A 55067-nucleotide genomic window follows, 5' to 3' on the forward strand; every position below is an offset into this window, starting at 1 on the left:
GGTGAAGGTCTCGATGGACGGTCGCGGACGCTGGATGGACAACGTCATGATCGAGCGGCTATGGCGATCCCTGAAGTATGAGTGCGTCTATCTGCACGCCTTTGAGACCGGGTCAGCGGCCCGGGCTGGCATCGGCAAGTGGATCGACTTCTACAACAACGAGCGCCCGCACTCCGCGCTCGGCGGACGAACACCGGTCGAGGCCCATCAGGGCCCCGGCCTGAAAGCGGCGGCATGATCAACAGGCAAGCTTAGCGGCGCCGCAACACTGTCCGGAAAACGGGGGCCACCTCAGTCTTCCATTGCGTCTTCATGGCCCGTACCTCGCTTGATCGGTGGGTTGCGCCCGGAACCCGTTGCCTGCCGCCTTGTTCCGTGACATGACCGCGCATCCCGCGTGAACGTGCGGCTTGAACGGACGTACCCAGATGGCTATTTTTGCCGTCGACCCAAGCATGAAAGGATCACACCCATCGCTCGCAGACCTCACAACGCCCCGCCGGTGCGTGATACAGGCCCCCGCGTCAACGACCGCATCCGGGCCCCCGAAATCCGGCTGATCGGCCCCGAGGGCGAAAACATCGGCGTCGTGACGCCTCAGCGCGGCCGCGACCTGGCCGAGCAGGCCGGGCTGGACCTGGTCGAGATCTCGCCCAACGCCACGCCTCCTGTCTGCAAGATCATGGACTTCGGCAAGTTCAAGTACGAGCAGCAGAAGCGTGAGAGCGAGGCCAAGAAGAAGCAGAAGACCATCGAGGTCAAAGAGGTCAAGTTCCGGCCGAACACCGACTCGCACGATTACGACGTGAAGATGCGCAACGTCGTGAAATTCCTCGAGAAGGGCGACAAGGTGAAGGTGACCCTGCGGTTCCGCGGGCGCGAGATGGCGCACCAGAACCTGGGGCGGGACCTGCTTCAGCGGGTGGCGGAAGACGTCAAGGAGCTCGGCAAGGTCGAGAACATGCCGAAGATGGAAGGCCGCCAGATGGTGATGATGATCGGGCCGGCAAAGTAACGCCGGCCGGCCATCCCGAGGACGACGCGCCCCCGCAGGTCAGACCGGCGGGGGCTTTTCTTTGTGCTGAGCTTGTCGTCCTCGGCTAGCCGTCGTTCACGTGGCCGCTGAGACGGCACGCTTCGTCAGGACCCCGATCAGGTGAGCGCGGTATTCCGGCGAGCCGTGCAAATCTCCGATCATGCCATCCGCCGGCACGGTCAGGCCCGACAGCGCATCCGGCGTGAAGTTCCGGCTCAGCGCCGCCTCGGCCTTGGACCAGCGGAACACGCCGCTTTCCGAGGCCCCCGTCACGGCGACGCGCACGCCATCCGCGAACTTCGCCACGAAGACGCCCACCAGTGCGAAGCGCGAGGCCGGCTGGATGAACTTCTGGTAGTTCGATGCCTCCGGCACCGGAAAGCGAACCTCGGCGATGATCTCGCCATCGTCCAGCGCCGTGGTGAACATGCCCTGGAAATAGTCGTCGGCCACGATCGTCCGACGGTCGGTCACGACCGTCGCGTTCGCCGCCAGTGCGGCGGCCGGATAGCAGGCGGAGGGGTCGTTGTTGGCGAGGCTCCCGCCGATCGTGCCACGGTTGCGCACTGCCGGGTCGCCGATGCGCGCGGCCAGGCTGGCAAGGCCGGGAAAGCGGTCGGCGGCCTCACGGGCCACCACCGCGTGGGTGGTGCCGCCGCCGATGCAAAGATGGCCCTCGTCGTCTTCGCACACACCTCGGATCTCGCGGATCGCGGTCAGTGAGACCAGCTTCCCGGGCATCGCCAGGCGCTGCTTCAGCGTCGGAATCAGCGTCTGTCCTCCGCCAAGCGCCTGTGCGTCCTCGTCACCCAGAGCGGCGACGGCGTCAGCGATGGTGGCGGGTCGTTCGAATTCGAAATCGTACATTGCGCTCCCTCACTCGGCCGCGACGGCCGGCATCTCCTGCCCGCTCGCCGCCAGAACCGCCTTGACGATGTTGTGGTAACCGGTGCAGCGGCAGATATTTCCCTCGAGGTATTCACGCACCTCGGTGACGGTTGGCTTCGGATTCTCCTTCAGCAGCGCCGTCGCGGTCATCACCATGCCGGGCGTGCAGAACCCGCATTGCAGGCCGTGATGATCGCGGAAACCCTGCTGAACCGGCGACAATGTTCCGTCCGGGGCGGCCATGCCCTCGATCGTGGTGACCTCGGCCCCGTCTGCCTCGGCCGCGAAGATCGAGCACGCCTTCACCGGCGCGCCGTCGATGTGGACCACGCAGGCGCCGCATTGGCTGGTGTCGCAACCGACATGGGTGCCTGTCAGGCCCAGACCTTCGCGCAGGAACTCGACGAGCAGCGTGCGGCCCTCGATTTCGCCCGACACAGACTGTCCGTTTACGGTCATCGAGACCTGGGTCATGCGCTCGCCTCCCTTGACGCTCTTCCTACTCGGCGGGAGTTAAGCACGCGTTGACGGGATTGAGAACACCCGATCTGCCGGCACGGCTTTCGGGTTTCGGCGCACGTAAAACGCTGTCGCTGATATGTCCGGCAATCGGCCGCAGCCTTTTCCCGGCACCGTCTATTCCCGCGGGTGCGGGCGGCCCGGACTCTCCTTCAGCAGCCCGCCCACGCCCATCGCCGCGATGTCCTCGTCGCTCACCTCCAGCCCGCAGGCCACGCGCTCCAAGACCCAGTCCGCGCCGTTCAGCGCGGGCGAGCGGGCGCACCCCGGCAGTCCGATCACCGGCCGCTCTCCCACCTCCCCCAGGAACAACAGGTTGCCCGGATCGACGGGCATGCCGAACCGCTTGACCCGCCCGCCGGCCTGCCGGACCGCCGCCGGCGCCAAGTCGGACGCGTCGGACGTGGCGGAGGCGGTGAGGATCAGCGCCAAATCTCCCTCCAGTGCCGCGAGCGCGTGCGCAATGGCATCCTGCCGGTGCCGCACGCGCGAAACGTCCGACAATTCCATTCCCAGCGCGTCGAGGCGCGTCGCGATCGCCGTCTCGCCCTTGGCGGGTGCCGGCGCCTCGTCCATCTCGGTCAGGATAAGTCCGGCAGATTTCATGACGACGGGACGGACCCGGAGCGCCCCGAGTGCGGCGGCACAGGCACGGTCAGCGGCCTCGGCGCTCACCCCGTACGAGATCACCTTCACGGTCGCCACCATTCGCCGGGGCCATGCACGGGCGAAGGCAGGGAGCGTGGCGAGTGTGAGCATGGGATCGATGCGGTTAAGCGCGTGAATCGCTGCAACGTCGATCTCGAGTATACCCGGCCCCGTGGCATAGAAGTTCACACGACCGGTCGTCGCTTCGGTCACCCGCAGGTGTGCCGCGTCCGGGTCCGGAACAAGCGCAGCCGCCAAGCGCGTGGCCGCTTCGTCTTCGTGCAGGTCGTCCGGCCCGAGCCGCGCGACGACAACCTCGGAAAGCCCGGCCGCCGCGAGCGCACCGAGGTCGTCGTCCGTCAATATCCGACCTTTCCGGATGCGCCCGCCCAGCACCTTGTGCGAATGCGCCAGGATCGCGCCGCGCGCGCATGTCAGCGGCACCGGCCCGAATTCCATCAGCCGCGCCTCAACCGTTGCGTGACCTCGGCCATGATGGCGACGGCAATTTCGGCGGGGGAACGTGCGCCAATGTCGAGGCCTACCGGCGCATGGATCCGATTGATGTCGTCGGCACCGAAGCCCGCCTCCTCCAGCCGCGCCACGCGCTTTGCATGGGTCCGGGTGGAGCCGAGACAGCCGAGGTAGAAAATGTCTGACCGAAGCGCCGTCTCGATCGCGGGATCGTCGAGCTTCGGGTCATGCGTCAGAGTGACAACCGCAGTTCGCTGATCCAATCCGAACTCCGCAAGCGCCTCGTCTGGCCAGTCATGCACGATACGCTCACCTGGGAACCGCGCCGCCGCGCCAAAGGCTTCGCGAGGATCGATCAACACGGCATCGTAGCCTATAAGCCGCGCCATCTGCATCAGCGGCTGCGCGATGTGCACCGCGCCCACCACCGCCATCCGCAGCGGCGGATTGTGGATTGCAACAAATGTCTGGCCATTAGCTTCGAAGCCCGAGCGGTCCATCCGGAACCGGTCCGGGTAATTCTCCGCCCCAGCCAGACATCGCTCTCCCGTCTCGACATCGACGACATATGCGACGGGCCGCCGCGCCGCCCGGGCAGCCGATAAGTCCGACAAAAGCGCCTCGGGCAGCGCCTGGCCCACCGGTTCAAGGAAAACGCGGATCCGACCTCCGCAAGCGAGACCGACGGCGAAGGCCTCGTCGTCGCTCACGCCGAACTCCAGCATTCGCGCTCGACCGTCCTCAAGCGCTTCCAGCGCCTCGACCACCACTGCGCCTTCGACGCAGCCGCCAGACACCGAGCCCGCGATTTCGCCTTCGCCAGATACGGCGAGTTGGCTGCCAACCGGCCGCGGCGCCGATCCCCAAGTCTCGACCACGGTCGCGAGGGCCGCGCGCCGCCCCTCGCGGTGCCAGCCCAGCGCGGTTTCCGGAATGGCATCGAACTCAGCCGTCATGGCGCTCTCCTCTCACGACGATCGAGATTGCGCCACCCATCCGACTGTGTCCAGACACAGGCAAGCGCCCCGTGGACCGCACGGACCCCGGGGCGCAAATGACGTCACTCGTCCTACTGCGCAGCGGCGGTCCGCAGCAGCGGCGTGATCCGGCGTACGGTAGCACGGCGATTGGCGCGCTCGGCCTCCTGGGTTTCGACCTTCAGGAAGCGCTCGCCGTAGCCCTGCACGACCAGGTTCTCGGGCGGCACGTCGTAATACTCCGTCAGCGCCAACGCCACGGACTCGGCTCGCCGATCAGACAGGGCAAGGTTGTAGCTCGCACTGCCGACCGCGTCGGTGTGCCCCTCGATCAGGAAGATCTCGCGCGGGTTGTCTTCAATGGTCTGAGAGATGTAGCGCCCAAGTTCGGACAGTTCCTCGGCCTCCCCCGGCTGGATTGCGGCCGAACCGGTCGGAAAAGTGATGTTCTCGAGATCGATGGCCGGAGCAAGCTGGCGCACCTCGGCAATATTGCGCACCTGTTGGAGAGAGAAGTCTCGCGTGTAGGTCCGCTCGGCCCTGAGCGCCTCGCGCAGCGCCGCCTCGTCAGACGGATCGACGGTGGCGGCCGCCTGCTCGGGCGCGGGCAGGCCGGCCACGTCCACCGGTTCGGTCTGCTGCGTCTCGTCGATCAGGACGATCCGCTCGCCGTCCGGCGTGATGCGCACACGGCGGATCACCTCGAGCTCCGGATTGCGGATCGTAACGATGCGGCTGCCGTCCGGACGCGTTATCGTGGTGCGGCTCGAGCCGTCGGCGAAGGTCTCCGTCTCGACCTCGCTGCCGGGGCGGCGCAGGAGCGCGTTGTCGTCCTTGAGCACCTCGTATGTGCCGTCGGGCTGCTGCACCACGACCCGATCCTCCGAACGACTGACAATTTCGCGGTTGCCGCTGAGCAGCGTTCCGACCGCGATGGCGCCCGCTCCGGCCAGCAGCGCTTTCTCAAGCGTGCTCAGTCCGTCGTCATCGTCCTCTTCGACGGCCGCGCCCGCCTCGGCACCGGTCTCCGCGGTGGCCTCGGCGTCCGCGTCCTCTTCCGTGACGAAGCCGCTTTCGAAGTCCTCGTCGCTCGACCGCGCCGTCTCTTCCGTCACGGTCTCGCTCTCGACACCCGTGACCTCGGCGTCTTCCGACAGCGCGGCGAGCGGGGCGGGCTCTTCTTCTGCGACCGGAGCGTCGTCCGTGGGCGCAGCCTGATCGACCGCATCGGGCGCTTCAGCCGGCGCGGGCTCATCGGCCATGGCCGGTTCTTCGGAAGGGTCAGCTCCATCCGTGGCCAGATCATCGGCCTGCTCCGCCGGGGCCGTTTCTTCGGCAGTCGCCTCCAGCGCCTCGCGCAAGGTCTCGGCGTCGGTGGCCCTATCGGAAGCGGTATCTTGTTGAGGCGGCAGCTCCGTCTCAGCGGCAGCTTCGGCCTCCGGTGCGGCCTCAGCCTCTGCCCCGTCACCGCCCGTTGCGTCCGCCTGCGCTTCGGCTTCAAGCGCCTCCCTCAGGACTTGTGCGTCATCGGTCGAGACGGGTTCCTGCGAAGTGTCTGACGTTTCCGCGCCGGCGGCTTCGTCGATTGTCGGAGCATCTTCCTCCGCCTCCATCTCGGCTTCGGGCGCAGCCTCGACGTCCACGTCCTCCGCCGGTGGTTCGACAGCCTCCACCACCTCCTCGGTCGGTTCGGCGGAGACAGAGTCATCCGTGGCCTGATCAGGCACAGGTGCCGCAGGCGTGGCGGCTTCGTCGTCGGAAACGTCCGTCGCTTCCTCCACCTGTTGCTCGGCCTCGTCCTCGCCCCCGGTCTGTGCGGGCGCGGCGTCGGGCGCGGCGGGCTCAGCCGCCGCCTCGGCTTCGGGCTGTTCTTCGGCAGCCTCCGCTGCCGGCTGCTCGTCCGTCTCTCCCATCTCGGCGCGAAGCTGCTCGAGCTGCGCCGTATCGATGCACTCCGCCAGGTCCAGCGCGGCCAGTCCGCTTCCGGAGGAAAGTTGGCGCAACTGGCCGGGAGGAACGCCCAGCGTCTCGGCCAACCGGTTGATCAGTCGGGGCGATGCCGCGGCTACGGCGTCGGCGAGCGGCACGGCGTCGTCCGGACACGGCGGCGCGGTCTCCTGCGCCGCGATACCGTGGGGCAGCGCGAGGGACAGGCTCGCAAGAAGGGCGGTGGTCGTTCTGAGAGTGGTGCGCATATGTGCGATCCGTCTTACATTCGTTCATCTGACGAACAGAATGGACGGCACGGAGGTTCCCGCGGCGCCTGTCGCTCAGCGGCGGCTCGCCTTGTGGGCGGTCTGGAACAGGCTGACCAGTTCACGCGCCAGCGCTTCGTCAGGCGCGGTGCTGCCCTGAGATATCAGGAGGCGGCCGTAGAACTCGACCAGCGCCGGGTCCTGCAGCATGCGCTGGAAAGCGGCCCGCTGCCATGCGCGGCAGTCCGCCTCGGCCTCAGCAACACCCGGAAGCGTGCGCAGGCGGCGCGCCTCCGCTTCTGTCGCGGGCGCCATGTGGCGGATGCTCGTGTCCTCGACCGTGTTGAAGTTCCGCTCGACCCAATACGTCAGACCGATCCGTTTCTGCGTCCGGTTGGGCAGCCCTCGCGCCGCTTTCAGCAGGAAATCTTCCGCCGAGCGGACCGAGTAGTGGTTGAGTTGCACGAGGTTCGTCGCTGCCGGTTCTCCCCAGTGCAGGATGCGCCGGTCGTCGATCGCCATCGCCTGCGACACGCGGCGGCCGGAGCCGTCGCGGAGATCCGGTTGCGCCTCCGCTTCCAGCCGGGGACGGTGAACGCCGGGTTTTGCAAAGGGTCCCTCGCGGCGGTAGAGCGTCTTGAAGAAGCGGCAGAGCGGCGGATATAGCGCATCGGCCGCGATCGCGCGCGTGTAGGCGCGAATAGTGGGGGCCTCGGGCCGTGTGGCGTGCCCCGAATGGCCGAACAGGCGCCAGGGCAACATGACGGCGTCGGCGCCCGGAACGGAAGTGACGAAATCCTGGAACGTCGCGAGCGGCGGGCGCAGGTTCACGAACTCGTCGGCGTCGAGGACCGCGATCCAGTCGGCCTCCTGTACCGACGAATGGTGCCGTGCAAGCTTCAGCGCCGACCATTGCGGCGTCTTGCCCTCGGGCACCTCGTTGCGCAGGTGGGCAATGGCACCGCTTTCGGCGAGGCGGTCTAGCAGCTTATCGGACCCGTCGGTGCAATTGTTCGACAATACGAGGATCTCGGCGCCGGCGGCGCGGTGATGGGCGATCCACTCCACGAGGTGGGGACCCTCGTCGCGCATGGTCGAAACGATGACGACCCGCGGGCTCATGCCGGCTGCCTCGCCATCCAGAACTGGGCAAATTCCATGTACAACCGCCGCGCGAGATCGTTCCCGAGAGTGTGGGCGAGACCCTCCATCTCGCGCCGGGCCTGAGGCCAGGCGTGTGTGTAGCGAAAGGAGTGGTAGTGAATCAGCGTCGGAGTCGCGTCGGGCTCGAAGGCCCGGTCGGATATGGAGAAGTTCCAAGTGTCCGGCAGAACGCGGTACGGGACGTCGAAGCGGGCGAAGGTGATGGGCAGGGCAATCTGGTCAAGCCACGGGCGCTTCTTGGCGACGCGGCAGTGCCAGTCGATGTCTCGGGCCGTGACCAGCCATAACTCCGGAAACGTCGGACGACCAGTGTCAGACCCGAAGGCGATCATCCCGGCATTGAAATATGGGTAAAACTCGATCCGGCGGCGGCGCGTCAGGCGGACCCGTTCTTGCGGCAGCGGCAGGTCGAAATGGGCGTAGGCGCGCTCCCACCGATCGTTGCCCTTGCCCCAACTCGGCACGCCCTCGGGAACGACCGAGACGGTGCCGGGGGCCAGAACGTCCGCGAAGTCGAGCGGGCGGGCACAGATCATGTCGGTGTCGAGGAAGACATGCCCGTCCTCCTCCCGTGGTTGAATACTTGCCAGGAGCTTGTTGCCGTGAGGGAACGGCTTCTTCCACATATTGTCCGGCACATCGAAGGAGCGCGTGTCGACGTCGAGTGCATCAAGCGCCGCACGTGTGACAGGTAGAAGTTCCGGCGCGCCCGCGGGACGGTATGCGATCAGCCGGTCCCGCGCCCCGTTGTGCCGGCGCAGCGAGGCCGCGAGCACAACGGCCTGCGCTTCGAGATGGCGCCCCTCGACGACGAAGTAGACGGCGACGCGGCTCATGCCGCGGCCCGGTGCCGGCGAAAAGCGGCAATGACGGCAGGGTCCAGGGGCAGCCGCTCATGGTAACCGAGCGCGCGCAGGACGCGCTTCCACTCGGACCAGTCCTCCTGCCGGTCCGCCCAGAGCCGGCCGAGAAGATAGAGCTGCGGCGGAGCGGCGCGGTCCGAGGCGGCAACGGCATCCGCCAGCGCACTCGGCCTGAGCCTCGGATCACCCAGTGCGAGCGCGGCCGGCTTCAGCTCTGCCAGCCGCGCGCCGAGGGCCTGTGGCTCCGTGGCCAGCGAAACGTCGGACATATCCAGCCGATCGCACTCCGCCACTGCGTTCCGCGTCCACAGGCGCCGGATGAAGGTCCGGTGCGCCGGGTTGTCTTCGTGCACGGCCGCACGCAGGCCCGACACGCTGCGGACGAGGTGCGCGGCGAGGAAACCGGTCGTGCCGCCGAGTTCGAGCCACAGCCCGTTTTCGGGCACGATCCCCGGCAGCTTGCGGGCCGGATTGCGCAGGAACTTGCCCTGCCGGACGAGCTCGAGCGCCAGAGGCGTGAAAAGGCGCGGGTCGGCGGGCAGCTCGATCGAGTGGTTCGCGATCCATTCCATCGGCGGCTCCGCCGACAGGTCCACCTCTCCCTCAACGTAGAGTGGAGGCGGTCGAAACACGCGCCGCCCCGGCTCTGTCTTGCCCGGTCCCGCTGCTGCCCGTTTCTGAACGTTGGACATTTTCGCGGCAATCTTTACCGGGTCGCGTGGCTTCGGCGGCTTCGCCGAGACCTGCGTGATGGGCACGGCACTCGCGGCCCGCAGGTCGTCGACGAAGCGGGCGTATCCCGGTGTCGCCTTGAAGGCGGCCAGCCGCGCCTCGGCCCGCTCGACGGCGGCGTGGTGAAGGCGATTGAGCTCGGGGTCGGCCAAAAGCCCGTCGAAGATCGCGCGCCGCCGCGCCGCGTAGCGCAACATCGTGTCATCGCGCACCTCGTTGCGGTCCTGCAGCGCCCAGTAGGACGGATCGTACTTGTTCGCCTTGTTGTTGACGTTGCCGCGCAGGCGACGGATGGCGTAATCGTCCACCGCCTTCACAGCGTAGTGGTTCATTTGCGCCCAGCCATACCCCACCGTGCGCACGATCGAGCGCCAGCCGCGGAACTTGAAGTAGTCCTCCATTCCCTGCCCCGACCCGTTAAGCCAGCGAACTGTCTGGGGAAACTCGGTGTCCAGCACCTTGTTCTTCATTGTCGGACGATGGATGCCGAGCTTCCACCGTTCGGGGTCGAAGCGGAACAGCGTCTTGACGCCCCACCCCTTGTTCCACATTGGCGGCGCGGCCTGCAGGTAGCGTTCGGTGACGAGGTCGCGCGACCAGTCGCGCAGACCGCCCGAGCCGAAGATGCGCCAGGTGATCACGATGCCGTTCGCGCCCTCGGCGACCACCGCGTCGAGCAGGCCGTCGAGCGTGCCGTCGCCGTGGCGGATGCACAGGAACTCGTCGGCGTCGAAGACCATGACCCAGTCGCTTTGTCCGACAATTGGCTCGGCCTGCGCGTGCTTGATGGCCGAGGGCTGGGGCTTCACGCCTTTCGGGATCACGTTATGGCGGTGATGGGCGAGTCCGAGGCATTCGAGGCGCTGTAGCATCTCGACCGTGCCGTCGGTGCAGTCGTTGGTGTAGACGACGATGTCGGTGAAACCGACCGCCAGGTGATGCGCCACCCATTCCAGCAGGTAAGGTCCCTCGTCCTTCATCATCGAGACGGCGGTGACGCGGCCGTGACGGCTGACTGGCCTGGTGGGAAGCGCCGGTGAAACCTGCTCTGCCGATGCGTCCACGTGACCTGCCCCGTTCCCGCGCCTGCCGGAGAAACTCCTGCTCGGCGCCGCCTTTTCGTCCTTTTCCAGCACGATAAGCGCAACGCGGGAGGACGTACAACCGCCCGCGCCCGGCTGGACAACGCGCCGGGCCTGCGACAGCATCGGGGCGACAACGACAGTCCGACCGCGACCGGACGGAAAAGAGGCAGGCGATGACGGAATCGACGCGCAGACCGGTGGCGTCGCTGTGGATCGGCGAGCGGCTACAGTATCTCAACCAGCTGTGCCTTCTCAGCCACGTGCAGCAAGGCCACCCGACGACGCTTTACTGCACCGAGACGGTCGAAAACGTGCCCGAGGGGGTGACGGTGCGCCCCGCCTCCGAGATCATGGACATCCCCATGAACATCGTCGAGGAAACCTCGGCCTCGTTTCTGTCGAACGTTTTCCGCTATCACATGATCCGTCGGACAGATGCGGTCTGGATCGATTGCGACGCCTTCTGCCATCGCCCCTTCCCGGACGAGGGCGACCACATCTATGCCGGTCACGGTTTCCGCGGCGCGCTGAACTGCGGCGTCGTCAAGATCCCGCGCGAGGGCGAGCTGATCGCGCGGCTGCTGGACTATTACGAGAACCTGCCGGACTACCCGGCGTGGTGGAACAAGAACCAGCGCAAGAAGCTTGACCGGCTGGACAAGAAGCAGCCGGAGTTGCCTCACGCGGTCAAGATCTACAAGGCCGAGCGGACCTCGTTCGGGCCGCAGGCGTTCACGTACTTCGCGCAGCAGACGGGCGACTACGACCGCGCGATGACGCCGGACACGCTGTATCCCGTACCCTTCCAGCTGAACGACACCTTCTACGACCCGCACGGACGCGTGGAAGGCTGGTTTACCGAGCAGACCCTGTCGGTGCACCTCTACACCAATGGCACCCGGCCCTGGTGGCGCAAGCACGTCCCGCTTGAGAATTCATATGCCTGGCGTATGGCCCGGCAGGTGGGAGTCGATCCGGCGAAGGCGCTCGAATGACCATGCCCCGGCCGCGCCTGACCTTCTTCTACATCGTCGAGCCGCCGGACTATCAGATCCTGGCCTGCACGCTTCTGGCCTCGATCCGCACGCAATTCGGGCCGGAGGTCAAGGCCGTCGGCTACTGCCCCGCGCACCGGATGGAGGAGCTTCACCCCGCCGTGATCCGCGCCCACGAGATCATGGGGGCAGAGCTGCGCGCCATGCGGACCGAGGGGATGTGGGACACGCCCTACCCGCACGGCAACAAGATCGTGGCGGCACTGCAGTCGCGCGACAGCGAGGTCTCGGCCTTCGTTGACAGCGACGTGCTGTTCCTGCGGGCCAACGAGGCGGACAACCTGGTGAAGCCCGGCCACGTGTCATGCTCTGCCGCCGCGTCGATGACGTGGGCGGGACAGGAGATCTGGGACACGATCTATGGCGCGTTCGGGATGAAGGTCCCCGCCGAGCGGATGCACCTGATGCGCCGCTCCCCCGAGCCGGTGGTGCCCTACTTCAGCTCGGGACTGGTCGTTTTTCCCGAGGACGGCGCGACGCGGTTTCCGGATGTCTGGTACGACACGGCCCGGACGGTGGACCGCATCGACAGCCTGGACATGCGCCGCCCTTACCTCGACCAGATGTCGCTGCCGGTGTCCATCCTGCGCGCCGGGCTTGGCTGGAACGTGCTTCCGGAAGAGCAACACTTCATCCTGGGCGGCAAGCTGCGGGGCGCTCCGCTGCCGGAGGACCGCGAAATCTTCACCGTGCATTACCGCAGGCAGAAGATCCTGAAGGAGGTCGGACTGCACAAGGTGGCGCGTGGGATGCTGAAGGCGCAGACCGGCGTCAGCTTCGTGCGCCGCCTGACCGAGCGGCCGGACCTGGTGAAGGCGGCGGAATGAGCGAGCGTGACGATAGCCTGGCGGAGCGGCGGGCGAAGAAGCTGATCCGCCGGCAGGAGCGCAACCTGCGCAAGGCGCGGGCCGAGGGCTTCCTGCACGGGGTGGCGGCAATGCTGCGGCCCGGCGACCTGGCCATCGATTGCGGTGCCAACGTGGGCGACGTGACCGAGGTTTTGGCCGCGACGGGCGCCGACGTCATCGCGTTCGAACCCGACCCGTGGGCGGTCGAAAAGCTAGAGGCGCGCTTCGTCGATCGTCCGAATGTCAGGCTGATCGCGGCCGCCTTGGGAGTGGAGGAGGGAAATGTCCGACTGATGCGGTCGGACGGGTTCGGAGACAATCCCGAGGGTGCGTCCGTGAAGTCGACGGTGCTGAGCGGTGGCCGCGCCATCGACGCGGCGAATGCCGTCGATGTACCCCTCATCGACTTCCCCGCCTTCCTGGAAAGCGAGGCGGACAGGCGCGGCCGCGTCGACTTCGTCAAGATGGACATCGAAGGCGCCGAACTCGAGATCCTGGAGGTGATGGAACGGCGCGGGTTGTTCGACCGGGTGCGCTGTCTGGTGGCCGAAACGCATGCGCGCAAGTTCAAGCATCTTCGCCCCCGCTTCCGGGCGCTCAGGGACCACGTGTCGGAAAAGTATCCGCCGCACCGTGTCAATCTCGACTGGATCTGACGGACTGTTCGCGCAGCTTCTCCAATGATTGCGGAAGCTTGGGTCCCGGCCCCAAAATGGCCTACCGTCCGGACAACCCGTGTCCGATTTCCTCTGCAGACTTGGCTAAAGAAGGAAACAGTCACCCGGGAAGGCACGGCTGCGAATGGTGAAGGCGTTGATCCAAGATCTGTCCGACGATTGGGACGACGACGACCCGGACGAGGCGGACGACGAGTCCCTGCCGGACAGCTTCGCCTATGCGCTCAACCCCGACCACCACATCCGCTTCCAGCGGCGCGGGCCGCACCTGCTTGTCGCGTTCGAGGCCGCGCCGGAGCCCGAGGCGGAACTGGAAACGCGGGAGCTTCGCCTGGACGCGCTGGCGCGGGAACAGGACTGGTCGGTGCTGACGTTCCAGTCACGGGGCAACACGTGGTTCCGTGCGCCCGAGGTCGTCAGCTATTTCGACGCGATGGTCGACGGCACGCTGCTCGACCAGTTCGAGGACGTGCTGTTTTATGGCGCAGGATCGGGGGGGCACGCCGCCCTGTCGTATGCGCTTGCCGCGCCCTTCAGCCGGGTCCTCGCGCTCGCCCCGCAAGCCACGCTCGATCCGCAGGTCGCCCCCTGGGACACGCGCTTCCCCGAAGCGCACGACATCGACTTCGCCGACCGCTACCCGCCCACGCCCGAAAACCTTTCGGCCTCCGAGGAGGTGTGGGTGATCTTCGACCCGCGGCAGCCCGAGGACGCGCGCCATGCCGGGATGCTCCGCTCGTCCGTGACCGAGGACCTGCGCTGCCGTCACATGGGCCACCAGATCGAAGAGACGCTGGCGTCGTTCGGCATCCTCGACGACATCGTATCCGAAGCCATGGCCGGAACACTGGACCCGCAGACGTTCTATACCGCCCTGCGCGCGCGGCGTGACAACCCGGGCTACTTGCGCGGGCTCGTCGGCCGATTGGAGCGGGACGAGCGCCGCCTGCTCGAGGCGCTGGTGCTGCGCAACATCGGCATCCGCACCGGCCGAAAGCGGTTCCTGCGCCGCTTCGAGACCGTGCGCGCCGAACTCGAGGCCGCGGGCATCCGCATCCCTGAGCGCCGCACCCCGCGCTAGGCCAGACCGCCCTCGCGCTCGATGAACGCGACCGTCTCGTCCACACCGCGCCCGTCGCGCAGCCCGGCCATGACATAGGGCCGGCCGTTGCGCGCCTCGCGCGTGTCGCTCTCGAGCATCTCGGGATCGACGCCGACATGCGGGGCGAGGTCGGTCTTGTTCACGATCAGAAGGTCGGATCCCGTGACGCCCAGCCCCTTCTTGCGCGGGATGTCCTGTCCGGCTGCGGTGTCGATGACGTAAAGCGTCAGGTCCGCAAGCTCGGGGCTGAACGTCGCGGCCAGGTTGTCGCCGCCCGACTCGATCAGCACGAGGTCGAGGTCGGGAAAGCTTCGCCGCAGGTCCGCCACGGCGGCGAGGTTGATCGACGCGTCCTCGCGGATCGCCGTGTGCGGGCAGCCCCCGGTCTCGACCCCGCGGATGCGGTCGCCGGGCAGCACCTGCGCGCGCATCAGGAACTCGGCATCCTCGCGCGTGTAGATGTCGTTGGTAATGACGGCCATCGAGTACCGCCCGGCCATCGCGCGGCAAAGCTGCGCCGTCAGCGTCGTCTTGCCCGCGCCCACCGGGCCGCCGATACCCACCCGCAGGGGGCCGTGATGCGAAGCCATGTCGTCTCCTCAGGTCTTGAACAGCCGCACGTCGCGCGTCTCGTGCCGCATCGCGGCAAGGTCGGCGGCGGGCACGGCGCTGGTGATGTCGTCAGGCATCATCCGCGCCGCCTGCCCGGCGACCCCGAGGATCGTCGGCTGAAGCGCGGCGAGCACCCGCTGGCCGTCGGTCTGGCCCAGCGGGACGAGCCGGACGGCGGCATGGATCAGGTTTGCGGCAAAGGCCAGGAGGTACCGCGCCGCCACCCGCTGCGGCGGCAGTGACAACGACCGCGCCGCCATGCCCACGGCGACGGGGAGCGCGGCCGGGTCGGCGTGGTGGCCCATGCCGCTGAGCGTCCGGGCAAAGGCCGCCCCTTGCTCCGCCGTCTCGGTCCAGCGTTCGCGTGAGACCGCCAGCGCGCGGGCTTCGGCGTCGACTCCGTCCCGTTCCATCGCGGCGCACAGCAGGACGGCGTCCGACAGCCCCGCGCCATCGCGCAGGATGGAGGTCAGCCAGGCCTCGAGCGAGGGCGCGTCGTGCACCGCACCGTCGCCGATCACCTGTTCCAGCCCGTGGGAATATGCGAACCCGCCCACCGGGAAGGCGGGCGAAAGCCATTGCACCAGCGTCAGGTCGTCCGCCTCAATGCTCATGCGCGGGATCGTGGTCATGTCCGTGGGAATGGCCCATGGTGCGCCCGTGGCCATAGGCGCCGCCCTCGGGCGTGAACGGCGCTGTGACCTCCCGCACCTCGGCCCCTAGCCCGGCCAGCATCTTGGCCAGCACGTGGTCGGCGCGGATCAGCAGGCGGTCGGGCTCGATCTGGCAAGGGGTGTGGCGGTTGCCGATATGCCAGGCCAGGCGCGGCAGGTCGCCCCTGATCTCCAGCAGCGGTTCGGGCGCGGCGCGAACGCCGATGCGGCGGCCGTCCTCGAGCACCAGCGCGTCGCCGTCACGAATGTCAGACGTTTCGGGAAGATCGACCAGGAACGCGATCCCACCCGCGCTTTCCAGCCGCTTGCGGCGCAGAAAGCGGGCGTCATACGTCAGGTCGATGTGATCGGACGCAGGCGTCTGCCGCGCCACGGTCGTTGCGCGGGGAAGGGCGATCATGCCGCCCTCCCCGGCCGCGTCAGGCCCAGAGCAGGTCGCGAAAGACGTGGCGCGGAATGTCCTCGCGCTTCAGGCCCAGCTCGGCCAGCTCGGCGTCGCTTTTCGCTTCCAGCGCCTGGATTTGATCGAAGCGCGCCTGGCGCTCGATATAGGCATTGAAGCCCGCGCCGATGCCCGCGAAAAATTCGTCCAGCCGCTGCCGCAGCGACGGCGTTTCGCGGAAGGTGGTGTTGGTCGTTGCAGTCGCCATTGGAAACCTCGTGCATTGGCAAGTCTGGTTTCCTCCCTTGACCGTCAACATAGGGGACAAGCTTGCTGCGTTGCAGCGACATTTGCGAAGGGCCGCTTTGCGCGAGGTGCATGGAACGTTCTCTCCCTGGCGCTGAAGGCTTCAGAACATGAAGTAGCGCTGCGCCATCGGCAGCTCTTTCGCCGGCTCGCAGGTCAAAAGCTCGCCGTTCGCGCGCACCTCGTAGGTCTCGGGGTTCACCTCGATCTCGGGCGTCGCGTCGTTGAACATCATGTCGCGCTTGCCGATGTCGCGGGTGTTGGCCACCGGCAGCGTCGTCTTCGCCAGTCCCAGCGCCGCCGCCACGCCATCGGCCTGCGCCGCGCCGCTGACGAAGGTGACGGCTGAACGTTCGACCGCCCGCCCCATGGCCCCGAACATCGGTCGCGAATAGACCGGCTGCGGCGTCGGGATCGAGGCGTTGGGATCGCCCATCTGCGCACAGGCGATAGACCCGCCAAGCAGCACCATCTCAGGCTTCACACCGAAGAAGGCGGGCTTCCAAAGGCACAGATCGGCGCGCTTGCCGACCTCGATGCTGCCGATATGGGCCGAGATACCGTGCGCGATGGCCGGATTGATCGTATACTTCGCGATGTAGCGGCGCACGCGCAGGTTGTCGTTGTCGCCCCGCTCGTCCGGCAGCCGGCCTCGCTGTTTCTTCATCTTGTCCGCCGTCTGCCACGTGCGGATCAGCACCTCGCCCACCCGGCCCATCGCCTGGCTGTCCGAGGCGATGATCGAGAACGCGCCGATGTCGTGCAGGATATCCTCGGCCGCGATCGTCTCGCGCCGGATGCGGCTTTCGGCGAACGCCACGTCCTCGGGGATCGACTTGTCGAGGTGGTGGCACACCATGAGCATGTCCAGATGCTCTTCCAGAGTGTTCACCGTGAAAGGGCGCGTCGGGTTGGTCGAGGACGGGATCACGTGATCCAGCCCGCAGACGCGGATAATGTCGGGCGCATGCCCGCCGCCCGCGCCCTCGGTATGGAAGGCGTGGATTGTCCGACCTTTCATCGCGGCGACGGTGTTCTCGACGAACCCGGATTCATTCAGCGTGTCGGTGTGGATCATCACCTGCACGTCCATGTCGTCGGCCACGCCCAGGCAGCAATCGATGGCGGCGGGGGTGGTGCCCCAATCTTCGTGCAACTTCAGCGCGCAAGCGCCCGCGCGCACCATCTCTTCGAGCGCGGCAGGGGTCGAGGCGTTGCCCTTCCCGGCGAAGCCGATGTTCATCGGCACGCCGTCGACCGCCTGGAGCATCCGACCCATGTGCCAGGGCCCCGGCGTGCAGGTGGTGGCGAGCGTGCCATGCGCCGGCCCGGTCCCGCCGCCGAGCATCGTGGTCAGGCCCGAATGCAGCGCATCCTCGATCTGCTGCGGGCAGATGAAGTGGATATGGCTGTCGAACCCGCCGGGCGTGAGGATCTTGCCCTCGGCCGCGATGATCTCGGTCCCCGGCCCGATCACGATGTCCACGCCCGGTTGCGTGTCGGGGTTGCCGGCCTTACCGATCCTGGCGATGGTCCCATCGCGCAGCCCGACATCGGCCTTGTAGATCCCGGTCACGTCGACGATCAGCGCGTTCGTGATCACCGTGTCCATCGCGCCCTCGGCCCGTGTCGCCTGGCTCTGGCCCATCCCGTCGCGGATCACCTTGCCGCCGCCGAACTTCACCTCCTCGCCGTAAATCGTCAGGTCGCGCTCGACCTCGACGATCAGGTCGGTATCGGCCAGTCGCACCCGGTCGCCGGTCGTTGGTCCGTACATGTCGGCATAGGTCGCGCGGGAAATCGTGGCGGGCATGGCGGGGCCTTCCGGTGGTGGCGTCGGTCCGCGCCATCGAAGCCGGATGCGGCGCCGGACCTCAATGCGCCCCGCCCCGCCAGCTTGGGCGCGGCGTTCGACACGGCCCCTGGAGCTTAATCGTCAGGCATTTCGCTAAATCATCAGGCACTTCGCGAAGTTCTATTCGACCCAGAGCCCCCGCGCCCTGTGCCAGTCCTCCAGCGACTCCTCCGGGTAGCGGTCGAAGAACTGGTCATTCTCGCCCGCCTGCACCTCGACCCAGTAAGGCTTGAAGTCCAGCATCAGGTGCACGTGCTCGGGCGGCCGCGGAAGGTCGGTGTCGATGGCCGATGCGAAGGGATGCACCAGTTCCGGCCAGAAGGGATCGAACAGCCACAGGCCGCTGCCACAGCGCGCGCAGAAATTCCGCTCCCCCGTTGACGTTTCGCAGTGTCCGTCGTCGGCCTCGATCTCGGCCCGGTAGACGCCGAGCGCCTCTTGGCCCTCGATCTTCAGCGTGCGTGCAATACCCGAGATGTTGATGGCGTAGCCCCCACCACCCTGCTGCTTGCGACAGATCGAGCAATAGCAGCACTGATATGGCACCGGCGCGTGGCTCTCGACCGTGAAGGACACGGCCCCGCAGCGACAGGATCCTTCCAGTTTCATCGCCACGGCGTCACCCCCGCGTTGGCCCGCGTTTCCACAGCCTGCGCGCATTCGCTCCTGCGGTGCGCGAAATCGGCGCCACCCATGCCGACATCACCTCGTCAGGGCGTTCGCCGCGCATGGCCGCGGCCCAGGCGGCCCATTGTGCCTCGGCGAAGGCCGGGGCTTTCTCGGTGACCATGCGCGTGGTCTCGCCGGGCGCGACGGCCCAGAGACCCGCCATGCCCATAACACGCAAACCCACCACCGCCTGCGCGTCCACCGCCATGCGCCAGAGGGCTAGCCCGGCACGCATCCCATCTATCGGGGTCGCGGGGCGGCTCATCGGCGCACCGTCCCGGACCGGGGCGCGCGGCGCACCCTCAATTGTCTGACTGACCTCATCACTCTCCACCTGCCTCGTTCGATCCGCTTGCCCGGACAATCTGCGGATCAACGGCAGGTTCCCTTCGGACGGCCAGACGGAGCGGATCGCGGCGTTCCGGCGCAGCGATCCCGGGCACGCGAGAGTGGAGCGGCGCAGGTTCCATGTCAGGCCGGAGGCCGGAGCGGACCGCCATACCGATGAATGTTTGACAGAGCCCGAGGCCGGATCAGAGCGTGCCCATGACCTTCTGGTTGAACCCGACGGCCCGTCGGTTGCCGGCATACGGCACCAGCGTGACCTCGCGCGTCTGCCCCGGTTCGAACCGAACGGCGGTCCCCGCAGCGATGTCGAGCCGCAGACCGCGCGCAGCCTCGCGGTCGAAGTCCAGCGCCGGATTGGTCTCGGCGAAGTGATAATGGCTGCCGACCTGCACCGGGCGGTCGCCGGTGTTCGAGACGATCAGCGTCAGCGCCTCGCGCCCCTCGTTCAACGTGATCTCGCCGGGCTGCGGCAGGATTTCTCCTGGTATCATCTGGCTCTCCTGATCTGGAATGGGGGCATCACGACGGCTCGCCCGTCGCCATGGCCCGCTCCGCGCGTGCGACGGCCCTGTCGAACCCGGACTCGAGCGACGGGTCGGCGCCCCGGCAAGCGTCGACGACCAGGCGCGCACCGCCGATATACTCGGCCGCGACCGCGGCGTCCCACGCCGTCGGCTCGCGCGCGATGTCGTGAAGGTTCGAGGTCTGGTCCGCGATCTTGATGCGCTTCACATCGCCCGCGACGTCCTTCATGTGCTCGGCTTGCCGCGCCTTCATCCCGGATCTGGGCAAGTCGTCCCACTCCGGCGGATTGGTCATGCCCGCGACCAAATCGGCCACCCTAGGACCGAAAGTATGTTCCAAATCGTCGCGCGTGGTGTCGCTGTCCTCGATCACGTCGTGCAGGACCGCGGCGATGACGAGATCCTCGTCCGCTCCCGTCTCGGCCACGAGGTGTGCGACCTCGCACGGATGGTTGATATAAGGAATGCCGGCATCGCCCTTGCGCGCCTGGTCGGCGTGGGCACGGGCCGCCATCAGGTAGGCAAGTGTCAGACGATTTAGCATCAGCGGATGGGGTGGTGCACGGTGACCAGCTTCGTCCCGTCGGGGAACGTCGCCTCGACCTGAACGTCATGGATCATCTCGGGGATGCCCTCCATGCATTGGGCGGCCGTCACCACATGTGCGCCCGCCTCCATCAGGTCGGAGACCGGGCGGCCGTCGCGGGCGCCCTCGACCACGAAGTCGGTGATCAGGGCGATGGCCTCGGGGTGGTTCAGCTTGACGCCGCGTTCCAGCCGGCCGCGCGCGACCATGGCGGCGACCGAGACCATGAGCTTGTCCTTCTCGCGTGGGGTCAGGTTCATGCCTTGCCTTCCTCGTTTCTCATGTCTGCCAGACGCGGGGCAGCGGCCCCTGCCCCAGCTGTACCAGCACGCGCGCGACCAGCCGCCTCAACGGCCAGGCCTCGCGCGCCATCATCCGCACGACGCACTTGCCGTCCCAGGCAGAGGCGGCGGCGTCCACGCCCTCCACCTCCAGCAGGCGGCGGACAGAGGCCATTGCGTCCTCAGCCCCCGGCGCGACCAGCGCCACGGTGGCGAGCGCCTTCGCCCCGGACAGTCCCGCCGCATCGTCGCGCGCCAGAACGTCTGACGTCAGACGTATGGGCTCGGCCAACACCGGAATGCCGTCGCGCGTGACGCGTCGACGATCGGTGGCGTCCAGCGTTCGCACAATCTCCCCCATCGCCGCCCGGCCGAGCACCAGCGTCTCCGCCACCAGGCAGCTGGCGTCGCCTTCAAGCGAGATTGTGGTGCGGCGGTCGAGGGCGGCGCGGTCGAACAGGATCGTCTCCTGCGGCATCCAGTGCAGCCGGGCGCCGGTTCCGACCTTCATCGCGACATCGATGGCCCCGGCTCCGCCCGAAGAGGCATAGACCCGCTCCGCCGTCTGCGTCGTCGCCACCGCCCGCGCCCCGGCGCCGAGGTCGAGCGCGTATTCCAGCCGGTCACCGCCAGTGATTCCACCCGCGGTGTTCAGGAACACCACCTCGGGCACGGGCCCGTGGCAGCGCGGCAGCATCGCCTTGGCCGAGCCGGACTGGTGCAGCCGGTCGAGCGCGGTGCGCCCGGCGCGCGCCGACAGAGCGACCGCCGCGCGCCCCCGTGCCCGCTGCATCGTCACCTGCTGTGGCTGGTCGAACATCCGCCCTCCGCGTTGTCGCTGCCCACGCTTATCCGACCCATGCGAAGCGGCAACCACCGCCACAGGTCTCAACGCGAACGACCGCGAGAAGATCGACGGTCTGCACATATCTTCACCACCTCCGCTCAATTGTCAGGCAGATCGCGTCCGGGCACGGGCGATTTGCCCTCTGGAAAACGCGGGCCAGCCGGTGTAGCGCAACCGGCGATGACACAGACGCTCACCATCAGACGCCCCGACGACTGGCACCTGCATCTCCGCGACGGCGAGATCCTGAAAGCCGTCCTGCCCGAGACGGCGCGCCACTTCGCGCGCGCAATCGTCATGCCGAACCTCGTGCCACCCGTGGTCACCGCCGCCGACGCCGCCGAGTACCGCGACCGCATCCTGTCGGCGAAGCCCCTGAACTCGGACTTCCGGCCGCTGATGACGCTCTACCTCACGGAAGAGACCGACGTGCGCGACCTGCGCGCGGCGGCCGAGATCGGACTGATCACGGCGGTGAAGCTGTACCCGGCGGGTGCCACCACGAACTCGGCCTCGGGCGTGCGCGACTTCGCCAAGGTGCGCCGCGTGCTCGAGACCATGGCGCAGATCGGACTGACACTTTGCGTGCACGGCGAGGTCACGGACCCGGAGGTCGACATCTTCGACCGCGAGGCGGTGTTCATCGACCGCGTGCTCGACCCGATCCGCCGCGACATTCCCGGCCTGCGCGTGGTGATGGAGCACATCACCACGAAGAACGGGGCGGATTACGTGCGCGACGGCGGCGACGACATCGCCGCCACGATCACCACGCACCACCTTGTGATCAATCGCAACGACATCCTCGTGGGCGGGATCAAGCCGCACTACTATTGCCTGCCGGTGGCCAAGCGCGAGGAGCATCGCCTGGCGCTGCGCGCGGCGGCGACCAGCGGCGACGCGAGCTTCTTCCTGGGCACCGACAGCGCGCCGCACCTCGACCCGGCCAAGGAAAGCGCCTGCGGCTGCGCTGGCTGCTTCACCGCCACCAACACCCTGTCGATCCTGGCCGAGGTGTTCGAGCAGGAGAACGCGCTGGACCGGCTCGAGGCATTCGCTTCGCTCAACGGGCCCGCGTTTTATGGCCTGCCGGTAAACGAGGCCACGCTGACACTCGAGAAGGGCGCGCCGGTTGCTTATCCGGCGAAGATCGACACTGCGGACGGGCCCGTGACCGTGTTCGACCCGGGCTTCCCGCTGCACTGGCGCGTCGCCGGCTGACGCAGGGTCGGTTTTTGTCGAAAATCGTGCCTCCGGCGGGCGCATGTTAACGAAAAAGAAGGACGCAGAGCGCATGATCCCGACGACGTTCCCTGCCAAGGAGGAGATCGCCCGGCTGAGCGCGGGCATGCTGATCGAGATCGGGGCGGTGCATTTCAACGCGGACGAGCCGTTCACGCTCGCCTCGGGCCTGCCGTCGCCGACCTATATAGACTGTCGAAAGCTGATCTCGTACCCGCGTATCCGGGCGACGCTGATGGACTTCCTGACCATCACAGTCATGCGCGACGCGGGGTTCGAGGCTTTCGACAACGTCGCGGGCGGAGAGACGGCGGGCATCCCCTTCGCGGCGCTGGTGGCGGAGCGGATGGGCCTGCCGATGACCTATATCCGCAAGAAGCCCAAGGGCTATGGCCGCAACGCGCGCATCGAGGGCGTGATGTCCGAGGGCGAGCGGGTGCTGCTTGTCGAGGACCTGACCACCGACGGCGGCTCGAAGCTGAGCTTCGTGGACGCGATCCGCGAGACCGGCGCCACCTGCGGGCACACGGCGGTGATCTTCTACTACGGCATCTTCCCCGAGACGGAGGAGACGCTGGGCGCGCACGGCGTGAAGCTGCACGCCTTGTGCACCTGGTGGGACGTGCTGGCCGTCGCACGCGAGCGGCAGGCCTTCGACGAAGCGACGCTGGCCGAGGTGGAACGATTCCTCTCGGCCCCCCGTGCCTGGCAGGAGGCGCGACAGGGCGGCTGACGCCGTCGGCGGACCTCCGCGTGTCTTCTGTGCACAATCTGCAGGGGGATCCTGCAATATCTTGACGAAAGCCACGGGCACGCCTCAAGATGGGCGCGCCGGGTTACCCACAATCCATCCACATGATTATACAATTTGCGGGTCTCTGCGGCACGGCGCTATGAGCAGTGCCCACAGGACTCGGGGGCAGCAGAAATGAACGAGATCGCGACGATCCGGTCGGGACAGGTCGAGGCGGAACAGGCGAAGGAGGACGGCGCGGGCGAAGCCCTGCCGCATTCCATCGAGGCCGAGCAGCAGCTTCTTGGCGCGATCCTGACCAACAACGAGGTCTACGACCGCGTGGCCAGCGTCATCAACTCCGGCCACTTCTACGACCCGGTGCACGCCCGCATCTTCGAGGTCGCCTCGGCCCGGATCGCGAAGAACGCGCTGGCCTCGCCGGTGACGCTGAAGGCGTTCCTCGAGGACGATCCCGGCCTGCAGGAACTGGGCGGGCCGCAATACCTCGTCCGGCTCGCGGGCGCGGCAATCTCGTCTTTCGCGGCGCGCGACTATGCGCAGATGATCTATGACCTGGCCATCCGGCGCGAATTGATCCGGCTGGGCAAGGACATCTCGGCCCAGGCCGCCAAGGTCGACGTGGCGAGCGAGCCGAAGGACCAGATCGTCGAGGCCGAGCAGCGGCTTTACAAGCTGGGCGAGGCTGGGCAGGCGAGCAAGGGCTTCGTGTCGTTCCTGCGCGCGGTGACCGACGCGGTTAACGTGGCGAACGCTGCCTACCAGCGGGAGGGCGGGCTTGCCGGCGTATCGACCGGGCTCGTGGATCTCGACAAGAAGCTCGGCGGTCTCCATCGGTCTGACCTTTTGATCCTCGCCGGGCGGCCCTCGATGGGCAAGACGTCGCTGGCCACCAACATCGCCTTCAACATCGCCAAGGCCTATCGGCGCGGCCAAATGCCAGACGGCAGCGACGGTGCGATAGAGGGCGGCGTGGTCGGATTCTACTCGCTAGAAATGTCGGCGGAGCAGCTCGCCGCACGGATCCTGTCGGAGGCCTCCGAGGTGCCTTCGGAACAGATCAGGCGCGGCGACATGAACGAGAAGGAATTCCGGCGCTTCGTCGAGGCCGCCAAGGCACTGGAAGCCTGCCCGCTTTACATCGACGACACGCCGGCCCTGCCGATTTCTCAGCTCGCCGCGCGGGCGCGGCGGCTCAAGCGCGAACACGGGCTCGATGCGCTGTTTGTCGACTATCTGCAGCTGGTGAAGGGCACCGGCAAGGGCGACAACCGCGTGAACGAGATCTCGGAGATTTCGCAGGGCCTGAAGGCGATCGCGAAAGAGCTCGACATTCCGGTCGTCGCGCTGTCGCAGCTGTCGCGCCAGGTGGAAAGCCGGGACGACAAGAGGCCGCAATTGTCTGACCTTCGGGAATCGGGCTCGATCGAACAGGACGCCGACGTGGTGATGTTCGTTTTCCGCGAGGAATACTATGTCGAGCGTGAAAAGCCGTCGGACGACCGGCTGGACGAGATGGCGGCCTGGCAGGAGCGGATGGAGCGTCTGCACGGAAAGGCCGAGGTGATCATCGGCAAGCAGCGTCACGGGCCCATCGGATCGGTCGACCTGAGCTTCGAAGGCCGCTTCACGCGCTTCGGCAATCTCGTGAAGCCCTGGCAGCAGGGCGAAGGCGAGAACTTCGGCTGAAACATCATGGCAGGCGGTGCGCCGCCTGCCCTTCTGCCTAGAAAACGTCAGGCAGATGCCGGTCGCCGGCGCAGCGCTTACTTCAGGCGGCGGACCAGCCGGGCGGCATTGCGCGCCCGTTTCACCGTCTGCTTGGCGCGCTGCGCCTGCTGTCGCTCGGCTTTCGTCATCTCGCTGCGCGTTTTGCGGCCGCCTGACATCCGGTCGATGCCGTAGTCGACGCCCTTGCCCACGAGCTTCCGCATGACCGTGCGGACGAGCATGATCACCAGGCCATTCACGTTCATCGCTCAGTCCTCGTCGAACATTTCCGGCTGCGCATCGGCCTCGACTTCACGTCCCGGCGGCGGGCGGTTGTCGAGCAAGCCGGCGGCGCGCAACTCCTTCAGCCCCGGCAGGTCGCGCGCGCTTTCCAGCCCGAAATGATCGAGGAAGGTCTGCGTGACAACATAGGTCACCGGGCGGCCCGGCGTCATCCGGCGGCGGCCAAAGCGGATCCATTCCAGCTCGAGCAACTGGTCGACGGTGCCGCGCGAGACCGAGACGCCGCGGATCTCCTCGATCTCGGCTCGGGTTACGGGCTGGTGATACGCGACGATCGCCAGCGTTTCGATCGCGGCGCGGGACAGTTTGCGCGTCTCGACCGTTTCCTTCTGCATCAGGTGGCCCAGGTCGGGAGCTGTGCGGATTGCCCAGGCCTCGCCCACCTTGACCACGCGCACGCCACGGCCCTCGTAGCGATAACGCAGTTCCTCGAGCGCGTGCTCGGCTTCGCAGCCATGCGGCATCCGGGCGTTCAGTTCAGCCACCGTCACCGGCTCGGCCGAAGCGAACAGGATGGCTTCGACCATGCGCTCCTGCTCGGCCAGTGGCGGAGCTTCGAACAAGCGTTCCTGCGGCGGGTTTTCCATTATGTCAGACATTTGCCGTCCTCTTGCGGATCTGGATCGGCGCGAAGGTTTCGCCCTGCCGCAGTTCCACGTGCCCCGCCTTCACCAGTTCGAGAGACGCCGCGAAATGCGCCGCGGCCGCCGAACGGCGGCGCTCGGGGTCGACCTCCCATCCCTCCGGCATGTAGCTGGAAAGGTCGGTCCATTCCCCGGCAAAGCCGATGAGGTGGCGCATCCGGTCCAGCGCCTGTTCCATCGTCATCACCTTGTCGCGGTCCATGACGAAGGGCCGAAACTCGTCCTTCGTGCGAATGCGGGCGTAGGCCTGCATCAGGTCCAGAAGCGTCGCGGTGTAGCGCACTTGGCGCACCCGCTCCACGTCCTCGGGAATGCCGCGAGCGAAAACGTCGCGACCGAGCTGGTCGCGCGCCATGAGCTGCGCCGCAGCTTCGCGCATTGCCTGCAGACGTTCGAGCTGGAACGCCAGATGCGCGGCCAGTTCTTCGCCCGACGGGCCTTCGTCTTTCGGGTCCGGCGGCAGCAGGAGGCGCGACTTGAGGAATGCCAGCCACGCGGCCATCACAAGGTAGTCGGCGGCGAGCTCGATGCGCAGTTCCTTCGCGCGCTCGACGAAAGCCAGGTATTGCCGCGCCAGTGCCAGAACCGAGATCTGGCGCAGGTCCACCTTCTGCGTTCGGCCCAGCGTCAGAAGCAGGTCGAGCGGACCTTCAAAGCCGTCGAGCTCGACGATCAGCGCCTCGGCCGCCACCCGCTCGGCGACGGCGGTGTTCAAATGTTCGACGTTTCCGGTATCGGGCATCAGGCGCCCCCTTCCAGCAGCGCGGCGAGTTCGGCCTCGGCCTCGGCCGCATCAAATGGCTGCGCTGCCGCGCGGGCGGCGAGGGCGCGGTCGGCACGCGCCTGCGCCCGCGGCGTCATGCGCCCAGCCTCGGCCACGACGGCTTCCATCTCGGCCATTTCGCCGTTGCAGTGCAGGATGACGTCGCAGCCCGCGTCGAGCGACAGGCGCGAGCGCTCCGCGATGCTGCCGCCGAGCGCCTCCATCGAGATGTCGTCCGTCATCAACAGGCCGTCGAAGCCGATCCGGTCGCGGATCAGGCGGATTACGTATGACGATTGCGTGGCCGGCCGGTCGTCGAGCGCCGCGTAGGTGATGTGCGCGGTCATGCCCAGTGGCAGGTCGTTCAAGGCCCGGAACGGCGCGAAATCCACCGCCTCGAGCTCTTCGCGCGATGCCTCCACCACCGGCAGCCCCAGGTGGCTGTCCACCTCGCCGCGCCCGTGCCCCGGGATGTGCTTGAGCACCGGCAGGACACCGCCAGCCGCCATGCCGTCGGTGATGGCGCGGCTTGCGGCAATCACGGCCTCGGGCGTGTCGCCGTAGCAGCGGTTCTTCAGGAACGGGTGGGTCAGGTCGCAGGCCACGTCGGAGAGCGGCGCGCAGTTCACGTCGATGCCGACGTCGCGCAACTCCTCGGCGATCAGCCGGCCGCGCAGATACATGGACCGCGCCGCACCCTCGCCCGCCTGCCGTACCTGGTCGAGCGGCGGGAGCCACGCGCGCCAGTACGGCGGGCCGAGGCGCTGGACGCGCCCGCCCTCCTGGTCGATCAGGATCGGCGCGTCACGCCCCACGGCCTCGCGCAGTTCACCGGTCAGGCGGCGCAGTTGCTCCGGGTGCGCGATGTTGCGCGCGAAGACGATGAAGCCCCAAGGGTCGGCCTGAGCGAAAAAGGCGCGCTCGGAGGCGGAGAGGCTCAGCCCCTCCGGCGCCAGGATATGCGCCCCCTGCCCGGCCAATCAGCGCACCACGACCGGGATGCAGTCGGCCTGCTTGGCCACCAGTGCCGAACAGAAGCGGCGCGCGTCGCTCAAGTCCTCGAAGCCCACGGCGCGCAGACGATAGAAGATGCGCCCGCCGCTTTCGGCCCGCTGCACGAGGCGGCGCTTGCCGGCGAAGTATTCGCTGAACCGCCCGCCGATGCGATCCCATTGCTCGCGTGCGACCTCGGCGCTTTCGAACGCGCCCAACTGCACCAGCCGCGTGCCTTGCGTGATCTCGTCCGGCGACACCTCGATGTCGGCGGGCGCGGCGCTGACCGGCTCGATCGATTGCGGCGCGGCGAGCGAGGCGCGCACCAGAAGGTCATCTGGCCGGATGGCCGGGCGCGGCGAACGGATGATGCCCAGCCCGTCGCGGCGGGCGGTCTGCACGCGCACCTCGACCTCGGGGTCCGCGAGCGGGTCGACGCCCTGCGTGACCGCCTCGGCGAGCGCCAGCGCGGCGGCCTGCGGATCGTCACCGCTCGAAAGCCCCAGCGCCTCGGCCACGGCGCGATCGGTGGCCAGCGCATCCTCGGGCGCATCGGCAATCGGTGTTTCGTCGGCTGGCACGGCGGCGTCGAGCGGTTCGTCCACGATATCCGCGGGCGCGGCCGAGGCGAGCGTCGTCTCCTGCGACTGCTGCTCGAGCTTCAGCTCGTCCTGCTCGAACGGCGTCAGTTCAGGCTCTTTCGGACCGTCTTCGGCGTCGGCCACGAGATCGGGAACCGGCTTGTCCTCGGCCGCCAGCTCGACCGGCTTGGGCGCCAGCATCACCTGCTCGGCCGGGCCGCCGGCGATGCCGACCGCCGCCACCTCGTTCACGGCGAGCCCCTGGTGTTCGGCCAGTTCGCCACCCGGCTCGTCGGGCGCGATGCGGATCGGCCCTTCCAGCGCACGGACCACCGGAACCCCGGTGACGTCGCGCACCAGAAGCTTGTAGCTCCACGTTCCCAGCCCCGCGATCAGGGCCAGCGACAGCAACCCGCCGGTCCAGTTGACCAGCCCCGTCATCGTGCGCCCGCGTCCGCCGGACTCGTTCATGTCGTCGAAGTCGATATCCGCCATGTCCTGCCTCACTGCCCCGGCCGGCGGCGCGATCGCGCGCCGGCTCGTCTGCCTGCTCGTCTGCCTCCGGCCGGGGCGCTTGGTTCAGGTCAGCGCATTTCCTCGACCGGGGTCACGCCGAGAATACCAAGACCGGCCGAAATAACAACGGCAACGGCCCGCGGCAGCGCCATTTTCCCGGCCGAGGCCGCGGCGTCGTCCTCTTGCAGGAAGCGCAGCGACGGATCGTCGTTGCCCTTGTTCCAGAGCGCGTGGAAGGCGCTGGCGAGGTCGTAGAGGTAGAAGGCCACGCGGTGGGGTTCGTGGTTGCGCGCCGCGATCTCGACCAGGCGCGGCCACTCGGCCAGCGCCTTGGCCACCGCGACCTCGGCCTCGTCGCGCAGTTGCGGGGTGTCCGACGGCGACACGCCCGCCGCCTCGGCCTTGCGCAGGACCGAGCGGATCCGGGCGTGCGCGTACTGCACGTAGAAGACCGGGTTGTCCTTCGACTGCTCGAGCACCTTGTCGAAGTCGAAGTCCAGCGGCGCGTCGTTCTTGCGCGTGAGCATGTGGAAGCGCGTCACATCCGGGCCGACCTGGTCGACCACGTCGCGTAGGGTCACGAAGGTACCCGCGCGCTTCGACATCTTGAACGGCTCGCCGTTCTTGTAGAGCTTGACGAGCTGCGTGAGCTTGACGTCGAGCGGCACGCGGCCGTCCGACAGCGCGCTGACGGCGGCCTTCATCCGCTTTACGTAGCCGCCGTGGTCGGCGCCGAAGACGTCGATCAGCTCGTCATAGCCGCGCTCGATCTTGTCGTAGTGATAGGCGATGTCGGGCGCGAAATAGGTCCACGATCCGTCAGACTTCTTCACCGGGCGGTCCACGTCGTCGCCATGCGCGGTCGAGCGGAACAGCGTCTGCTCGCGCGGCTCCCAGTCCTCGGGCACCTTGCCCTTGGGCGGCTCGAGCACGCCTTCGTAGATCAGGCCCTTCGCCGCGAGCGAGTCCAGCGCCGCCTCGATCCGGCCGGTGCCGTAAAGCGACTTCTCCGAGAAGAAGCGATCCATCTCGACCCCCAGCGCGGCGAGGTCGGCGCGGATCATGTCCATCATCGCCTCGGTGGCGAAGCTGCGCACCTCGTCCAGCCAGACGGACTCGGGTTGGCCCACGAAGGCGTCGCCGTGAACCTGTTTCAGCCGCTCGCCCACCTCGATCAGGTAGTCGCCGGGATAGGTCCCGTCCTCGAACGCCACCTCCTGTCCGTGAGCCTCCAGGTAGCGGAGATAGACCGACCGCGCGAGGACATCGACCTGCGCGCCGCCGTCGTTGATGTAGTATTCCCGCGTGACGTCGTAGCCCGCGTAGTCCAGCAGCGACGCCAGCGCGTCGCCGAAGACCGCGCCGCGCGTATGGCCCACGTGCAGCGGCCCGGTCGGGTTGGCCGAAACGTACTCGACGTTCACCCGCCGCTCCTGCCCCATGTCGGACCGCCCATAGGCCGCGCCCTCGGCCAGGATCTCCTCGACAACGCCCTGCCAGACGGATGCCGCGAGACGAAGGTTCAGGAAGCCGGGCCCCGCAACCTCGGCCACGTCGATCCGGTCGTCGCCCGCAAGCTTGCCGGCCAGAGCATCGGCGATGTCGCGCGGCTTGAGGCCCGAAGGCTTGGCCAGCACCATCGCCGCGTTCGTCGCCATGTCGCCGTGCGCGGGATCGCGTGGCGGCTCGACCGTGACGTTGTCGTAGGGCAGACCGTCGGGCAGCGTTCCCTCCGCGGCCAGCGTGTCGAGCGCCTCGGTCACGAGCGTGCGGATGTCGGAGAAAAGGTTCATGCGGCGTCCTGTGGTGCTTGGGCAGCCGCGGGTTTACCACTTGGCGCGGGCGCGTCAATCGAGGCGGCGTCCGGTCGCGGCGCGCCTTCGGCGCACGTCTGTGCGTTCAGGGGGCTCTGCCCCCGTCCGCCTGCGGCGGACTCCCCCGGGATATTTCAGGACCGAAGATGGGAGCCGCCCTTGGGATAGATGGGAGCCGCCCTTGGGATCAGGCGGCCTTGCGCTTGTTGTCGTCCTCGGGCGGGAGCATCGAGACGAGGCGGGTGCCGGGGTGGGGTTTCAGGTCGTCCTCCTGCTCGGGCGAGACGAAGGCGAAGACACCGTCTTCGTCGATGCTGCCCAGAAGGACGGCGTGGGGGCGCTTCTCGCGCCATTCCTCGAGCCCGTATTCCTCGGTCAGGCGCGTCACGCGGAAGCGCCAGCCCTGCCACATGCGCCGGTTGAGCTCGCGATAGGTCGCCCCGTCGCCGAAGGGCCGGCCGCCCAGGGAGGCGGGCAGCTGGTAGCGCGAGCGCTCGCCCTTTTCGCGCGCCACCTGGTAGACGAATTCCCTCCCGAACTCGGGGCCGAGGTCGGTGGCGACGAGCGTGTTGTAGGCATCGTTGTCGGTGGCGGCGACGACGGTGCGGAAGCCCTGCACCTCGACCCGGTGCTCGGCAGCCTCGGACAGGATGTCGCCGAAGAAGATGCGGATGCCGGCCTCGCGCGCCGCGCGCAGGTGGCTGCGGTTGGCGTCGGCGATCAGGACCGGCACCTCGGCGTCCTTCAGCGCCTCGGCCAGCCCCACCGTCCAGTGCGAGCCGCCGACGATCAGCACGCCCGGCGTCTCGGCCGCGGTCAGGCCCAGAAGGCGGGCGAAGGGGGCGAGCGTGAAGCCGTGCACCACCACCGACACGGTGACCAGCAGGAAGGCCAGCGGGCCGATCAGCGCGCCGTCGGCGACGCCGAGCTGTTGCAGCCGCTCGCCGAACAGGCCGGCCACCGCCACCAGCACCACCCCGCGCGGGCCCGTCAGCGCCACCAGCAGCCGTTCGCGCCAGGGCAGCTTGGTGAAGGTCAGCGCGACGAAGACCGTCAGCGGTCGCGCCACAAGGAGCACGATGGCCACGAAGAGGATGGCGCGCCAGTCGAGTTCCTCGAGCGCCGTGAAATCGAGCGAGGCGGCCAGCAGGATGAACACGCCCGAGACCAGCAGGATCGTCGCGTGCTCCTTGAAGCGGCGCAGTTCCTCGTAGGAGGGCAGGTTCGCGTTGGCGATCACCAGCCCCATCACCGTCACCGCCAGCAGGCCGCTTTCGTGCAGCACCGCGTCCGAGGCCGCGAACACGACCAGCAGCACCGCGAACAGCACCGGCACCTTCATGTATTCCGGCACCTTCGCCCGGCGGAACGCCCAGGCCAGGCCGAAGCCAGCCGCCGCGCCCAGGATCAGCGCGGTGCCGATGCCAAGCACCAGAGCGAAGATCGCGCTTTCGGCCTCGGTCGCGGTATAGGCGACGAGCACGTATTCGAAGGCAAGAACCGCCGCGAGCGCGCCCAGCGGGTCGTTGATGATCGCCTCCCACTGCAGAAGGGCCCCCGGACGGCGGGCCAGCCGTGCCGTGCGCAGCATCGGCGCGATCACCGTGGGGCCGGTCACGATCATGATGCCGCCGAAGACGCTGGCGCTGGCCCAGCTGAGCCCGGCGCCCCAGCGCAGGCACAGCGCCGACAGCAGCCAGCCCAGCGGCGCCCCGATGAACACCAGCCGCCGCACGCCCTCGGCCGCATCGCTGAGCGAGCGGAGGTTGAGCGACAGCCCGCCCTCGAACAGGATGACGGCGACGGCGAGCGAGATCATGGGCGTGGCCAGGGGCCCGATGTCGCGCGCGGGGTCGAACAGCCCGGTCGCCGGACCCGCGATCAGGCCCGCCGCCAGCATCAGCACGATCGCCGGCATCCTGAGCCGCCAGGCGATCCACTGCGCGCCCACCCCGAGCGCACCCACCAGCGCGAAGGCCGTCACCGGGCTCAACGCGCCCTCGCCCGCGATCGCCATGTCCATCCCCTTCCGCAACACCTGCGTGCAGCTTCCGCAATGCCGCGTGCGCGCGCAAGGTTCCGCCGCCGGGCTTGCGCAAGTGCGGGCCGCACGTCACGCTGACGCAGCGGCACTACAGGGAGGCGCCCCCGTGAGCGAACCCGACGCGCCCGGCTGGTGGCAGCACGGGATCATCTATCAGATCTATCCCCGCTCGTTTCAGGACAGCGACGGAGACGGCGTGGGCGATCTGTCCGGCATTGCCCGGCGGCTCGACCATCTCGTGGAGCTGGGCGTGGACGCGGTCTGGCTCTCACCCATCTTCCCCTCGCCCATGGCCGATTTCGGCTACGATATCAGCGACTATACCGGGGTCGACCCGCTTTTCGGAACGCTCGACGACTTCGACGCGCTGGTGCGGGCGGTGCACGGGCGGGACATGCGGCTGTTGCTGGACCTCGTGCCCAGCCACACCTCGGACCAGCATCCATGGTTCCTGGACGCCCGGTCGGGGCGCACCGCCGACAAGCGAGACTGGTATATCTGGCGCGACGCCGCGCCGGACGGCGGGCCGCCCAACAACTGGCTCAGCGAGTTCGGGGGGCCCGCCTGGACCTGGGACGAACCGACGGGGCAGTACTACCTGAGCATCTACCTGCCTGAGCAGCCGGCGCTGAACTGGCGCAACCCGCAGGTACGGGCGGCGATGTACGACGTGATGCGCTTCTGGTTCGACCGGGGCGTGGACGGGTTCCGCGTGGACGCGGTGGCGCATCTGGCCCCCGACGACGCCTTTCGCGACAACCCGCCGAACCCCGACTGGCAGCCAGGCATGGACCCGGCGCAGGCGGTATTCCGCATCTACACCCGCCATCAGGACGCGGGCTTCGACTACGTGCGCGAGATGCGGGCCGTGGCGGACGAGTATCCCGAGCGGGTTCTGGTGGGCGAAGCCTATGGCCCGCTCGAGGACATTATCCGCTATTACGGCGAGGCGCTCGACGGCTTCCACCTGCCCTTCAACTTCGAGCTTCTGGCCGCGCCGTGGGACGCCGGGCACATCGCCGACTACGCCGACACCTACGAAGCCGCCCTGCCCGACGGCGCGTGGCCGAACTGGGTGCTGGGCAACCACGACCGCAGCCGCGTGGCCAGCCGCATCGGTCCGGCGCAGGCGCGGGTGGCGGCGCTGCTACTGCTCACGCTGCGCGGCACGCCCACGATCTATCAAGGCGACGAGCTGGGGCTGGAGGACACGCCCATTCCGCCCGACGCGGTGCAGGACCCGTGGGAGAGAAACGTGCCCGGCCAGGGCCTGGGCCGCGACCCGGTGCGCACGCCGATGATCTGGGAGGACGCGCCGAACTGCGGCTTCACCACCGGCGCACCGTGGCTGCCGATGCCAAAGGGTGCGAACGCCTCGGCGCAGGCGGCCGATCCCGGCTCGATGCTGTCGCTCCACCGCCGGATCATCGCCCTGCGCCGGGCCGAGCCGGCGCTGTCGGTGGGCGGCTACGAGAGGGTTTCGGCCGAGGACGGGGTCTTTACCTTTGCCCGCGCGCATGAGGGGCGCCGGCTGGTCGTGTCGCTCAACATGACGTCAAAGCCCCGGCCGCTGGAGGTCGAGGGGCGGTTGCTGCTCTCCACGCGGGCGGAAAGAACGGACATTTCCGATGGCGTGCTGGGGCCGAACGAGGGCGTGGTGATCGAGCCGGTTTGACAAACAATGCTAGCGCGGAATCTAACCGACGGCGCCAGGCGGGCGCCAATCCGGTCCCGTTCGGCGGGCCGGCGCCTCGTCCAGCGATTGCGCCTCCCGCGCGACTTAAGGAAGAGGCGCTGGAGGCGTGAACCGTGGTCGAGCAGAATTGACGCTGGCAATCGGCCCCCGCCCGAAATCAAGCCGACGCGCCGAACGAGCGCCTGCCCGTCCCGGCGGGCTGGCGCTTTTGCCGCCGAAGCGCGTCGGACGGATGTTGCCCGGACTTGGCTGCCATAAAGCGCGCCGCCCTGTCGTTGCGGCGCCACCCCACGGGCAGGCGCGCGCCCGGCAGCGTCGGACGGCCGGGCGATTGGCGCGACATCGCCCGAAGGACTATCGCTTCACCGGGTGTGCCGGAGCGAGACCCGCCTCAGAAATGGTGCGCCGTCAGGATCGGCCCGGTCTTCGGCTCCAGCCCCTGGCACAGCCGGGCGTGTTCCTGGATGGCGAAACGGTCGGTCATGCCGGCGATGTAGTCCGACACGATGCGCGCCAGATGCGTCTCGCTGCCCGCGTCCTCCACGTCCTTGCACCACTGCTTGGGCAGCAGGTCGGGCCGCTCCATGTAAAGCGGGAAGAGCTCGCGCACGACCTGCGTCACCTCCTGCCGCATCTCGACGACCGAGGGTGCGCGATACATGCGGTGGAACAGGAAATGCCGGATCTGCTGCAGGTCCCGCCACACACGGTCCGAGAACCGCGCCACCGGCACCCCGGCCTCGCGCACCTCCTGGGCCGAGCGCGCGTCGATCTTCTGAAGGCGCGTCTTGGCCTCGGCGATCACGTCCTCGACCAGGATGCCGAAGAAGCGGCGCAGCGCTTCGTGGCGGCGGCGGTAATAGTTCAGCCCCGGCCACAGCCGGTCGACCTCGGCGAAGCAGCGGTCGAGCATCGGCAACTCGGCCAGTTCGTCGGTCGAGAACAGCTCGGCCCGCAGCCCGTCGTGCAGGTCGTGGTTGTTGTAGGCGATGTCGTCCGAGAGCGCCGCCACCTGCGCCTCGGCGCTGGCATGGGTGTGCAGTTCCAGGTCGTGGATCGCGTCGTACTCGGCCAGCGCATAGGGGATGTCGCCCGTGACCGGCCCGTTGTGCTTGGCGATGCCCTCCAGCGTCTCCCATGTCAGGTTCAGCCCGTCGAAGCCGGCGTAGTGGCGTTCGAGCGAGGTGACGATCTTGATCGCCTGCGCGTTGTGGTCGAAGCCGCCATAGGGCGCCATCAGGTCCTGCAACGCATCCTCGCCCGTGTGGCCGAAGGGCGGGTGGCCCAGATCGTGGGCCAGCGCCACGGCCTCGGTCAGCTCCTCGTTCAGACCCAGCACTCCCGCGATCGTCCGCGCGACCTGCGCCACCTCGATCGAGTGGGTCAGGCGCGTGCGGAAATAATCGCCCTCGTGCTCGACGAAGACCTGCGTCTTGTGCTTCAGTCGCCGGAAGGCCGAAGCGTGGATGATCCTGTCCCGGTCGCGCTGGAAGCACGAGCGGAACGTGGAAAGCCCCTCGTCATGGAGCCGCCCCCGGCTGTCGGCCGGGTCCGAGGCGTATGGTGCGTGCATGGGCCTGCCTGATCCTTGTCGCCCTGTCCCGCGGCCCATATATTCCACATCGCCCTGCAACGAAACGTGAAAGCCCATGGACCTGAACCTGCCTCCGAAAGTGACCGACCGGGCGTTCGAGCGCCTCTCCGAGATCGACGCGGCCGCCCAGGGCCAGGCGCTGCGGGTCGCGGTCGAGGGCGGCGGCTGCTCGGGCTTCCAGTACGAGATCAAGCTCGACACGCCGGACACCGACGACCTGGTGCTGGAAAAGGACGGGCAGAAGGTGCTGGTCGACAGCGTGTCGCTGCCCTTCCTGTCGGGCGCGACCATCGACTTCACCGAGGAGCTGATCGGCGCGCGCTTCGTCATCGACAACCCCAACGCCACCTCGTCCTGCGGCTGCGGCACGTCATTCTCGATGTAAGGTCGTCACGTCGCTGCCCCGGCAATCCGGGGCAGCTTTGGCGATCTAGCCCTCGAGGCCCAGCCGTTCGCGCATGAAAGCGACCGCCACCGACAGCCCGTCGGGGGCGATGCCGTGGGCGGTGCCCTTCATCACGTGAGCATAAACGTCGAAGCCCGCGCCCTGGAGCGCCTCGGCGGCCTCGGGCAGCGATTGCGGCGGCACCACGTCGTCCTGGTCGCCGTGGATCAGCAGCACCGGCGGGGTCGAGACGACCTCGTCCTCAAGCGCCTCGGGGTGGATCATACGGCCCGAGAAGCCGACCACCGCCGCCACCGGCTCCGACCGCCGGGGGGCGACGTGCAGGCTCATCATCGTGCCCTGCGAGAAGCCGAACAGCACCAGCCGGTCCGCCGTCACCCCCTCGTCCTCGAGCACGCCGTCGAGGAACGCGTCGAGATCCGCGACCGAGGCGTTGAAGCTCGTCTCCATCGCCTCCTCGGGCGAGCCGTCGAGCCACGGGATCGGAAACCACTGGTATCCCATCGGGTTACCCACGCACCGCTCCGGCGCGTCCGGAGCGATGAACGCGGTGCCCGGCATGTGCGGCGCCAGCGGCTCGGCCAGCCCCAGCAGGTCGTCCCCGTTCGCGCCGTAGCCGTGGAGGAAGACCACCACCTGCCGCGCCTCGCCCTTCGGCGGCCCCTGCCGCTTCGCGTCCAGTACCCGTGTCACCTGATGCCCTCTCGTTCCTTCGCCACCCGGTAGTAGGCCCAGAGCGCCCGCGCCGCAACGCCCCGCCAAGGCGACCATGCCTCGGCCTGCGCCCGCAGCGCCCGCTCGGTCGGCCGCGCCGGCAGGTCGAACAAAAGCCGCGCACTTTCCTGCAGCGCCAGGTCGCCGGGCGCGAAGACATCCGCCCGGCCGAGCGAAAACATGGCATAGATCTCGGCCGTCCACCGCCCGATGCCCGGCACCTCGACCAGCGTGGCGATCACGTCCTCGTCGGGCACGTCGCGCAGCGCGCGGAAATCGACGCGCGCCGCCGCCAGCGCCCGGGCATAGCGGATCTTCTGGCGCGACAGGCCGCAGGCGCGCAGCTCCTCGTCACTTGCCCACAGAACCTTGCGCGGCCCGGTCAGCCGCGCCGTCTTGAGCCGCCGCCAGATCGCGTCGGCCGCCGCCACGCTGACCTGCTGGCTGACGATGGCGTCGAGCAGCGCCTCGAACCCGTCCTTGCGCCGCCTCAGCGGCAGCGGGCCCGTCAGCTCGAACGCACGCGCGAAGCGCGGCTCGCGCGCGGCCAGCCACTCTGCCCCCTCGGCCACGCAGTCGTGCGTCTGGATGATCCGTCCCGTCACAGCCGCCGCCTGACCCAGGCCAGCGCTTCCGAGACCGTTTCCACCTTCGGCGCCTCGGGCTGAAGCGGCCGCCGGATCATGGCCACCGGGATGCCGAGGTTGCGCGCGGCATCCAATTTCGACCGGCTCGCCGCGCCGCCCGCGTTTTTGACCACCAGCCAGTCGATCCCCAGCCGGTGAAACAGCGTCTCCTCGTCCTCGACCGAGAACGGGGGCCGGCCGACGACGTATTCGCCGTTGTCCAGCGGAAACGGTGCCTCCGGCGGGTCGATCTGGCGCACGTACAGGAAACGCCCCTCGAGGCAGGTGAGCCGCTCGAGCGTCCGCCGCCCTGTCGCGACGAAAACCCGCGCGCCGGAGGGGATGTGGCGCGCCGCCTCGCACTCCTCGTTCAGGAACACCCAGGCGTCGCCCTCGACCGGCAGCCAGGCCCGGCGCAGGAACTGCATGTAGGGGATGTGCCGGTCCGCGCAGACCTCGGCCGTGCGATGGCTGATGCGCGTGGCGAAGGGATGGGTGGCGTCCAGCACCGCACCGATGCCTTCGTGATCCAGGAAGCTCTCGAACCCTTCGCGTCCGCCGAAGCCGCCGATGCGGGTCGGCACGCCCAGCGACACCGGCGTGCGCGTGGCCCCGGCGAGCGAGGCGATGACGCTCAGTCGCCGCTCGCTCGACAGCGCCTCGGCAAGGGTGCGTGCCTCGCCCGTGCCAGCCAGCAACAGAAGTCGCATCAGCTCGCCTGCGCGAGCACCCTGCCCGCGCGGTCGCACACCACGACATCCACGGCGATCCCCGTGCCTTTCACCATCGCGTCCAGTTCCCCCAGCGCCTTTTCCGCCACGGCCCGCGCAAGCGGCGGACCGGCAATTTCATGGGCATTTAGCACTGTGGAGCACGTGGCAAGTTCCGGCCGGCCCACCAGCGCCGCCAACCGGTCGAAATCCACCACCGTCCGCGACGAATGCAGGTCCCGCGCCCCCTGCGCCAGCTTCGTCACCTTCGCGACGCCCCCGCCGACGGTCAGGCGCGGCACCGGGTGGCGCACCAGGTACTTCACCAGCCCGCCCACGAAATCCCCCATGTCGAGCATCGCGTGATCTGGCAGACCGTACAGCGCCTGCACCGCCGCCTCGCTCTGCGCACCGGTGGTTCCGGCGACATGCTCCAGCCCCGCCGCCCGCGCCACGTCGATCCCGCGGTGGATCGAGGCGATCCAGGCCGCGCAACTGAACGGCCGCACCACGCCGGTCGTCCCGAGGATCGACAAGCCGCCCGCGATTCCCAGCCGCGGGTTCCAGGTCTTGCGCGCGATCTCGTCCCCGCCGGGGATGCTGACGGTGATCTCGATGTCCGGTCGTGCGCCGTACTCCGCCGCCAGCGCCTCGACCTCCGCCGTCATCATCCGGCGCGGCACGGGGTTGATCGCCGCCTCCCCCGGCGGGATCGGCAGGCCCGGCTTCGTCACGGTGCCCACGCCCGCCCCGGCGCGGAACACCACGCCGCCGGGGGACGACGTCACCCGCGCCACGATCAGCGCCCCATGGGTCACGTCGGGGTCGTCGCCCGCGTCCTTGACGATGCCCGCCTCGGCCCAGCCCTCCCCCGCGTCCCGGTGCGCCAGGTCGAACACCGGCACCTCGCCCTTGGGCAGCACGATCGACACCGTCTCCGGGAACGCGCCGCCCCACAGCCGCGTCAGCGCCGCCTTCACGGCGGCGGTGGCGCAGGCGCCCGTGGTCCAGCCGCGGCGCAATTCTCGGGGCGGGGTGCGTGTCATCGGCGGCGACTATAGGCGCGCGCAACGGTGCCGCCAATCCGGCGCGCGGCGTCGCATCGGGGCCTTCCCGCCGCGCCGCGCGCCCGCCATAAGGGGCACATGGACGACTCGTTTCCCCTCCCCTCCGGCGATTGGCCCGAACTGAAGCCCGGCTGGGTCTGGCTCTGCGGCGCGGGCCCGGGCGATCCGGGCCTGCTGACGCTGCACGCCCTGAACGCGCTGCGCCAGGCCGACGTCATCGTCTACGACGCGCTGGTGGAACCGGCCATCCTCGACTGGGCCCCGCAGGCCGAGACCATCTATGCCGGCAAGCGCGGCGGCAAGCCTTCGGCCAAGCAGCGTGATATCTCGCTGCGCCTCGTCGACCTGGCCCGCGCCGGTCGCCGCGTCTTGCGGCTCAAGGGCGGCGACCCGTTCGTCTTCGGCCGCGGCGGGGAAGAGGCGCAGACCCTCGTCCAGCACGACGTTCCCATCCGCATCATCCCCGGCATCTCCGCCGGGATCGGCGGCCTCGCCTATGCCGGCATCCCGGTCACGCACCGCGACGTGAACCAGTCCGTCACCTTCGTCACCGGCCACGACCAGTCGGGCGAGACGCCGTCGTCGCTCGACTGGCAAGCCATCTCGAAGGGCAGCCAGGTGATCGTGATCTACATGGGTATGAAGCACATCGCCCAGATCGCGGGCGCGCTTCTGGCCGCTGGCCGGCCCGCCTCGGAACCCGTCGCCGTCGTCACCACCGCCACGACGCCCGGCCAGCACGTGCTCGAAACCACGCTGGCCACGTGCGAGGCCGACATCGCCGCCGCCGCGCTCGAGCCGCCGGCGATCATCTGCGTGGGCCGCTCGGTCCTGATGCGACAGGTGCTCGACTGGCAGGCCCTGGCCCGCGGAGAGGCCCCGCGCAACACCGATCCGCTCGGCCGTGGCCGCCCCGCCGACATCGCCTGACCGCATGCGCACGATCCGTCCCATCTTCGGTCCGGAAATATCCCCGGGGGTGAATGGCCCGCAGGGCCAGAGGGGGCAGGCAGCCCCCTCATACGTCAGGCGAATGTGCCCCTCCCGCACCGTAATGTCCGACGATTTCCCACGCGCCCCATGCCCGGCCTGATCCTCTCCGCTCCCGCCTCCGGCAGCGGCAAGACGACGATCACGCTCGGCCTGCTGCGCGCGCTGACACGGCGCGGTGTCACCGTGCGCGGCGCGAAGTCCGGCCCCGACTACATCGACCCCGGCTTTCACGAGGCCGCCTGCGGCCGCCCTTGCCTCAACCTCGACGCCTGGGCCATGACCCCCGCCCGCCTGCGCAGCCTGGCCAGCGGACAGGGCCTGCTGATCGTCGAAGGCGCGATGGGCCTTTACGACGGCGCGCCGCCCGACGGGCGCGGAGCCACCGCCGACCTCGCCCGCCAGCTGCGCCTGCCCGTGGCGCTGATCCTCGACGCCAGCCGCATGGCGCAGTCCGCCGCGCCACTGGTCGCCGGATTCGCCGCCCATGACCGCGACGTCGACGTGGGCGCGGTGATTCTGAACAACGTGGGCTCCGATCGGCACGAGGCGATGCTGCGCCGCGCCCTCGCGCCCCTGCCGATCCCGGTCATCGGGGCATTGCGCCGGCAACCCGACCTCGCCCATCCGTCGCGCCACCTCGGGCTCGTGCAGGCCGAGGAGCGCGCCGACCTCGACGCCTTCCTCGACCTTGCCGCCGACGCGATCGAGCGGGCCGTCGACCTCGACGCCCTGCTGGCCCTTGCCGAACCGCTGCCCCCCGCTCCGGAGGCCCCGCGCACACCACCCCCGGCGCAGCGCATCGCCGTGGCCCGCGACGCCGCCTTCGCCTTCGCCTATCCGCACCTGATGGACGATTGGCACGCCGCCGGGGCCGAGATCGCGCCCTTTTCGCCCTTGGCCGACGACCCGGTGCCCGAGGCCGACCTGGTCTACCTTCCCGGCGGTTATCCGGAACTCCATGCAGGCCGCCTCGCCGCCGCGCAGGCCTTCATCGCATCTCTCAAGACCGCCGCCCAACGTGCTCTGATTTATGGAGAATGTGGCGGCTACATGACCCTCGGCGAGACGCTCACCGACGCGCAGGGACGCACGCACCGGATGGCCGGGCTGCTCCCGTTGGCCACCAGCTTCGCCGAGCGCAAGCTGCACCTTGGCTACCGCCGCGTCGAGGCCGCCGCCGGTCCCTTCGCCGGGACATGGGCTGCGCACGAGTTCCACTATGCCACCGTGATCCACGAGAAGGGCCCGCGCCTTTTCGCCGCCACCGACGCCGAGGGCACGCGCCTGCCGCCGATGGGGCTGATCCGGGGCTCCGTCTCGGGCAGCTTTGCCCATCTCATCGACCGCGTCGAATGAGGGTTTTCTTCCTCTTTCCGCAGGGATAATCGGAACAGCATGACCGATGCGACTTACTCCAGCGGAACGGATGTCCGCGCCCGCCGCAACGTCGCCATCCTGGTGGCGGCGCAGGCCTTCCTCGGCGCGCAGATGCCGATGATCTTCGTCGTGGGCGGGCTGGCCGGGCAGTCGCTGGCCTCCAACGTCTGCTTCGCGACGCTCCCGATCTCGCTGATCGTCCTGGGCTCGATGCTCAGCGCGCAGCCGCTGGCGTCCCTCATGCAGCGCTTCGGCCGCCGTGCCGGTTTCTTCACGGGCGCGGCCGGGGGCGCGGCCGGCGCCACGATCGGCGCCATTGCGCTGGTAAACGCGAACTTTCCGCTGTTCCTGCTCGGCTCGCTCCTGACCGGCATTTATATGTCGGCGCAGGGCTTCTACCGCTTCGCCGCCGCCGACACGGCGAGCGAGTCGTTCCGGCCCAAGGCGATTTCCTACGTCATGGCCGGCGGCCTCGTCTCGGCCGTCATCGGCCCGCAACTGGTCAAGGCCACCTCCGACGCGATGGTGGTGCCGTTCCTGGGCACTTACCTCGCCGTCATCGCCGTCAACGCCGTGGGCGCGCTGCTCTTCCTCGCGCTCGACATCCCCAAGCCACCGGTCCCGGACGAGGATGCCCCCAAGGGCCGCACCCGGCTTGAACTGCTGAAGACCCCGCGCATCGCCGTCGCGATCATCTGCGCCATGGTCAGCTACGCCCTGATGAACCTGGTGATGACCTCGACGCCGCTCGCCGTCGTCGGGTGCGGGTTCGAACAGGACACCGCCGCCGACGTGGTCACCGGCCACGTGCTCGCCATGTTCGCCCCCTCTTTCTTCACCGGTCACCTGATCGCCCGCTTCGGGGTCGAGAAGATCGTCGCCACGGGTCTGGTCATCCTCGCCGCCGCGGGCGGCGTGGGCCTGGCCGGGGTCGAGGTCGAGAACTTCTTCCTCGCCCTCGTCCTCCTGGGCCTCGGCTGGAACTTCGGCTTCATCGGCGCGACCACCATGCTCGCCGGCGCCCACCGCCCGGAAGAGCGGGGCCGCGTGCAGGGCATGAACGACATGATCGTCTTCGGCTGCGTCACCGTCGCCTCGCTCGCTTCGGGCGGGCTGATGAACTGCTCGGGCGGGACGGCGCAGGAAGGCTGGACCGCCGTCAACCTCGCCATGGCGCCGTTCCTCGCCCTGGCCGGTGGCGCGCTGATCTGGCTGGTGATGCGCCCGAAGGGCGCCTGAACCGCGGGCAACTGCTGGCGCAAATCCCTTCAGAAGGGATTTGACAAAGCTCTTCAGAAGACCTTTGTCACCGCCCGATCAACGCGAACCGCATCAACCCCGCCCGGCGCGCGAACTCGGACTGAACCAGCCGCCCCTCGGCCACTCGCCCCGGCTCCTCCGCCGCCTGGCCCAGCAGCGCCCCGGCCCGCCACGCGGGCAGCACCGCCGGCCGGGCCACCCGGCTCACCCGCGCCCCGCGCAGCTGCTGCAAACCTTCGCGCGCCAGACGCTGCACGGCCTCGCCGCGCCCGTCGGCGAGCGGTCGCCGCCCCCGCGCCTCGAGTTCCGGGATCGCCAGGAACCAGTTCGCGAGCCCCTGCGCCTGCGCCACGCGCCGCACTTCCGGCTGGTCGTCCTCGGCCGCTCCCAGTGCCCGCGCCGCCACCCACATCAGGTGCCCGGCGGTGGCGTCGAGATAGGCCCAGAACGCCGCCTCGTCCTCGAACGGCTCGCCCTCGATATCCCGCCGCCGCGCCTCGATCAGATCGTCCAGCAGCCGCGCGCCCTCGGCGTCCAGCACCTCCGACAGCGGCCCCACGACCTCGTGCCGCCGCACGTTGCTGCCCGAGGCGATCTCCTCCAGCGCGTCCCGCCACCACTGCAGACGCATCTCGGCGATCATCGGCTCCTGCGTCACCCAGGGCGCGCGCGCGACTTCGAGGTTGAAGGCATAGACCGGGAACAGCACGTCCCGCGCCGCCGGGGGCGCCGCCATCGCGGCGAGGAAGCGGTCGGGATCGCCCCGCTCCACCAGCTCGGCGCAGGCCTGCAGCGTCACGCCGGCCGCTCCGGCGCACCGTCGCGCACGAGCTTCCAGTTGATCGCGTCCAGCAGCGCCTCGAACGAGGCATCCACGATGTTGGGCGACACGCCCACGGTGGACCAGCGCTTGCCGGTGGAATCCTCGCTGTCGATCACCACGCGCGTCACGGCCTCGGTCCCTCCTTGAGTGATCCGCACCTTGAAGTCCACCAGCCGCATGTCGTCGATATAGCCTTGATACGGCCCGAGGTCCTTGGCCAGCGCTTTGGCCAGCGCGTTCACCGGCCCCCGGTCGCTGCCGGTCTCGTCCATCGACTCGCTGACCGACAGCATTTTCTCCTCGCCCACCTTCACGACGACGACCGCTTCCGAGAGCGAGATCATGCGGTTGTACTTGTTCTTCCGCCGCTCGACGGTCACGCGATAGCGCTTCACCTCGAAGAAATGCGGCAGCCGCCCCAGCGCCTCGCGCGCGACCAGCTCGAACGAGGCCTGCGCGGTGTCGTAGGAATACCCCTGCCCCTCGCGCGCCTTCACCTCCTCCAGGATACGCCCGAGCGCCGGATCGCCCTTCTCGACCTCCAGCCCCATGTCCAGAAGCCGCATCCGAAGGTTCGACTGCCCCGCCTGGTTCGACATCGGCACGATGCGCGCGTTGCCCACCAGCGACGGCTCGACATGCTCGTAGGTCGTCGGATCCTTCAGGATGGCACTCGCGTGCAGCCCCGCCTTGTGCGCGAAGGCCGAGGCACCGACGTAGGGCGCCGTGCGCAGCGGCACCCGGTTCAGGATGTCGTCGAGCATCCGGCTGGTGCGCGTCAGCCGCGCCAGCGCCTCCTCCGTCACCCCGATCTCGAACCGGCTGCGGTACGGCTCCTTGAGCAGCAGCGTCGGGATCAGCGTCGTCAGGTTCGCGTTGCCGCAGCGCTCGCCCAGCCCGTTGAGCGTGCCCTGCACCTGCCGCGCGCCCGCATCGACGGCCGCCAGCGTGTTCGCCACCGCGTTGCCCGTGTCGTCATGGGTGTGGATCCCGAGCTTGTCTCCCGGCACCCCGCCCGCGATCACCTCGCACACGATCCGGCCCACCTCGCGCGGCAGCGTCCCGCCGTTCGTGTCGCACAACACGATCCACCGCGCCCCGGCCTCCAGCGCCGCCAGCAGGCATTTCAGCGCGTAGTCGGGGTTCGCCTTCCACCCGTCGAAGAAATGCTCGGCGTCGAGCAGCGTCTCGCGCCCCTCGTCAACGCAATGCGCGACCGAGGCGCGGATGTTCTCGAGGTTCTCCTCCAGCGTGATCCCCAGCGCCGTCTCGACGTGGAAATCATGCGTCTTGCCCACGAGACACACCGCCGGCGTGCCCGCATTCAGCACACCCGCCAGCACATCGTCATTCGCCGCCGACCGCCCGGCCCGCTTGGTCATCCCGAAGGCGGTGAAGGTCGCCCGCAGCGCCGGCGCCTCCTCGAAAAACTCCGAATCCGTCGGGTTCGCCCCCGGCCATCCGCCCTCGACGTAATCCACCCCGAGCGCGTCCAGCGCCTCGGCGATCTTGCGCTTCTCGGGCGTCGAGAACTGCACACCGTGCGTCTGCTGCCCGTCGCGCAGCGTCGTGTCGAACAGGAACAATCGCTCCGTCATGCTCCTGCTTCCCCCTCATCTTTGTTCGATAAATATCCTCGGGGGGGCGTCCCGCCGGGACGCGGGGGGCAGACAGCCCCCCTCCCGCACCCGGCCGGGTGCACGAGGCGTGTCACCCCTCTCACCGCAACCCCTCCAGCGCCGCCGGGTCGAAATCCGTCGCCAGCTCCCACACGGCCCCCTCGGGCGTGTCCTTCACGATCACCCCGGCCCGCGCGAACCCGTCGCGCAACGCATCGGCCCGCGCGAAGTCCTTCGCCTTCCGAGCCGCCGTCCGCTCCGCCACCAGCGTGTCCACCAGCTCCTTCACCCCGGCATCCACCGGCGACTCCTTGGCCCAAAGCGGCACCCCGCCGTCAAGGAAACCCAGCAGCGTCAGCGCCGCAGCCAGCCCCTCCACATCCTTCGCCCGATACAACTCATGCATCGCCGTCAGCGCCCCGTGGACGTTCAGGTCGTCCGCCACCGGCTCCAGCACCGCCGCCGGCACCGTGCCCGGCGCCACGCCGTCCACCGCGGCATACCACTTGCGCAGCGTCGCCTCGGCTTCCTTCGCCTTCTCCGCCGTCCAGTCCATCGGCTTGCGGTAGTGGGTCGAGAGGAACACGAAGCGGATCACCTCGCCTCTCACGCCCTGGTCCAGCAGGTCGCGCACGGTGAAGAAGTTGCCGAGCGACTTCGACATCTTCCGCCCCTCGACCTGCAGCATCTCGTTGTGCAGCCAGACCCGCGCGAACTGCCCCTCGGGATGGGCGCAGCAGGATTGCGCGATCTCGTTCTCGTGGTGCGGGAACATCAGATCGTTGCCGCCGCCGTGAATGTCGAAGCTCTCGCCCAGCAGCTCGAAGGACATGGCCGAGCACTCGATGTGCCAGCCCGGCCGCCCCCGGCCCCAGGGGCTGTCCCAGCCCGGCAGGTCCGGCGAGGACGGCTTCCACAGCACGAAGTCCATCGGGTTGCGCTTGTAGGGCGCGACCTCGACCCGCGCGCCGGCGATCATGTCCTCGACCGTCCGCCCCGACAGCCGGCCATAGTCGCGATAGCTCTCCACCGCGAACAGCACGTGCCCCTCGGCCTCATAGGCGTGGCCCTTCGCGATCAGGTCCTCGATCATCGCGATCATCTGCGGGATATAGGCGGTCGCGCGCGGCATGTGGTCGGGCTCGAGCGTGCCGAGCGCACCCATGTCCTCGAGGTACCAGCGCGTGGTCTCCTCGGTGATCTCGCCGATCGACCGCCCGCTCTCGGCGGCGCGCGCGTTGATCTTGTCATCCACGTCGGTGAAGTTGCGGACATAGCTGACGTGATCCGGCCCGTAGACCTCGCGCAGCAGGCGATAGAGCACGTCGAACACGATCACCGGCCGCGCGTTGCCCAGATGCGCCCGGTCATAGACGGTGGGCCCGCAGACATACATCCGCACGTTCCCCGGATCGATCGGCTCGAAGACCTCCTTCGCGCGCGTCCTGGTGTTGTGAAGCCTGATCTCGGTCATGTCTCGTCCCTTCGCGGGGTCCGCGGCGGGCGTATCACCTCGACATGAAGACGAAAAGACCGGCCCGCCGACGGATCAGCGGGTAATGATGCAGCGAATGATGGCCAGCTCGGTCATGCCGCTCGTCTAGCACCCGCCACGCCCCGGCGCAAGAAACCGCGCCGCGGGGGGGTTCCTCTTGCTGGAAATACTCCCGCCGGAGGCGTCGCGCCGGGCATCGCCCGGCGCCAATCGGAAGCGTGCGCCGCAAGGCGCTCATTCAGGAAACGTCACCGCCCCTCGTAGGAGGCCGCCCGCTTCTCCAGGAACGCCAGCACGCCCTCGCGGAAATCCCGCGTCTGGCCGCAATCGCCCTGCAACCGCGCCTCGAGCGCAAGCTGCCCGTCCACGTCGTTCGAAAACGACTGCCGCAGCGCCTCCTTCACGTGGGCATAGGCGACGGTGGGGCCATTCGCCAGCGTCGCGGCCCGGCCGCGCCAATGCGCGTCGAACGTCTCGTCGGCCACCGCCTCCCAGATCATTCCCCAGTCCGAGGCCTGCCGCGCCGTGATCGGCTCGGCGAACAGTGCCGCGCCCATGGCCTTGGCGAAGCCCATCTGCCGGGGCAGCCAGTACGTGCCCCCGGCGTCCGGGATCAGCCCGATGCGGGTGAAGGCCTGCACGAAGACCGCCGATTCGGCCGCGATCACCACGTCGCAGGCCAGCGCCAGGTTCGCTCCCGCCCCGGCCGCCGCGCCGTTGACGGCGGCGATGGTCGGGATCGGGCAGTCGAAGATCGCCTTGAGCATCGGCTCGTACTCGTCCCTCAGCGTCCGCTCCAGGTCGAGGCTCGCCGCGTTGCCGCCGTCGCCCAGATCCTGGCCCGAGCAGAAGGCCCGTCCCTCGCCGGTCATCACCAGCGCCCGCGCCGACTTCGCGGCCTCCTTCACGGCATGCAGGAGCTCGGCCCGCATCTGCGAGTTCAGCGCGTTCATCTTGTCGGGCCGGTTCAGGGTGAGGATGGCGAGCCCGTCGCTCTCCTCCAGGCGGATGGTCTGGTACTCCATGGGGCTCTCCTCGTCCTCGTCTCGCCCCATAGATACCCCAGCCTGCCCCGGGAGAAAGCGGAACGCCCCGTCAGGACTTCAGGATCTCGTCCAGTCGCGCCTTCTCGGCCTCGCTCAGGTCGTCCGCCGGGGCCTCGGCGCGCCGCCGCCGACGCACGTAGAAGCCCGCCAGAACCATCGCCAGCACCAGCATCGCCGGCCCCGCGCCCCACAGGATCAGGTTCGCGCCGCGGGCATTGGGCTGCAGAAGGACGTATTCGCCGTAGCGGTCGGTGACGTAGGCGATCACCTCGTCGTTGGTGTCGCCCGCCACCAGCCGCTCGCGCACCAGAAGCCGCAGGTCGCGCGCCAGGTCGGCGTTGGACTCGTCGATGTTCTCGTTGCGGCAGACGAGACACCGCAGGCCCTGCGACAGCTCGCGCGCCCGCGCCTCCAGCGCCGGGTCGTCGAGGATCTCGTCGGGCTGGACGGCAAGGACCGGCCCGGCCAGCAGGCAGAGGATCAGGATCAGCCGTTTCATTCCGCCGGCACCCCGTCCCGCACCGCCTGCTTGCGCGCGCCCGCGGCCACGCGGTAGCGCCGGTCCGACAGGCTGAGCACCCCGCCGAGCGCCATGATGATCGCGCCGGCCCAGATCCAGTTGGCGAAGGGCTTGATATAGATCCGCACGGCCCAGCCGCCTGCGTCCTGCGCGTCTCCGATCACGACATAGAGGTCCCGCAACACGCCGTTGTCGATCGCGGCCTCGGTCGTCGGCATGCGCGCCACGGGATAGTCCCGCTTCTCGGGATAAAGCCGCGCCACCTCGCGCCCGTTCCGGGCGAGCGTCATCTCGGCCATAGTCGAGATGTAGTTCGGCCCCTGCACACGCTCGACCCCTTCAAGCGTGACCTCGTAACCGGCGACTTCGAACGGCGCGCCGACCTGCGCCACCCGGATATCCTCGACCTGCCAGGCGGTCATCGCGGCGATCCCGAAGAGGGTAATGCCCAGGCCCGAATGCGCCACGGCCTTGCCCCAGTCGGCCCGCGGCAGCCGCGCCAGCCGGCCGGCCTTCGAAGCCAGTCCGCCGCGCCCGGTCCGCGACCAGACATCCACGGCCGCGCCCAGCACCAGCCAGGCCGCCAGGATCGCGCCCACCGGCGCCAGCGCCGACCGACCCGTCTGCACCGCCCAGACCAGCGCGCCAAGCGCCACGCTCAGCGCCAGAACGCCCCAGAGCGGCTTCATCACGCGCCCCATCCTCGCGCGCTTCCACGGCATCATCGCACCGATGGGCAGGATCATCGCCAGCACCACCATGAACGGCGTGAACGCGGCGTTGAAGAACGGCGCCCCGACCGACAGCTTCCGGTCGAAGGCCAGTTCCGCCACCAGCGGCCAGACGGTGCCGATGAAGACCACGAAGGCCGCGACCGCCAGCAGCACGTTGTTGGCCACCAGCGCAGATTCGCGGCTCAGCATCCCGAACACGCCCTTGGCCTCCATCGCGCCCGCCCGCGCGGCATAAAGCGTCAGCGCTCCACCCATGAAGATTCCGAGGATGATCAGGATGAAGACGCCCCGGTCGGGGTCGTTGGCGAAGGCGTGCACGCTCGTCAGCACGCCCGAGCGCACGATGAACGTCCCGATCAGCGAGAACCCGAAGGCCAGGATCGCCAGCAGGATGGTCCAGCTCTTCAGCGCCTCGCGCTTTTCGACCACGATGGCCGAGTGCAGCAGCGCCGCCGCGATCAGCCAGGGCATGAACGAGGCGTTCTCGACCGGGTCCCAGAACCAGAAACCGCCCCAGCCCAGCTCGTAATACGCCCACCACGATCCCAGCGCGATGCCGATGGTCAGGAACAGCCAGGCCGCCAGCGTCCACGGCCGCACCCAGCGGCCCCAGGCGGCGTCGACCCGCCCCTCGATCAGCGCGGCGACGGCGAACGAGAACGACATCGAAAGCCCGACATAGCCGAGGTAGAGGAACGGCGGATGGAAGGCGAGCCCGGGGTCCTGCAGCAGCGGGTTCAGGTCCTGCCCGTCGAAGGGCGGCACCGCCACGCGCAGGAACGGGTTCGAGGTGAACAGGATGAAGGCCAGGAAGGCCACGCCGATCGCCGCCTGCACCGACAGAACTCGCGCCTTCAGCCGCTCGGGCAGCCCACCGCCGAACCACGACGCGCCCGCGCCGAAGAGCGCCAGGATCAGCACCCACAGCAGCATCGAGCCCTCGTGGTTCCCCCACACGCCCGTCACCTTGTAGAGCATGGGCTTGAGCGTGTGGCTGTTCTCGACCACCAGCCGGAGCGAGAAGTCCGAGGTCACGAAAGCATAGGTCAGCGCCGCGAACGAGAACGCCAGGAACAGGAATTGCGCGTTCGCCGCCGGCTCGGCCGCGGCCATCCAGCCGCGCCAGTTCTTTTGCGCGCCGATCATGGGCACGACCGTCTGCACGATGGCGACGACGAAGGCGAGGACGAGGGCGAAGTGGCCGAGTTCTACGATCATGCCGCGCAGGATAGACCCCGCACCCCGCGGCAACAATGGCCCGCGCACCATGTCGCACCCGCAAGGGACGCGGGGCCGAAAGCTGTCACTCGCGCCGCTTCACTCCGCCCCCTCGGGCCAGACCGGCGCCGCGGGCGCAAATGCTTCTCAACGGTCTGCCACGGCAGAGACTGCGCCACCACGCCAATCGCGCGGTTCTACGGCCCCGAAAGCTCCCGCGTCACCGCGTCCAGCATGGCCGCCGCGGCCGCCCGGTTCCGCTCCACCGCCCGCGCCAGGCCGCGTCCGCACAGGGTCCACCGCACCAGCCGCGCCACCCCGCGACGGATCATGCCGCCCGCTCCCGCGGCAGCCGTTCGCGGATCAATGTCGTCATCTCGATCAGCACCTCGGTGTTCTTGTCGAGCGAGGCGCGCGTCGCCTCGTCCTTCTGAAGGTCGCGGTAAAGCAGGTAGAACACCAGCAGCACCCACGGCCCGTGCTCGGACACGAGCTTGAGCAAAAGGTCATACATTTCCGCGCCGCCAATCCTCGAGCGCGGCGTTGCGCTCGCCTTGCAGCTTCCGCGCCGCCAGCGCCCTCTCGGCAAGCGCGCGCCGGAACTCCTGCCCCTTCGCCTGGTGACGCGCGCCGAAATAGAACGACACGACCGCCCCCATCAGCCACCATAAGGGCTCGGGCACCAGCGCCACGCCCTCCATCCGCGCCGCGAACCAGACCGGATCGGCCATCGCGCCGACGAACAGCCCCAGCGTCCCCAGCGCCAGCGCGGGGCGCGGAAGACGGTTTACCGCATCCATCAACCGGTCGAAGCGGCCTCGTCGCCGCGCCGCGAACTCGGCGGCGAACTGCGCCAGCGCGGCCTCGCTCAGTTCCAGTTCGCGCACCGCCCGGTTCTCGGCGTTCTCGCGAAACACATGCGCCGTCTCGCGGAGCGCGGTCGCGCCCGTGCCGAAGGCCAGTGACATCACCCGCTCGATCAGCCCCATGCCGACACCCGCTCGGCATGCTCGTCCTCGGTCAGGTGGTAGCGGGGCGAGATGAAATCCTCGGCCCGCCGAATCCAGCCTCCCTTCCCTCCGTCGCGGCGCACAACGTACTTGCGGCTCGCCGGTCGGCGGTCGGCCAGGGCGTAGTAGTAGTTCCGCCGCGCGATGCCATAGGCGTCGGCCAAGTGGCGCGGGGCGGCCGCCTGCGCGAGTTCGGCCGCGCCGATGGTCTCGGGCCCGATGATCCCGTCCACGGCGATCCTCTGGCCCATCTCGTTCAGAAGTCTCTGAAGTATGACAACGGCTTGCGTACCGGCATTGACGTACATGTCGAAGACGCTCGGGCGCAAATCGGCGGGGAGGTCGTCGATACGTGGTCGTCGATAGAAATGCTGGATCAGGATGTCCCGCGCCCGGTCGCGCGACAGCAGCTTGACGTCCTCGGTGTCCACGTCACCGTCCGCGTCCAGGTCGATGCCCAGCCGACGCAGCGTGCCCAGCGTCACGCCGTGCTTGGTCGGCCCGCCCGGATCATCGGGATCGTTCGAAAAGCCGCCCTCCCGGGCGAGGATCTCGTCGGCAATGTCTTCGACGGTACGCATGCCACAGCCCTTTCACGCATATTGAAGCGCGATTGAGGCTGCGGCCAAAGGATTAAGATGGCGGGACCTGACCGTCCGGTGCCTCGTACACCCCTTGCTCCTTCAACGCGTCGATGACCTCTTTCGGCATGTAGGTCTCGTCGTGTTTTGCAAGGATCTCAGAGGCTTCAAAGGTGCCGTTGACATAACGACCGGTGCCCACCATGCCCTGACCCTCTTCGAAAAGGTCGGGCAGCACGCCGGTATAGGCGACCGGCACGCTCGCCGCGCCATCGGTCACGCTGAAGGTGATGGTCTCGCCCTGCCCGCGCACCAGGGTCCCTTCCTCGACCAAGCCGCCGATGCGGAACACCTCGGTCGGTGCCGGCGGCGCCTCGGCCACTTGCGACGGCGCCATGAAGAAGTTGATCCCGTCGCGCATGGCATAGCCAATCAGCGCGGTCGAGATCGCCAGCGCGACGACCGCCACGAGGATGATCTGAATCCGACGCTTCTTCTTGAGACCTTTCATCGCCGCCTCACGGGAACACGGGAGCGAGCATCAGGCCCGCCGTCTCTTCTTCGCCTAGCATCAGGTTGGCGTTCTGCAAAGCCTGCCCCGATGAGCCTTTCGTGAGGTTGTCGAGCGCCGCGATCACCGTCGCCCGCCCGGGCCGCCGGTCTCCGACCACGCCCAGATGGACGAAGTTCGACCCGCGCACGTGCCGCGTCGAGGGATGCTGGCCCATGGGCAGCACCTGCACGAACGGCTCGCCCGCGTACGCGGCGCTCAGCGTCCGGTGGATCTCCTCGGCCTCGCCGCGCACGTGCACGGTGGCGAGGATACCGCGGTTGGCGGGCATCAGGTGCGGGGTGAACTGCACCTCGACCGGCCGCCCGGCGAGGCGCGAGAATTCCTGGTCGAACTCGCCCAGGTGCCGGTGCGTGCCGCCGACGGCATAGGCGTGGTAACCCTCGGACAGCTCGGCGTGCAGCAGGTTTTCCTTCAGCGACCGCCCGGCGCCCGAGACGCCGGCCTTGAGGTCGATGTTGATCTCGTCAAGGTCGATGACCCCGGCCTTGATCAGCGGGCACAGAGCGAACTGCCCGGTCGCGGCGTTGCAGCCCGTTCCGGCCACGAGCCGCGCAGTGCGGATGTCGTCGCGGTAGAACTCGGTCAGGCCATAGACGGCCTCTTCCTGCAACTCCGGCGCGGCATGCGGCGCGCCGTACCACTTCTCGTAGGCGGCAAGGTCGCGCAGGCGGAAGCCGGCCGAGAGGTCCACCACCTTCACCTCGCGCGGCAGCGACGCCACGATCTCGTGCGTGGTCCCGTGGGGCAGCGCGCAGAACACCAGGTCGATACCCGCGAAGTCCACGCTTTCGATCCGCTGGAGCACCGGCAGGTCGAGATGGCGCAGATGCGGGAAGGTCTCGGACATCGTCATGCCGGCCTTGCGGTCGGCGGTCAGCGCGGCGATCTCGATCGACGGATGGGTGGCGATCAGCCGGACAAGCTCGGCCCCGGTATAGCCGGACGCGCCCAGAATGGCGACTTTGTGCGTCATGGTCTGTCTCCTCGCGCCCCCGAAGCCCTTGAAAGGTCCCGAGGATGCCGTTGTCACGTGAATTCAGGCGGACTGAAAGGTGATGCGTCGTCGCAGGAAGCGCGTCGCCTGGTCCGACACCCGCCGCGGATCGCCGGTGGTCAGGAACGCGGCCTCGCCCCGGCCCAGCAGGTCCGGATGCCGGTCGAGGTAATCGGCCAGGCTCGACGCGACCAGCCGGGGCTGCGAGAAGACCGAGACTTCGGGTCCCAGCGCATCCTGGAAGACCTCTTCCATCAGCGGGTAATGCGTGCAGCCCAGAACAGCGGCATCCGGGTGCGGCATCTTGCGTTTGAGCGCGTCGACATGGCTGCGCACCAGCGCCTCGGCCAGGATCATGTCGCCTTCCTCGATGGCATCGACGACGCCGCCGCAGGACTGCGCCTCGACATCCACGCCGATGGCGCGGAAGGCCAGTTCACGCTGGAAGGCACGCGACGACACCGTGGCCGGCGTGGCGAAGAGCGCCACGTGCTTGACCGCCACCTCGCGCGGAGGAGAATTGTCGCCCCAATGCCGCTCGGTCAGCGCCTCGATCAGCGGGACGAAGACGCCCAGAACGCGCTTGCCGGGCGGGATCCACGCCTCCTGCATGTGCCGCAAAGCCGCGGCCGAGGCCGTGTTGCAGGCCAGGATCACCAGGTCGCAGCCCGCGTCGAACAAGCGCTGCACGCCGGCGGTCGTCAGCCCATAGATATCCTCGGCGTCGCGCACGCCGTAGGGCGCGTTCGCGTTATCGCCCAGATAGACGAAGTCGACCCGCGGCAGACGCTGCGTCACCGCGTCGAGGACGGAAAGCCCGCCCAGCCCGCTATCGAAGATCCCGACCGCCATGAGGAACTGCCCGCACCTGTCCACCCGTTCAAGCCGCTTCCGGCTCCGGCCCCGGGATTAGGCGGCGCGGCGCGGAAAGTCCATCGCGGCAGTGCGTGTGGCAGGTGTCGAGGGGCTCTGCCCCGCCGCCTGCGGCGGCCCCCGGGATATTTCCAGACCGAAGATGTCCCGGGGCCCTCCCCGGCGCGGCCTCCGCGTTCCGGTCCGACACGCGCGGTGTCGCCCGTTCGCGCTGTAAGGGGACAAAAATGATTCGGATGTAACGAGACTGTTTGCAAACTCTGATATGGTCCCCTTATTGCTGCGAGCCAAATATAGCGGATATCGAAAGAAACGGCCCCTCATGGACTGGGACAAGCTCAGGATTTTTCACGCCGTGGCGGATGCCGGCAGCCTTACCCATGCCGGCGAGACGCTGCACCTGTCGCAGTCGGCGGTGTCGCGCCA

At 68.5% G+C, this 55067-nt stretch carries 59 protein-coding genes (1 of these 59 running past the window's edge); 15 read left to right on the forward strand and 44 right to left on the reverse strand.

Translation table 11 applies throughout. From position 1 onward, the window contains the following. Positions 1 to 238 (forward strand): integrase core domain-containing protein (locus BM162_RS10980; protein ID WP_143096143.1); only part of this gene is annotated, 238 nt, incomplete at its 5' end. Positions 239 to 502: 264 nt separating this feature from the next. Next, positions 503 to 1015, forward strand: coding sequence for a translation initiation factor IF-3 (gene infC, locus BM162_RS10985; protein WP_245759239.1), 513 nt, complete (start codon positions 503 to 505; stop codon positions 1013 to 1015). 96 nt (positions 1016 to 1111) lie between these two features. On the opposite strand, the gene BM162_RS10990 is transcribed toward infC, so the two are convergent. From BM162_RS10990 to BM162_RS11025, 8 genes are all read right to left on the reverse strand, one after another. After that, entirely contained in the window at positions 1112 to 1903 is a 792-nt protein-coding gene (locus tag BM162_RS10990; protein ID WP_093421676.1) for an FAD binding domain-containing protein, read from the reverse strand. Positions 1904 to 1912: 9 nt separating this feature from the next. Beyond that, positions 1913 to 2398: a (2Fe-2S)-binding protein gene (locus tag BM162_RS10995; RefSeq protein ID WP_093421679.1), complete on the reverse strand. Its 486-nt coding sequence runs from the start codon at positions 2396 to 2398 to the stop codon at positions 1913 to 1915. Between the two features lie 162 nt (positions 2399 to 2560). Beyond that, entirely contained in the window at positions 2561 to 3550 is a 990-nt protein-coding gene (locus tag BM162_RS11000) for a molybdopterin-binding protein (RefSeq protein ID WP_093421681.1), read from the reverse strand. Beyond that, positions 3550 to 4521 (reverse strand): XdhC family protein, encoded by a 972-nt coding sequence (locus BM162_RS11005; RefSeq protein WP_093421684.1) that lies wholly within the window; start codon positions 4519 to 4521, stop codon positions 3550 to 3552. The genes BM162_RS11000 and BM162_RS11005 overlap by 1 nt, the downstream gene beginning before the upstream one ends. A 113-nt stretch (positions 4522 to 4634) precedes the next feature. Next, entirely contained in the window at positions 4635 to 6737 is a 2103-nt protein-coding gene (locus BM162_RS11010) for an OmpA family protein (protein ID WP_093421686.1), read from the reverse strand. Between the two features lie 75 nt (positions 6738 to 6812). Then, positions 6813 to 7859 (reverse strand): glycosyltransferase family 2 protein, encoded by a 1047-nt coding sequence (locus BM162_RS11015; protein ID WP_093421689.1) that lies wholly within the window; start codon positions 7857 to 7859, stop codon positions 6813 to 6815. Continuing rightward, positions 7856 to 8737 carry a GT-B fold glycosyltransferase domain-containing protein gene (locus tag BM162_RS11020; protein ID WP_093421691.1) on the reverse strand — a complete coding sequence of 294 codons (882 nt, stop codon included), beginning with the start codon at positions 8735 to 8737 and terminating at the stop codon, positions 7856 to 7858. The genes BM162_RS11015 and BM162_RS11020 overlap by 4 nt, the downstream gene beginning before the upstream one ends. Next, positions 8734 to 10560, reverse strand: coding sequence for a glycosyltransferase family 2 protein (locus BM162_RS11025; protein WP_245759240.1), 1827 nt, complete (start codon positions 10558 to 10560; stop codon positions 8734 to 8736). The genes BM162_RS11020 and BM162_RS11025 overlap by 4 nt, the downstream gene beginning before the upstream one ends. Before the next feature lie 194 nt (positions 10561 to 10754). Here BM162_RS11025 and BM162_RS11030 point away from each other — a divergent pair, with 194 nt between their 5' ends. The 4 genes from BM162_RS11030 (at position 10755) to BM162_RS11045 (ending at position 14242) form a co-directional block, all read left to right on the forward strand. Continuing rightward, positions 10755 to 11576, forward strand: a complete 822-nt coding sequence (locus BM162_RS11030; RefSeq protein ID WP_093421696.1) for a hypothetical protein — start codon at positions 10755 to 10757, stop codon at positions 11574 to 11576. Beyond that, a complete protein-coding gene (locus BM162_RS11035) occupies positions 11573 to 12463 on the forward strand; it encodes a GT-B fold glycosyltransferase domain-containing protein (RefSeq protein WP_245759241.1) in 891 nt (296 codons plus the stop codon). The genes BM162_RS11030 and BM162_RS11035 overlap by 4 nt, the downstream gene beginning before the upstream one ends. Next, the gene (locus BM162_RS11040) at positions 12460 to 13140 is read left to right on the forward strand and encodes an FkbM family methyltransferase (protein ID WP_093421699.1); all 681 of its coding nucleotides are present in this window, start codon (positions 12460 to 12462) and stop codon (positions 13138 to 13140) included. Before BM162_RS11035 ends, BM162_RS11040 begins: the two co-directional genes overlap by 4 nt. Before the next feature lie 157 nt (positions 13141 to 13297). Then, the gene (locus BM162_RS11045) at positions 13298 to 14242 is read left to right on the forward strand and encodes a hypothetical protein (protein ID WP_143096144.1); all 945 of its coding nucleotides are present in this window, start codon (positions 13298 to 13300) and stop codon (positions 14240 to 14242) included. Here BM162_RS11045 and ureG read toward each other — a convergent pair. From ureG to BM162_RS11100, 11 genes are all read right to left on the reverse strand, one after another. Further along, the gene (gene ureG / locus BM162_RS11050) at positions 14239 to 14853 is read right to left on the reverse strand and encodes an urease accessory protein UreG (RefSeq protein WP_093421704.1); all 615 of its coding nucleotides are present in this window, start codon (positions 14851 to 14853) and stop codon (positions 14239 to 14241) included. The genes BM162_RS11045 and ureG overlap by 4 nt on opposite strands. A gap of 9 nt (positions 14854 to 14862) precedes the next feature. Further along, complete coding sequence (locus tag BM162_RS11055; RefSeq protein ID WP_177215141.1) at positions 14863 to 15483, reverse strand: urease accessory protein UreF; 621 nt, start codon at positions 15481 to 15483, stop codon at positions 14863 to 14865. Then, positions 15479 to 15949 (reverse strand): urease accessory protein UreE, encoded by a 471-nt coding sequence (locus BM162_RS11060; protein ID WP_093421707.1) that lies wholly within the window; start codon positions 15947 to 15949, stop codon positions 15479 to 15481. The genes BM162_RS11055 and BM162_RS11060 overlap by 5 nt, the downstream gene beginning before the upstream one ends. A 19-nt stretch (positions 15950 to 15968) precedes the next feature. Beyond that, positions 15969 to 16199 (reverse strand): hypothetical protein, encoded by a 231-nt coding sequence (locus BM162_RS11065; RefSeq protein WP_093421709.1) that lies wholly within the window; start codon positions 16197 to 16199, stop codon positions 15969 to 15971. Positions 16200 to 16340: 141 nt separating this feature from the next. Then, positions 16341 to 18050 carry an urease subunit alpha gene (gene ureC, locus BM162_RS11070; protein ID WP_093421711.1) on the reverse strand — a complete coding sequence of 570 codons (1710 nt, stop codon included), beginning with the start codon at positions 18048 to 18050 and terminating at the stop codon, positions 16341 to 16343. A 162-nt stretch (positions 18051 to 18212) separates the two neighbouring features. Then, entirely contained in the window at positions 18213 to 18701 is a 489-nt protein-coding gene (locus tag BM162_RS11075; RefSeq protein WP_245759242.1) for a GFA family protein, read from the reverse strand. Positions 18702 to 18711: 10 nt separating this feature from the next. After that, positions 18712 to 19026: an antifreeze protein gene (locus BM162_RS11080; protein WP_245759243.1), complete on the reverse strand. Its 315-nt coding sequence runs from the start codon at positions 19024 to 19026 to the stop codon at positions 18712 to 18714. 268 nt (positions 19027 to 19294) lie between these two features. Continuing rightward, complete coding sequence (locus BM162_RS11085; RefSeq protein ID WP_093421714.1) at positions 19295 to 19600, reverse strand: urease subunit beta; 306 nt, start codon at positions 19598 to 19600, stop codon at positions 19295 to 19297. 28 nt (positions 19601 to 19628) lie between these two features. Further along, positions 19629 to 20177, reverse strand: a complete 549-nt coding sequence (locus tag BM162_RS11090; protein ID WP_093421716.1) for an HD domain-containing protein — start codon at positions 20175 to 20177, stop codon at positions 19629 to 19631. Beyond that, positions 20177 to 20479, reverse strand: a complete 303-nt coding sequence (locus tag BM162_RS11095; RefSeq protein ID WP_093421719.1) for an urease subunit gamma — start codon at positions 20477 to 20479, stop codon at positions 20177 to 20179. Before BM162_RS11095 ends, BM162_RS11090 begins: the two co-directional genes overlap by 1 nt. 19 nt (positions 20480 to 20498) lie before the next feature. Beyond that, positions 20499 to 21320 (reverse strand): urease accessory protein UreD, encoded by an 822-nt coding sequence (locus tag BM162_RS11100; RefSeq protein ID WP_093421721.1) that lies wholly within the window; start codon positions 21318 to 21320, stop codon positions 20499 to 20501. A gap of 207 nt (positions 21321 to 21527) precedes the next feature. Between BM162_RS11100 and pyrC the strand changes: the two genes are divergently transcribed. From pyrC to BM162_RS11115, 3 genes are all read left to right on the forward strand, one after another. Next, positions 21528 to 22568, forward strand: coding sequence for a dihydroorotase (gene pyrC, locus BM162_RS11105; RefSeq protein ID WP_093421724.1), 1041 nt, complete (start codon positions 21528 to 21530; stop codon positions 22566 to 22568). Positions 22569 to 22641: 73 nt separating this feature from the next. Further along, positions 22642 to 23322, forward strand: coding sequence for an orotate phosphoribosyltransferase (locus BM162_RS11110; RefSeq protein ID WP_093421726.1), 681 nt, complete (start codon positions 22642 to 22644; stop codon positions 23320 to 23322). 195 nt (positions 23323 to 23517) lie between these two features. Next, on the forward strand, positions 23518 to 25032 hold the full coding sequence (locus BM162_RS11115) for a replicative DNA helicase (protein WP_093421729.1): 1515 nt from the start codon (positions 23518 to 23520) through the stop codon (positions 25030 to 25032). Between the two features lie 77 nt (positions 25033 to 25109). Here the strand turns inward: BM162_RS11115 and BM162_RS11120 are convergent, their stop codons facing one another. The 7 genes from BM162_RS11120 to BM162_RS11150 all read right to left on the reverse strand — a co-directional run bounded on the left by BM162_RS11120 (position 25110) and on the right by BM162_RS11150 (position 32684). Then, positions 25110 to 25319, reverse strand: a complete 210-nt coding sequence (locus tag BM162_RS11120; protein ID WP_093421732.1) for a hypothetical protein — start codon at positions 25317 to 25319, stop codon at positions 25110 to 25112. A 3-nt stretch (positions 25320 to 25322) separates the two neighbouring features. Further along, entirely contained in the window at positions 25323 to 25955 is a 633-nt protein-coding gene (gene scpB / locus BM162_RS11125) for an SMC-Scp complex subunit ScpB (RefSeq protein WP_093421734.1), read from the reverse strand. After that, a complete protein-coding gene (locus BM162_RS11130) occupies positions 25948 to 26742 on the reverse strand; it encodes a segregation and condensation protein A (protein ID WP_093421737.1) in 795 nt (264 codons plus the stop codon). Before BM162_RS11130 ends, scpB begins: the two co-directional genes overlap by 8 nt. Further along, complete coding sequence (gene nagZ, locus BM162_RS11135) at positions 26742 to 27743, reverse strand: beta-N-acetylhexosaminidase (protein ID WP_093421739.1); 1002 nt, start codon at positions 27741 to 27743, stop codon at positions 26742 to 26744. The genes BM162_RS11130 and nagZ overlap by 1 nt, the downstream gene beginning before the upstream one ends. Further along, entirely contained in the window at positions 27744 to 28832 is a 1089-nt protein-coding gene (locus BM162_RS11140) for an SPOR domain-containing protein (protein ID WP_093421742.1), read from the reverse strand. An 89-nt stretch (positions 28833 to 28921) separates the two neighbouring features. Next, a complete protein-coding gene (argS, locus tag BM162_RS11145) occupies positions 28922 to 30646 on the reverse strand; it encodes an arginine--tRNA ligase (RefSeq protein WP_093421745.1) in 1725 nt (574 codons plus the stop codon). A 208-nt stretch (positions 30647 to 30854) separates the two neighbouring features. Then, positions 30855 to 32684 carry a cation:proton antiporter gene (locus tag BM162_RS11150; RefSeq protein WP_093421747.1) on the reverse strand — a complete coding sequence of 610 codons (1830 nt, stop codon included), beginning with the start codon at positions 32682 to 32684 and terminating at the stop codon, positions 30855 to 30857. A gap of 133 nt (positions 32685 to 32817) precedes the next feature. Here BM162_RS11150 and BM162_RS11155 point away from each other — a divergent pair, with 133 nt between their 5' ends. Beyond that, complete coding sequence (locus BM162_RS11155) at positions 32818 to 34386, forward strand: alpha-amylase family glycosyl hydrolase (protein WP_245759244.1); 1569 nt, start codon at positions 32818 to 32820, stop codon at positions 34384 to 34386. Positions 34387 to 34798: 412 nt separating this feature from the next. On the opposite strand, the gene BM162_RS11160 is transcribed toward BM162_RS11155, so the two are convergent. Continuing rightward, the gene (locus tag BM162_RS11160; protein ID WP_093421752.1) at positions 34799 to 35980 is read right to left on the reverse strand and encodes a deoxyguanosinetriphosphate triphosphohydrolase; all 1182 of its coding nucleotides are present in this window, start codon (positions 35978 to 35980) and stop codon (positions 34799 to 34801) included. 82 nt (positions 35981 to 36062) lie between these two features. Between BM162_RS11160 and BM162_RS11165 the strand changes: the two genes are divergently transcribed. Further along, positions 36063 to 36386: a HesB/IscA family protein gene (locus BM162_RS11165; RefSeq protein WP_093422091.1), complete on the forward strand. Its 324-nt coding sequence runs from the start codon at positions 36063 to 36065 to the stop codon at positions 36384 to 36386. Between the two features lie 45 nt (positions 36387 to 36431). Here BM162_RS11165 and BM162_RS11170 read toward each other — a convergent pair whose 3' ends face one another. The 4 genes from BM162_RS11170 to BM162_RS11185 are packed head-to-tail and all read right to left on the reverse strand — an operon-like array spanning position 36432 to position 39503. After that, positions 36432 to 37100 carry an alpha/beta hydrolase gene (locus BM162_RS11170; RefSeq protein ID WP_093421755.1) on the reverse strand — a complete coding sequence of 223 codons (669 nt, stop codon included), beginning with the start codon at positions 37098 to 37100 and terminating at the stop codon, positions 36432 to 36434. After that, positions 37097 to 37726 (reverse strand): DNA-3-methyladenine glycosylase family protein, encoded by a 630-nt coding sequence (locus BM162_RS11175; protein ID WP_093421757.1) that lies wholly within the window; start codon positions 37724 to 37726, stop codon positions 37097 to 37099. Before BM162_RS11175 ends, BM162_RS11170 begins: the two co-directional genes overlap by 4 nt. Then, positions 37723 to 38457, reverse strand: coding sequence for a cobalt-precorrin-6A reductase (locus BM162_RS11180; RefSeq protein WP_093421760.1), 735 nt, complete (start codon positions 38455 to 38457; stop codon positions 37723 to 37725). The genes BM162_RS11175 and BM162_RS11180 overlap by 4 nt, the downstream gene beginning before the upstream one ends. After that, positions 38457 to 39503 carry a cobalt-precorrin-5B (C(1))-methyltransferase gene (locus tag BM162_RS11185; RefSeq protein WP_093421763.1) on the reverse strand — a complete coding sequence of 349 codons (1047 nt, stop codon included), beginning with the start codon at positions 39501 to 39503 and terminating at the stop codon, positions 38457 to 38459. Before BM162_RS11185 ends, BM162_RS11180 begins: the two co-directional genes overlap by 1 nt. A 99-nt stretch (positions 39504 to 39602) precedes the next feature. Here BM162_RS11185 and cobA point away from each other — a divergent pair, with 99 nt between their 5' ends. From cobA to BM162_RS11200, 3 genes are all read left to right on the forward strand, one after another. Next, positions 39603 to 40454, forward strand: coding sequence for a uroporphyrinogen-III C-methyltransferase (cobA, locus tag BM162_RS11190; RefSeq protein WP_093421765.1), 852 nt, complete (start codon positions 39603 to 39605; stop codon positions 40452 to 40454). Positions 40455 to 40604: 150 nt separating this feature from the next. Then, positions 40605 to 41873, forward strand: a complete 1269-nt coding sequence (locus BM162_RS11195; protein WP_093421768.1) for a cobyrinic acid a,c-diamide synthase CobB — start codon at positions 40605 to 40607, stop codon at positions 41871 to 41873. Positions 41874 to 41912: 39 nt separating this feature from the next. After that, positions 41913 to 43133: an MFS transporter gene (locus BM162_RS11200; protein WP_093421770.1), complete on the forward strand. Its 1221-nt coding sequence runs from the start codon at positions 41913 to 41915 to the stop codon at positions 43131 to 43133. A 67-nt stretch (positions 43134 to 43200) separates the two neighbouring features. Here the strand turns inward: BM162_RS11200 and BM162_RS11205 are convergent, their stop codons facing one another. The 13 genes from BM162_RS11205 to BM162_RS11260 all read right to left on the reverse strand — a co-directional run bounded on the left by BM162_RS11205 (position 43201) and on the right by BM162_RS11260 (position 54620). Next, the gene (locus tag BM162_RS11205; protein WP_093421773.1) at positions 43201 to 43953 is read right to left on the reverse strand and encodes a squalene/phytoene synthase family protein; all 753 of its coding nucleotides are present in this window, start codon (positions 43951 to 43953) and stop codon (positions 43201 to 43203) included. Beyond that, the gene (gene cimA, locus BM162_RS11210; RefSeq protein WP_093421775.1) at positions 43950 to 45575 is read right to left on the reverse strand and encodes a citramalate synthase; all 1626 of its coding nucleotides are present in this window, start codon (positions 45573 to 45575) and stop codon (positions 43950 to 43952) included. The genes BM162_RS11205 and cimA overlap by 4 nt, the downstream gene beginning before the upstream one ends. Positions 45576 to 45696: 121 nt before the next feature. Next, the gene (cysS, locus tag BM162_RS11215) at positions 45697 to 47070 is read right to left on the reverse strand and encodes a cysteine--tRNA ligase (protein ID WP_093421777.1); all 1374 of its coding nucleotides are present in this window, start codon (positions 47068 to 47070) and stop codon (positions 45697 to 45699) included. A 269-nt stretch (positions 47071 to 47339) separates the two neighbouring features. Further along, the gene (locus tag BM162_RS11220; RefSeq protein WP_093421779.1) at positions 47340 to 48116 is read right to left on the reverse strand and encodes an enoyl-CoA hydratase-related protein; all 777 of its coding nucleotides are present in this window, start codon (positions 48114 to 48116) and stop codon (positions 47340 to 47342) included. Positions 48117 to 48186: 70 nt separating this feature from the next. Continuing rightward, positions 48187 to 48636, reverse strand: coding sequence for a cytochrome c-type biogenesis protein (locus tag BM162_RS11225; RefSeq protein WP_093421781.1), 450 nt, complete (start codon positions 48634 to 48636; stop codon positions 48187 to 48189). Next, positions 48633 to 50609: a heme lyase CcmF/NrfE family subunit gene (locus BM162_RS11230; RefSeq protein ID WP_093421784.1), complete on the reverse strand. Its 1977-nt coding sequence runs from the start codon at positions 50607 to 50609 to the stop codon at positions 48633 to 48635. Before BM162_RS11230 ends, BM162_RS11225 begins: the two co-directional genes overlap by 4 nt. A 197-nt stretch (positions 50610 to 50806) precedes the next feature. After that, the gene (locus BM162_RS23475; RefSeq protein WP_281243786.1) at positions 50807 to 50941 is read right to left on the reverse strand and encodes a hypothetical protein; all 135 of its coding nucleotides are present in this window, start codon (positions 50939 to 50941) and stop codon (positions 50807 to 50809) included. After that, positions 50938 to 51123 carry a hypothetical protein gene (locus tag BM162_RS11235; protein ID WP_093421786.1) on the reverse strand — a complete coding sequence of 62 codons (186 nt, stop codon included), beginning with the start codon at positions 51121 to 51123 and terminating at the stop codon, positions 50938 to 50940. The genes BM162_RS23475 and BM162_RS11235 overlap by 4 nt, the downstream gene beginning before the upstream one ends. Continuing rightward, a complete protein-coding gene (locus BM162_RS11240) occupies positions 51116 to 51598 on the reverse strand; it encodes a holin family protein (protein WP_093421788.1) in 483 nt (160 codons plus the stop codon). Before BM162_RS11240 ends, BM162_RS11235 begins: the two co-directional genes overlap by 8 nt. Next, complete coding sequence (locus BM162_RS11245) at positions 51589 to 52200, reverse strand: holin-associated N-acetylmuramidase (RefSeq protein WP_093421790.1); 612 nt, start codon at positions 52198 to 52200, stop codon at positions 51589 to 51591. Before BM162_RS11245 ends, BM162_RS11240 begins: the two co-directional genes overlap by 10 nt. A 52-nt stretch (positions 52201 to 52252) precedes the next feature. Next, a complete protein-coding gene (gene ccmE, locus BM162_RS11250) occupies positions 52253 to 52711 on the reverse strand; it encodes a cytochrome c maturation protein CcmE (protein ID WP_093421793.1) in 459 nt (152 codons plus the stop codon). 7 nt (positions 52712 to 52718) lie between these two features. Next, positions 52719 to 53747, reverse strand: coding sequence for an N-acetyl-gamma-glutamyl-phosphate reductase (gene argC, locus BM162_RS11255; protein ID WP_093421795.1), 1029 nt, complete (start codon positions 53745 to 53747; stop codon positions 52719 to 52721). A 63-nt stretch (positions 53748 to 53810) separates the two neighbouring features. Then, positions 53811 to 54620 carry a glutamate racemase gene (locus BM162_RS11260; RefSeq protein ID WP_093421798.1) on the reverse strand — a complete coding sequence of 270 codons (810 nt, stop codon included), beginning with the start codon at positions 54618 to 54620 and terminating at the stop codon, positions 53811 to 53813. A gap of 343 nt (positions 54621 to 54963) precedes the next feature. Between BM162_RS11260 and BM162_RS11265 the strand changes: the two genes are divergently transcribed. Then, positions 54964 to 55067, forward strand: partial view of a LysR family transcriptional regulator gene (locus tag BM162_RS11265; RefSeq protein WP_093421800.1) — the beginning only. The gene runs 805 nt beyond the window's last position; the window shows 104 of its 909 coding nt (coding positions 1–104); it begins with the start codon at positions 54964 to 54966; its stop codon lies beyond the right edge, outside the window.

Origin of the sequence: Tranquillimonas alkanivorans (genome assembly GCF_900115595.1) — a bacterium.
Taxonomy (GTDB): Bacteria; Pseudomonadota; Alphaproteobacteria; order Rhodobacterales; family Rhodobacteraceae; genus Tranquillimonas; species Tranquillimonas alkanivorans.

Coding starts and splice junctions, on each gene's coding strand:
- ureG (WP_093421704.1), bottom strand. CDS start 14,853: ATGGCTTCGCATCACGGCCCCCTGCGGGTGGGTATCGGCGGCCCGGTG.
- cobA (WP_093421765.1), top strand. CDS start 39,603: ATGGACGACTCGTTTCCCCTCCCCTCCGGCGATTGGCCCGAACTGAAG.
- BM162_RS11030 (WP_093421696.1), top strand. CDS start 10,755: ATGACGGAATCGACGCGCAGACCGGTGGCGTCGCTGTGGATCGGCGAG.
- BM162_RS11065 (WP_093421709.1), bottom strand. CDS start 16,199: ATGGCGACTGCAACGACCAACACCACCTTCCGCGAAACGCCGTCGCTG.
- BM162_RS11110 (WP_093421726.1), top strand. CDS start 22,642: ATGATCCCGACGACGTTCCCTGCCAAGGAGGAGATCGCCCGGCTGAGC.
- BM162_RS11075 (WP_245759242.1), bottom strand. CDS start 18,701: ATGAAACTGGAAGGATCCTGTCGCTGCGGGGCCGTGTCCTTCACGGTC.
- BM162_RS11220 (WP_093421779.1), bottom strand. CDS start 48,116: ATGGAGTACCAGACCATCCGCCTGGAGGAGAGCGACGGGCTCGCCATC.
- BM162_RS11230 (WP_093421784.1), bottom strand. CDS start 50,609: ATGATCGTAGAACTCGGCCACTTCGCCCTCGTCCTCGCCTTCGTCGTC.
- BM162_RS11180 (WP_093421760.1), bottom strand. CDS start 38,457: ATGCGACTTCTGTTGCTGGCTGGCACGGGCGAGGCACGCACCCTTGCC.
- BM162_RS11200 (WP_093421770.1), top strand. CDS start 41,913: ATGACCGATGCGACTTACTCCAGCGGAACGGATGTCCGCGCCCGCCGC.
- argC (WP_093421795.1), bottom strand. CDS start 53,747: ATGACGCACAAAGTCGCCATTCTGGGCGCGTCCGGCTATACCGGGGCC.
- BM162_RS11240 (WP_093421788.1), bottom strand. CDS start 51,598: ATGGGGCTGATCGAGCGGGTGATGTCACTGGCCTTCGGCACGGGCGCG.
- BM162_RS10995 (WP_093421679.1), bottom strand. CDS start 2,398: ATGACCCAGGTCTCGATGACCGTAAACGGACAGTCTGTGTCGGGCGAA.
- ureC (WP_093421711.1), bottom strand. CDS start 18,050: ATGCCCGCCACGATTTCCCGCGCGACCTATGCCGACATGTACGGACCA.
- BM162_RS11090 (WP_093421716.1), bottom strand. CDS start 20,177: ATGCTAAATCGTCTGACACTTGCCTACCTGATGGCGGCCCGTGCCCAC.
- BM162_RS11035 (WP_245759241.1), top strand. CDS start 11,573: ATGACCATGCCCCGGCCGCGCCTGACCTTCTTCTACATCGTCGAGCCG.
- BM162_RS11115 (WP_093421729.1), top strand. CDS start 23,518: ATGAACGAGATCGCGACGATCCGGTCGGGACAGGTCGAGGCGGAACAG.
- BM162_RS10990 (WP_093421676.1), bottom strand. CDS start 1,903: ATGTACGATTTCGAATTCGAACGACCCGCCACCATCGCTGACGCCGTC.
- BM162_RS11085 (WP_093421714.1), bottom strand. CDS start 19,600: ATGATACCAGGAGAAATCCTGCCGCAGCCCGGCGAGATCACGTTGAAC.
- BM162_RS11195 (WP_093421768.1), top strand. CDS start 40,605: ATGCCCGGCCTGATCCTCTCCGCTCCCGCCTCCGGCAGCGGCAAGACG.
- cimA (WP_093421775.1), bottom strand. CDS start 45,575: ATGACGGAGCGATTGTTCCTGTTCGACACGACGCTGCGCGACGGGCAG.
- BM162_RS11160 (WP_093421752.1), bottom strand. CDS start 35,980: ATGCACGCACCATACGCCTCGGACCCGGCCGACAGCCGGGGGCGGCTC.
- BM162_RS11260 (WP_093421798.1), bottom strand. CDS start 54,620: ATGGCGGTCGGGATCTTCGATAGCGGGCTGGGCGGGCTTTCCGTCCTC.
- BM162_RS11020 (WP_093421691.1), bottom strand. CDS start 8,737: ATGAGCCGCGTCGCCGTCTACTTCGTCGTCGAGGGGCGCCATCTCGAA.
- BM162_RS11000 (WP_093421681.1), bottom strand. CDS start 3,550: ATGGAATTCGGGCCGGTGCCGCTGACATGCGCGCGCGGCGCGATCCTG.
- BM162_RS23475 (WP_281243786.1), bottom strand. CDS start 50,941: ATGATCCGTCGCGGGGTGGCGCGGCTGGTGCGGTGGACCCTGTGCGGA.
- BM162_RS11060 (WP_093421707.1), bottom strand. CDS start 15,949: ATGATCGCCCTTCCCCGCGCAACGACCGTGGCGCGGCAGACGCCTGCG.
- BM162_RS11005 (WP_093421684.1), bottom strand. CDS start 4,521: ATGACGGCTGAGTTCGATGCCATTCCGGAAACCGCGCTGGGCTGGCAC.
- BM162_RS11120 (WP_093421732.1), bottom strand. CDS start 25,319: ATGAACGTGAATGGCCTGGTGATCATGCTCGTCCGCACGGTCATGCGG.
- BM162_RS11150 (WP_093421747.1), bottom strand. CDS start 32,684: ATGGCGATCGCGGGCGAGGGCGCGTTGAGCCCGGTGACGGCCTTCGCG.
- BM162_RS11235 (WP_093421786.1), bottom strand. CDS start 51,123: ATGTATGACCTTTTGCTCAAGCTCGTGTCCGAGCACGGGCCGTGGGTG.
- BM162_RS11130 (WP_093421737.1), bottom strand. CDS start 26,742: ATGCCCGATACCGGAAACGTCGAACATTTGAACACCGCCGTCGCCGAG.
- BM162_RS11185 (WP_093421763.1), bottom strand. CDS start 39,503: ATGACACGCACCCCGCCCCGAGAATTGCGCCGCGGCTGGACCACGGGC.
- BM162_RS11100 (WP_093421721.1), bottom strand. CDS start 21,320: ATGTTCGACCAGCCACAGCAGGTGACGATGCAGCGGGCACGGGGGCGC.
- BM162_RS11225 (WP_093421781.1), bottom strand. CDS start 48,636: ATGAAACGGCTGATCCTGATCCTCTGCCTGCTGGCCGGGCCGGTCCTT.
- pyrC (WP_093421724.1), top strand. CDS start 21,528: ATGACACAGACGCTCACCATCAGACGCCCCGACGACTGGCACCTGCAT.
- BM162_RS11095 (WP_093421719.1), bottom strand. CDS start 20,479: ATGAACCTGACCCCACGCGAGAAGGACAAGCTCATGGTCTCGGTCGCC.
- BM162_RS11010 (WP_093421686.1), bottom strand. CDS start 6,737: ATGCGCACCACTCTCAGAACGACCACCGCCCTTCTTGCGAGCCTGTCC.
- ccmE (WP_093421793.1), bottom strand. CDS start 52,711: ATGAAAGGTCTCAAGAAGAAGCGTCGGATTCAGATCATCCTCGTGGCG.
- BM162_RS11015 (WP_093421689.1), bottom strand. CDS start 7,859: ATGAGCCCGCGGGTCGTCATCGTTTCGACCATGCGCGACGAGGGTCCC.
- scpB (WP_093421734.1), bottom strand. CDS start 25,955: ATGTCTGACATAATGGAAAACCCGCCGCAGGAACGCTTGTTCGAAGCT.
- BM162_RS11245 (WP_093421790.1), bottom strand. CDS start 52,200: ATGCGTACCGTCGAAGACATTGCCGACGAGATCCTCGCCCGGGAGGGC.
- BM162_RS11140 (WP_093421742.1), bottom strand. CDS start 28,832: ATGGCGGATATCGACTTCGACGACATGAACGAGTCCGGCGGACGCGGG.
- BM162_RS11040 (WP_093421699.1), top strand. CDS start 12,460: ATGAGCGAGCGTGACGATAGCCTGGCGGAGCGGCGGGCGAAGAAGCTG.
- argS (WP_093421745.1), bottom strand. CDS start 30,646: ATGAACCTTTTCTCCGACATCCGCACGCTCGTGACCGAGGCGCTCGAC.
- cysS (WP_093421777.1), bottom strand. CDS start 47,070: ATGACCGAGATCAGGCTTCACAACACCAGGACGCGCGCGAAGGAGGTC.
- BM162_RS11080 (WP_245759243.1), bottom strand. CDS start 19,026: ATGAGCCGCCCCGCGACCCCGATAGATGGGATGCGTGCCGGGCTAGCC.